The sequence below is a fragment of the Sinorhizobium medicae genome (assembly GCF_007827695.1).
GTDB lineage: Bacteria > Pseudomonadota > Alphaproteobacteria > Rhizobiales > Rhizobiaceae > Sinorhizobium > Sinorhizobium medicae.
Map to the genome: position 1 here is coordinate 112,893 of NZ_VITA01000011.1, position 57,671 is coordinate 170,563.

General features: G+C 61.5%; 44 protein-coding genes and 1 pseudogene (1 of these 45 only partly in view). 18 read left to right on the plus strand and 27 right to left on the minus strand.

Features of this window, described 5'->3' with window-relative positions:
- Positions 1-130 precede the first annotated feature (130 nt).
- From FB009_RS19400 to FB009_RS19415, 4 genes are all read right to left on the minus strand, one after another.
- Positions 131-1,645, minus strand: coding sequence for an ATP-binding protein (locus FB009_RS19400; RefSeq protein ID WP_145161903.1), 1,515 nt, complete (start codon positions 1,643-1,645; stop codon positions 131-133).
- 128 nt (positions 1,646-1,773) lie between these two features.
- Positions 1,774-2,589 carry a glutamate racemase gene (murI, locus tag FB009_RS19405; protein ID WP_011975669.1) on the minus strand — a complete coding sequence of 272 codons (816 nt, stop codon included), beginning with the start codon at positions 2,587-2,589 and terminating at the stop codon, positions 1,774-1,776.
- Positions 2,576-3,406 carry an RNA methyltransferase gene (locus FB009_RS19410; protein WP_011975670.1) on the minus strand — a complete coding sequence of 277 codons (831 nt, stop codon included), beginning with the start codon at positions 3,404-3,406 and terminating at the stop codon, positions 2,576-2,578. The genes murI and FB009_RS19410 overlap by 14 nt, the downstream gene beginning before the upstream one ends.
- Before the next feature lie 50 nt (positions 3,407-3,456).
- The gene (locus tag FB009_RS19415) at positions 3,457-5,457 is read right to left on the minus strand and encodes an FUSC family protein (protein WP_011975671.1); all 2,001 of its coding nucleotides are present in this window, start codon (positions 5,455-5,457) and stop codon (positions 3,457-3,459) included.
- A 303-nt stretch (positions 5,458-5,760) separates the two neighbouring features.
- Between FB009_RS19415 and FB009_RS19420 the strand changes: the two genes are divergently transcribed.
- Complete coding sequence (locus tag FB009_RS19420; RefSeq protein WP_018012482.1) at positions 5,761-6,975, plus strand: NADP-dependent isocitrate dehydrogenase; 1,215 nt, start codon at positions 5,761-5,763, stop codon at positions 6,973-6,975.
- A 256-nt stretch (positions 6,976-7,231) separates the two neighbouring features.
- A pseudogene (locus FB009_RS19425) lies at positions 7,232-7,816 on the plus strand (SulP family inorganic anion transporter); the annotation flags it as partial.
- 1 nt (position 7,817) lies between these two features.
- Here FB009_RS19425 and alaS read toward each other — a convergent pair.
- The gene (alaS, locus tag FB009_RS19430; RefSeq protein WP_018208308.1) at positions 7,818-10,481 is read right to left on the minus strand and encodes an alanine--tRNA ligase; all 2,664 of its coding nucleotides are present in this window, start codon (positions 10,479-10,481) and stop codon (positions 7,818-7,820) included.
- 218 nt (positions 10,482-10,699) lie between these two features.
- A complete protein-coding gene (gene recA / locus FB009_RS19435) occupies positions 10,700-11,785 on the minus strand; it encodes a recombinase RecA (RefSeq protein ID WP_011975674.1) in 1,086 nt (361 codons plus the stop codon).
- 346 nt (positions 11,786-12,131) lie between these two features.
- On the opposite strand from recA, the gene FB009_RS19440 reads away from it, so the two are divergent.
- Positions 12,132-13,079, plus strand: coding sequence for a carbohydrate kinase family protein (locus FB009_RS19440; protein ID WP_020487358.1), 948 nt, complete (start codon positions 12,132-12,134; stop codon positions 13,077-13,079).
- A 140-nt stretch (positions 13,080-13,219) separates the two neighbouring features.
- Positions 13,220-14,149: a pseudouridine-5'-phosphate glycosidase gene (locus FB009_RS19445; protein ID WP_011975675.1), complete on the plus strand. Its 930-nt coding sequence runs from the start codon at positions 13,220-13,222 to the stop codon at positions 14,147-14,149.
- A 91-nt stretch (positions 14,150-14,240) separates the two neighbouring features.
- Here FB009_RS19445 and cckA read toward each other — a convergent pair whose 3' ends face one another.
- The gene (cckA, locus tag FB009_RS19450; RefSeq protein ID WP_024311448.1) at positions 14,241-16,859 is read right to left on the minus strand and encodes a cell cycle histidine kinase CckA; all 2,619 of its coding nucleotides are present in this window, start codon (positions 16,857-16,859) and stop codon (positions 14,241-14,243) included.
- A gap of 364 nt (positions 16,860-17,223) precedes the next feature.
- On the opposite strand from cckA, the gene FB009_RS19455 reads away from it, so the two are divergent.
- Complete coding sequence (locus FB009_RS19455; RefSeq protein ID WP_011975677.1) at positions 17,224-18,216, plus strand: flagellar biosynthetic protein FliO; 993 nt, start codon at positions 17,224-17,226, stop codon at positions 18,214-18,216.
- A 127-nt stretch (positions 18,217-18,343) separates the two neighbouring features.
- Here FB009_RS19455 and dksA read toward each other — a convergent pair whose 3' ends face one another.
- On the minus strand, positions 18,344-18,763 hold the full coding sequence (gene dksA, locus FB009_RS19460; protein ID WP_003532995.1) for an RNA polymerase-binding protein DksA: 420 nt from the start codon (positions 18,761-18,763) through the stop codon (positions 18,344-18,346).
- 405 nt (positions 18,764-19,168) lie between these two features.
- Here dksA and FB009_RS19465 point away from each other — a divergent pair, with 405 nt between their 5' ends.
- From FB009_RS19465 to FB009_RS19480, 4 genes are all read left to right on the plus strand, one after another.
- Positions 19,169-19,708: a SixA phosphatase family protein gene (locus FB009_RS19465; protein ID WP_011975678.1), complete on the plus strand. Its 540-nt coding sequence runs from the start codon at positions 19,169-19,171 to the stop codon at positions 19,706-19,708.
- 166 nt (positions 19,709-19,874) lie between these two features.
- Positions 19,875-21,374, plus strand: a complete 1,500-nt coding sequence (locus FB009_RS19470; protein ID WP_102045584.1) for a YcjX family GTP-binding protein — start codon at positions 19,875-19,877, stop codon at positions 21,372-21,374.
- On the plus strand, positions 21,371-22,456 hold the full coding sequence (locus FB009_RS19475) for a YcjF family protein (protein WP_011975680.1): 1,086 nt from the start codon (positions 21,371-21,373) through the stop codon (positions 22,454-22,456). Before FB009_RS19470 ends, FB009_RS19475 begins: the two co-directional genes overlap by 4 nt.
- Before the next feature lie 119 nt (positions 22,457-22,575).
- Positions 22,576-23,127, plus strand: coding sequence for a hypothetical protein (locus FB009_RS19480; RefSeq protein WP_011975681.1), 552 nt, complete (start codon positions 22,576-22,578; stop codon positions 23,125-23,127).
- A gap of 49 nt (positions 23,128-23,176) precedes the next feature.
- Here FB009_RS19480 and folK read toward each other — a convergent pair whose 3' ends face one another.
- Genes folK through folP form a run of 3 tightly spaced genes read right to left on the minus strand, consistent with a single transcriptional unit; the run spans position 23,177 to position 24,925 of the window.
- Positions 23,177-23,701: a 2-amino-4-hydroxy-6-hydroxymethyldihydropteridine diphosphokinase gene (gene folK, locus FB009_RS19485; RefSeq protein WP_011975682.1), complete on the minus strand. Its 525-nt coding sequence runs from the start codon at positions 23,699-23,701 to the stop codon at positions 23,177-23,179.
- Entirely contained in the window at positions 23,688-24,059 is a 372-nt protein-coding gene (gene folB / locus FB009_RS19490) for a dihydroneopterin aldolase (protein ID WP_011975683.1), read from the minus strand. The genes folK and folB overlap by 14 nt, the downstream gene beginning before the upstream one ends.
- Positions 24,056-24,925, minus strand: a complete 870-nt coding sequence (gene folP, locus FB009_RS19495) for a dihydropteroate synthase (protein ID WP_011975684.1) — start codon at positions 24,923-24,925, stop codon at positions 24,056-24,058. The genes folB and folP overlap by 4 nt, the downstream gene beginning before the upstream one ends.
- Before the next feature lie 187 nt (positions 24,926-25,112).
- Between folP and FB009_RS19500 the strand changes: the two genes are divergently transcribed.
- Positions 25,113-25,748 (plus strand): DUF922 domain-containing Zn-dependent protease, encoded by a 636-nt coding sequence (locus FB009_RS19500; protein ID WP_024311444.1) that lies wholly within the window; start codon positions 25,113-25,115, stop codon positions 25,746-25,748.
- Positions 25,749-26,284: 536 nt separating this feature from the next.
- Here the strand turns inward: FB009_RS19500 and FB009_RS19505 are convergent.
- Together FB009_RS19505 and FB009_RS19510 are read right to left on the minus strand one after the other, a co-directional pair.
- On the minus strand, positions 26,285-26,605 hold the full coding sequence (locus FB009_RS19505) for a 2Fe-2S iron-sulfur cluster-binding protein (protein WP_011975686.1): 321 nt from the start codon (positions 26,603-26,605) through the stop codon (positions 26,285-26,287).
- A 289-nt stretch (positions 26,606-26,894) separates the two neighbouring features.
- A complete protein-coding gene (locus FB009_RS19510; RefSeq protein ID WP_011975687.1) occupies positions 26,895-27,263 on the minus strand; it encodes an Hpt domain-containing protein in 369 nt (122 codons plus the stop codon).
- Positions 27,264-27,765: 502 nt separating this feature from the next.
- Between FB009_RS19510 and FB009_RS19515 the strand changes: the two genes are divergently transcribed.
- The gene (locus FB009_RS19515) at positions 27,766-33,924 is read left to right on the plus strand and encodes an apolipoprotein A-IV repeat region-like domain-containing protein (protein ID WP_145161906.1); all 6,159 of its coding nucleotides are present in this window, start codon (positions 27,766-27,768) and stop codon (positions 33,922-33,924) included.
- 653 nt (positions 33,925-34,577) lie between these two features.
- On the opposite strand, the gene FB009_RS19520 is transcribed toward FB009_RS19515, so the two are convergent.
- The 5 genes from FB009_RS19520 to FB009_RS19540 all read right to left on the minus strand — a co-directional run bounded on the left by FB009_RS19520 (position 34,578) and on the right by FB009_RS19540 (position 41,504).
- Complete coding sequence (locus tag FB009_RS19520) at positions 34,578-35,447, minus strand: cytochrome c1 (protein WP_102045583.1); 870 nt, start codon at positions 35,445-35,447, stop codon at positions 34,578-34,580.
- A 31-nt stretch (positions 35,448-35,478) separates the two neighbouring features.
- Complete coding sequence (locus tag FB009_RS19525) at positions 35,479-36,759, minus strand: cytochrome b (RefSeq protein WP_011975690.1); 1,281 nt, start codon at positions 36,757-36,759, stop codon at positions 35,479-35,481.
- A 14-nt stretch (positions 36,760-36,773) separates the two neighbouring features.
- A complete protein-coding gene (gene petA / locus FB009_RS19530; RefSeq protein WP_011975691.1) occupies positions 36,774-37,352 on the minus strand; it encodes a ubiquinol-cytochrome c reductase iron-sulfur subunit in 579 nt (192 codons plus the stop codon).
- Positions 37,353-37,668: 316 nt separating this feature from the next.
- The gene (locus FB009_RS19535) at positions 37,669-39,534 is read right to left on the minus strand and encodes an ABC transporter ATP-binding protein (RefSeq protein ID WP_102045582.1); all 1,866 of its coding nucleotides are present in this window, start codon (positions 39,532-39,534) and stop codon (positions 37,669-37,671) included.
- A 116-nt stretch (positions 39,535-39,650) separates the two neighbouring features.
- On the minus strand, positions 39,651-41,504 hold the full coding sequence (locus FB009_RS19540; RefSeq protein WP_011975693.1) for an ABC transporter ATP-binding protein: 1,854 nt from the start codon (positions 41,502-41,504) through the stop codon (positions 39,651-39,653).
- A gap of 478 nt (positions 41,505-41,982) precedes the next feature.
- On the opposite strand from FB009_RS19540, the gene FB009_RS19545 reads away from it, so the two are divergent.
- Entirely contained in the window at positions 41,983-42,444 is a 462-nt protein-coding gene (locus FB009_RS19545) for a tRNA (cytidine(34)-2'-O)-methyltransferase (protein WP_011975694.1), read from the plus strand.
- Positions 42,445-42,499: 55 nt separating this feature from the next.
- Here FB009_RS19545 and FB009_RS19550 read toward each other — a convergent pair whose 3' ends face one another.
- Positions 42,500-43,072 carry an NADPH-dependent FMN reductase gene (locus FB009_RS19550; protein ID WP_024324738.1) on the minus strand — a complete coding sequence of 191 codons (573 nt, stop codon included), beginning with the start codon at positions 43,070-43,072 and terminating at the stop codon, positions 42,500-42,502.
- Between the two features lie 78 nt (positions 43,073-43,150).
- Here FB009_RS19550 and soxR point away from each other — a divergent pair, with 78 nt between their 5' ends.
- Positions 43,151-43,636: a redox-sensitive transcriptional activator SoxR gene (gene soxR, locus FB009_RS19555; protein WP_018012466.1), complete on the plus strand. Its 486-nt coding sequence runs from the start codon at positions 43,151-43,153 to the stop codon at positions 43,634-43,636.
- Between the two features lie 4 nt (positions 43,637-43,640).
- Here soxR and FB009_RS19560 read toward each other — a convergent pair whose 3' ends face one another.
- Entirely contained in the window at positions 43,641-44,825 is a 1,185-nt protein-coding gene (locus tag FB009_RS19560; protein ID WP_011975697.1) for an MFS transporter, read from the minus strand.
- A 146-nt stretch (positions 44,826-44,971) separates the two neighbouring features.
- Complete coding sequence (locus FB009_RS19565; RefSeq protein ID WP_011975698.1) at positions 44,972-45,232, minus strand: hypothetical protein; 261 nt, start codon at positions 45,230-45,232, stop codon at positions 44,972-44,974.
- A gap of 203 nt (positions 45,233-45,435) precedes the next feature.
- Between FB009_RS19565 and hemF the strand changes: the two genes are divergently transcribed.
- A complete protein-coding gene (gene hemF, locus FB009_RS19570) occupies positions 45,436-46,347 on the plus strand; it encodes an oxygen-dependent coproporphyrinogen oxidase (protein ID WP_011975699.1) in 912 nt (303 codons plus the stop codon).
- 84 nt (positions 46,348-46,431) lie between these two features.
- Positions 46,432-46,710 (plus strand): BON domain-containing protein, encoded by a 279-nt coding sequence (locus FB009_RS19575; protein ID WP_011975700.1) that lies wholly within the window; start codon positions 46,432-46,434, stop codon positions 46,708-46,710.
- 173 nt (positions 46,711-46,883) lie between these two features.
- On the opposite strand, the gene FB009_RS19580 is transcribed toward FB009_RS19575, so the two are convergent.
- The 4 genes from FB009_RS19580 to FB009_RS19595 all read right to left on the minus strand — a co-directional run bounded on the left by FB009_RS19580 (position 46,884) and on the right by FB009_RS19595 (position 50,997).
- Entirely contained in the window at positions 46,884-47,498 is a 615-nt protein-coding gene (locus FB009_RS19580) for an ABC-type transport auxiliary lipoprotein family protein (RefSeq protein ID WP_018208303.1), read from the minus strand.
- Positions 47,499-47,577: 79 nt separating this feature from the next.
- A complete protein-coding gene (locus tag FB009_RS19585; RefSeq protein WP_028054122.1) occupies positions 47,578-48,948 on the minus strand; it encodes an MlaD family protein in 1,371 nt (456 codons plus the stop codon).
- Between the two features lie 92 nt (positions 48,949-49,040).
- Complete coding sequence (locus tag FB009_RS19590; protein ID WP_011975703.1) at positions 49,041-49,847, minus strand: ABC transporter ATP-binding protein; 807 nt, start codon at positions 49,845-49,847, stop codon at positions 49,041-49,043.
- Between the two features lie 10 nt (positions 49,848-49,857).
- Positions 49,858-50,997, minus strand: coding sequence for an ABC transporter permease (locus FB009_RS19595; protein ID WP_011975704.1), 1,140 nt, complete (start codon positions 50,995-50,997; stop codon positions 49,858-49,860).
- A gap of 185 nt (positions 50,998-51,182) precedes the next feature.
- Between FB009_RS19595 and dgcA the strand changes: the two genes are divergently transcribed.
- Positions 51,183-52,166 (plus strand): N-acetyl-D-Glu racemase DgcA, encoded by a 984-nt coding sequence (gene dgcA / locus FB009_RS19600; protein ID WP_011975705.1) that lies wholly within the window; start codon positions 51,183-51,185, stop codon positions 52,164-52,166.
- Here the strand turns inward: dgcA and FB009_RS19605 are convergent.
- Positions 52,118-53,341 (minus strand): MFS transporter, encoded by a 1,224-nt coding sequence (locus FB009_RS19605; protein WP_011975706.1) that lies wholly within the window; start codon positions 53,339-53,341, stop codon positions 52,118-52,120. The genes dgcA and FB009_RS19605 overlap by 49 nt on opposite strands.
- 137 nt (positions 53,342-53,478) lie before the next feature.
- Positions 53,479-54,312 carry a UDP-2,3-diacylglucosamine diphosphatase gene (locus FB009_RS19610; RefSeq protein WP_011975707.1) on the minus strand — a complete coding sequence of 278 codons (834 nt, stop codon included), beginning with the start codon at positions 54,310-54,312 and terminating at the stop codon, positions 53,479-53,481.
- A gap of 245 nt (positions 54,313-54,557) precedes the next feature.
- Between FB009_RS19610 and FB009_RS19615 the strand changes: the two genes are divergently transcribed.
- Both FB009_RS19615 and FB009_RS19620 read left to right on the plus strand, forming a co-directional pair.
- Complete coding sequence (locus FB009_RS19615) at positions 54,558-56,870, plus strand: NADP-dependent malic enzyme (protein WP_011975708.1); 2,313 nt, start codon at positions 54,558-54,560, stop codon at positions 56,868-56,870.
- 204 nt (positions 56,871-57,074) lie between these two features.
- A protein-coding gene (locus FB009_RS19620; protein ID WP_011975709.1) for a helix-turn-helix transcriptional regulator crosses the window boundary here: on the plus strand, positions 57,075-57,671 show its 5' portion. The gene runs 144 nt beyond the window's last position; only the first 597 of its 741 coding nucleotides appear in the window; the start codon lies at positions 57,075-57,077; its stop codon lies beyond the right edge, outside the window.

Genomic DNA, 57,671 nt, shown 5'->3' on the forward strand with positions numbered 1-57,671 from the left:
CGGGACATGTCAAATGAAACACCGGACATTGCTGCCCGGCGTTGAGCGGGTCTTTAAGCACTGGGCTCCGAATTGTCAACGGAATATGACAGGAACAATGGCGAATTCAGCCGTATTTCGGAACGCAGCTTCATTCGGCAGCCGCGCATGTCGAGTTCCCAACGTCGAGCGCGCTGGCGTCGCCCGGCGCCGTCTCCCGGCCGAGATCCGGGAAAGCGACGATGCGCCTGCCGGAGAAATCCGCATGCACGACGATCAAAGCCTGCTCTTCGAAATAGCCGAGCAAGCGCCTGGCGCGGCGTGCCGAATGCGTTCCGTAGGCACGCGCGATCATCGCATCCGATGGGCACGGCAGCCCGCGCAGCGCCGCATGGGCCAGCATCAGGAAAACCGCCTGCAGGTCTTCCGTCACCCGGTCGGCCAGCCCAAGGGCCAAGGCCCAGGCTTCGCTCGCCGCCGTTTCGGCGTCGACGCCTGACCGGGCGACCGCCATTTTGCGACGAAACGCGCTCAAGTAGAGCGCGGGTCCGGGAACGCGGCGAATGCGGCAACGAACGAGAAAATCCTGAAAGAGTTCCGCATCAGGCCTGAAGGCGGCCTCGGGATTTGCGACGATCTCGGCGAAGAGGCCGTTGATCAGAGCGTCCCGCTCCGCTGCTGAGATTTCCGGCTGCGCCGGCTTGACCTCTGCCGGCGCTGCAGCCTCCGGCCTGGGACGCGACAATTCGGCGAGTATGTCGCTCGCGGGCCGCGGTTGCGGCGCTGCGCGGCGGATGGCCGGACGGGTAAATTCCTCCGGATCGGGCGTGAAGATCAGGTCTGCCACGTCCTGCGGTGCTTCCGGAAGCGGCATCAATTTCGGGCTCATGGAGCGCGCCGAGGTCTCGACCGAACCGATCGTCACCCTCAAAGGGCGACGGGACAGCGCGGGACCGAGCGCCACGAAAGAGCCGCGCTTCAGGTCTCGAAACATCTCGGCCGTGCGACGATCCATGCCGAGCAGGTCCGCGGCGCGCAGCATGTCGATGTCGAGAAAGGTGCGCCCCATCAGGAAGTTCGACGCTTCCGCCGCAACATTCTTGGCGAGCTTGGCCAGGCGCTGCGTTGCGATAACGCCGGCAAGCCCGCGCTTGCGGCCGCGGCACATGAGATTGGTCATGGCGCCGAGGGAAACCTTGCGTATTTCCTCCGAAACGTCCCCGCCTACCGAGGGCGCGAACATCTGCGCCTCGTCGACCACCACCAGAACGGGATACCAATATTCCCGATCTGCATCGAACATTGCGTTCAGGAACACGCCGGCGCTGCGCATCTGCTGCTCGACGTCCAACCCTTCGAGTGACAGCACGCAGGAAACGCGGTGCTGACGAATACGCGTCGCAATGCCGATAAGCTCGGTATCCGTGCGCTCCCCCTCGATCACGACATGGCCGAACTTGTCGGCCAATGTCACGAAATCGCCTTCCGGATCGATGATGCACTGCTGCACCCAAGGCGCGGATTGCTCGAGCAGACGGCGCAGCAGATGCGACTTTCCGGAGCCGGAATTGCCCTGGACCAGAAGACGCGTCGCCAGAAGCTCTTCGATATCGAGCGAGGCCGAAGTCCCTTCGGACGTCGTTCCCATGTCGATGCCGACTTTCATCCTTACCTCTTCAAGCAGATTGATTCGCGACCACCGATGGGCCACTAAACCGGGCAATACCTAGCACGGATCCTATCCTCGCGAGCCGCCGATTATGAAAACCCACAGGGAATAATCGGTTGCTGCGCTTAGCCGAGAGAACCAACGGCTGCGACTTTCAGGCCAAAACCCTGCATCAGCCGGCGCGTGGCGAAATCGGGCTTGCCGGACGTGAAGATCGCCGGATCCTCGCCATTCAATGGCTCGAATCCGTTCGGAAGCGGCACCAGCGAGCGCGCTCGCCTCGCAATCGCCTCGGCCGGATCCAGCCAGTCGACCGGCCAGGGCGCGAGTCGACGGAAAACATTGGCCACGAAAGGATAGTGCGTGCAGGCGAGCACAACGATATCGGTTCTCTTTCCATCCACCTCGACAAAGCAAGGCGCGATCTCGGCGCGAACCGCATCATCGGTCAATGCTTCACCCCGGATATAGGCCTCAGCCATGCGTGCAAGGTTCTCCGACCCGACCAGCCTGACATGGCATTGCGAAGCGAAGGACTGGATGAGATCGCGTGTGTAGGCACGCTTCACTGTGCCCGGTGTCGCGAGCACCGAAACGAGGCCCGAACGCGTACGCTCGGCCGCAGGCTTGATAGCCGGCACCGTGCCGACGAAGGTCATTTGCGGATAGACGATGCGCAGGTCCGCCCCGACGAGGGTGAATGCCGTATTGCACGCGATGATGCAGATTTCCGGATCGTGCTCGGCGAGCAACCGACCGAAAAGCGCGATCACGCGCTCCTTCAAGGCGCCCTCCTCCCAGCCGCCATAGGGAAACCCGGCATCGTCGGCGACATAGATAAAGTGGCGCTCCGGCATCAGAACGCGCGCCTCGCGCAGCACAGTCAGGCCACCGATCCCGCTGTCAAAGACGAGGATGGGCTTCAGCTCAGTCTTTGTCACCGCCGCTATGTTCTTTCCTGCTGTATCCGGGCGGTGCGGCGGAGCCACGCGGACTTTCGCGTGTGAAACGGTCGAGCGACGAGATGACGCCGCGCAGCACCTGGATTTCCGACTCGGTAAAAGATGGTCTGGTCAGAACCGCGCGCAGGTTCTCGACCAATTTCGGCTTTTTATCGGCGGAACGGAAATAGTTGCGCGCGTCGAGCGCCTCCTCCAGATGCTCGCAGAGCCCGTGCAACTGTTCCTTGGTCGCCGGCCGCTGCTCGCTTGGCTGGAAAAACGTCTCGTCTTCAGAGGCCATTCCGGTCTTGAGCCACTCATAGGACATCAGCAGCACGGCCTGGGCAAGGTTCAGCGAAGCAAAGGCAGGGTTGACCGGGAAAGTCACGATCTCGTCGGCGAGCGCGACTTCGGCATTGGTCAGACCGGTACGCTCCCGGCCGAAAATGATCCCGACCTTCTGACCGACGCTGAACCTCTGGCGCAGTTCCCGCGCGGCGACGATCGGCGAACGCACGGGCTTGAAGCCGTCGCGGTCGCGTGCCGTAGTCGCATAGACGAAATTGAGATCGGCGAGCGCCTCTTCTAGCGTTTCGTAAAGCTTGGCACCGTCGATCACATGATCGGCGCGGCTGGCAGCGGAACGTGCCTTTTCACTCGGCCAGCCGTCGCGCGGGCTCACGAGGCGCAGCTCGGACAGGCCGAAATTCGCCATGGCGCGCGCCACCATTCCAATATTTTCGCCAAGCTGCGGAAAGGCGAGAATGATCGCCGGGCCTTCCGTCAAAAGTTCGCGCTCGCTGTTGGTGCCTGCCATTTCTGCCTTGCCTTCTGTTCGGCGCTTCCCTCGCATATATGAACACGAATTTAAAGACCGCGCTCCTCGCCGACGGGCGGCGGCGGAAAATGGAGGCGCCCGAGCGAAACGGCGACCATCTCCAGCCCAAGGCCGGCATCGTCGCGCGACACTGGCAGGTGACGTTCTATCGGACCGGCGACGCTGTGGGACTGGTAGAAATAGCCAGCTGCGTTTTCGCGCACCTTGCCGGCGAGCTTTAGATTTTCTTCTATCCGAGCCGTGAAGGCCGCGGGGTCTTTCATTGTCTGCGACATCTTCCGCGCGACGATTCGCGCCCAATAGGTGCATCCCATGAACACGGCCAGCGTCTGGCGCACGTGCCCCGGTCGGGTGACGAGCTGCCAGGAAACGCCGAGCGGCTTGGCGGCCGCGGTGAGATCCCTGTAGGCACGATCGAGCGCCTGCGACCGGCTGACCAAATTCAGGCCGGTCGTTCCCTTCTTTGCCTCCTCGAGCAGGTCGACCAGCCTGTCGCACCAATTCCTGATTGCGGCATCGAGCGTCGTGCGGGTACTCGTCGGGAACACCACGAAAGCCACAGCAGCACCGGCCACGGAGCCGATCAGCGTTTCCTCAAGGCGCAACTCCAGAAGTTGCGGCGTCAAAACGCCCAGGAGGCTGTAGGCGAGAGATAGTACGACCGAGACGAAGAAGGTCATGGTCGCGTAGGAAACCGGGAGAAAATAAAATGCCAGGAAAATGCAGGCGGCACCCAATGGCAGGACGACATAGATGTTCCCGCCGATGGCGCTTGCCGCAGCAAGTCCGACGATGATGCCCGCAAGCGTGCCGGCCGACCGCTGCAGGGCCTTGACTACGGTGTCTCCGCGCGAGCGCGTATTGGTGAAGACGAGGAAGGCGGCGAGGACTGCCCAGAACCAGCGCTCGCGCGAAAGCATCAGGCCAAACACCATCGCGATCCCCGAGGCAAGCGTGATCTGGATTGCATTGCGTAAAGCCGGGTTCGCGATGGAAAGGCGAGTGGCTGACAGCTTTGGTGGTTGAGCCGAAGGCAGTTCCTCGAGGTCCTCCTCCCTGATGCCGGCCAGGCTCGAATGCAGTCGTTCGCGGACCGAATGAAGCCAGAGCAAAGCTTTGGCCGACTCGACCTGTTTGACGTTCTCTCCGTCAAGGGACAGCATCCGTTCTTCGATGGTCTTCGCATCGCGCGCCATCACCGCCTCGACGAGGGCCGCAGGCGGCATGGCCTGAAGGCTGAGTACGATCACGCTCTCCGCGGCGAGGTGAATGTCGAAGAGCACTATGGCGAGGTCCGCAGATGCGGCGCCAGGCTCCGGTGCCGGGCGGCTGCTGTCCATGGGGATAAAGCTCTCCGCCATCAGCACGGATTCCTTCAGCCGCTCCTCGAGCGCGTGCAGCCTGCGGCGATCGGCAATCCTCGATTTCCGCGCGGCGGCCACGATCCCGAGGAGAATATCATCCACCCTCTGCTGGACGCTCGCGATCGCCCGCAAGAGGTCACGGTACCGGTCGTCCGGGAGCAGGACCGTCCGCACCAGATGCGCGACGGCAGCCGAAATTCCGGCGCCGAGAACGAGCGCCGGCAACTGGTCGAGAGACGGCCGCAGATAGGCTCCTGTGAAATAGGACATGAAAGCGAACATGCCGACGGCGAACCAGCGTTGACCGAAGGCGCGGCCATAGACGGCCACGAAGATGATGACGAGAAAAACAAAGTCTGAAATGTGCCGGTGGTCTTCCAGGGCCGAAGCGAGCGTGACCATTGCGACCGCGGTGACGACCGCAAGAATGCGTGTGACCAATTGTTCCGATGCGGTCCTGTCGCGAACTGCCAGACCGCCTTCGATCGACAGCGTTATCGCAAGCCCATAGGCAGCCGGCGGAAGCGATGTGACGATGAAATGGAAAAGAACGAGCAGCGCGGTTGAGAACACCACCGTCGCGGTAATGCGCGACGCCTGCCTCAGCCGGGATAAGGCCGGGTCGTTGGCCAGCAGCCAGTCCCGCAAGCCAAGCCTGAACGTCATTGCGCCTCCGCCGATTTGCGCTTCACGGTGTCCCGCGTTCGTAGGATAGCGGCATGGGTAAGACAACCCGAGCACGCCGCCGTTCAATCCTGAATAGCCGTTCCGGCGTCCTTTTCAAAGCTGCGAGGCAAGCGGGCGCCGGTCTGAGCGGAGCGTGCAGCGGCACGAAATCCAAGGGCCGCGCCTTGGTCCAAAGTTTCGGCCGAGCATGCTTTGCCTTGCCGGCTCACAGTGCTATAGGGCTCTGGATTTCTCCCACGGGGGGCATCGCGCCGATGTCCCGCAAAGCTACGAGGCATATCAATGGCAAAGATCAAGGTCGCCAATCCGGTCGTCGAACTCGACGGCGACGAGATGACCCGCATCATATGGCAGTTCATCAAGGACAAGCTGATCCATCCCTATCTCGACCTCGATCTCGAATATTATGACCTCGGCGTCGAGAACCGCGACGCAACCGACGATCAGGTGACGATCGACGCCGCGAACGCGATCAAGAAGCACGGCGTCGGCGTCAAATGCGCAACGATCACGCCGGACGAAGGCCGCGTCGAGGAGTTCAAGCTGAAGAAGATGTGGAAGTCGCCCAACGGCACGATCCGCAACATCCTCGGCGGCGTCATTTTCCGCGAGCCGATCATCTGCAAGAACGTGCCTCGCCTCGTGCCCGGCTGGACAAAGCCGATCATCGTCGGCCGCCACGCCTTTGGCGACCAGTATCGCGCGACCGATTTCAAGTTTCCGGGAAAGGGCAAGCTTTCAATCAAATTCGTCGGCGAAGACGGCCAGACGATCGAGCATGACGTTTACGACGCGCCGGGCGCCGGTGTGGCACTCGCCATGTACAATCTCGATGAGTCGATCACCGAATTTGCGCGCGCCTCGTTCAATTACGGCCTGCAGCGCAAGGTCCCCGTTTATCTCTCGACCAAGAACACCATTCTCAAAGCCTATGACGGCCGCTTCAAGGACATTTTCCAGAAGGTGTTCGAGGAGGAGTTCGCCGACCAGTTCAAGGCCGAGAAGCTCTGGTACGAACATCGTCTGATCGACGACATGGTCGCCTCGGCGCTGAAATGGTCCGGTGGCTATGTCTGGGCCTGCAAAAACTATGACGGCGACGTCCAGTCCGATATCGTTGCGCAGGGCTTCGGCTCTCTCGGCCTGATGACTTCCGTTCTGATGACGCCGGACGGCAAGACGGTCGAGGCGGAAGCTGCGCACGGCACGGTCACCCGCCACTACCGGCAGCATCAGAAGGGCGAGGAAACCTCGACCAACTCGATCGCCTCGATCTTCGCCTGGACCCGCGGCCTCGCGCACCGTGCCAAGCTCGACGGCAACACCGAACTTGCGAAGTTCTCGGAGACGCTGGAGCGCGTCTGCGTCGATACGGTCGAATCGGGCTTCATGACCAAGGATCTGGCGCTGCTCATCGGTCCCGACCAACCCTGGCTGTCGACCACCGGCTTCCTCGACAAGATCGACGAGAACCTCCGGAAGGCCATGGCGGCCTGACGCCTGCTTCATCGCCGATATTCGGAAACCCGGCCTTGCGCCGGGTTTCTTTTTGGCCTGGGCCACTATACGACGCCGATGCTCCGAACATCATATCGCCCTCGCGCGCTTTCCCCAACCGTGTTCAAGCCACGGATCGATCTGGCAAATCCCGCTGACCTGACACAACCCGCCGGCGCGCTTGTGCGGCATGGCGACTCAGATAGGCTGAGCATGCCCGGCACGTACGATCCCGCCAACGTGGCCGATCCGGACCATGCCCGATTCCCTCATGCCCAAGACGGTCAGCATTCTCGAGGAAGGATATGGTCCCGCCCGTCTGAAAACGGACGCGCTCGCCGGTCTGACGGTTGCAATCGTGGCACTGCCGCTCTCCATGGCGATCGCCATCGCCTCGGGCGTTACGCCCGATCGCGGACTTTATACCGCGATCGTCGGCGGCTTCGTCGTTTCGCTGCTAGGCGGCAGCCGCGTCCAGATCGGCGGTCCGGCCGGCGCCTTCATCGTGCTCGTCGCCGCCACGGTTGCGCGGCATGGCGTCGACGGCCTGCTGCTCGCAACCCTCATGTCCGGGTTCATGCTGATCGCCGCCGGTTACCTCAGGCTCGGGCAATACATCAAGTTCATCCCCTATCCTGTCACGGTCGGCTTCACAGCAGGGATCGCGGTCATCATTTTTGCAAGCCAGCTTCGCGACCTCTTCGGCCTGACGCTTGCCGGCGCGGAGCCCGGCCCGATCGTCGACAAAGCCGTGGCCCTCGCTCAGGCAGCCGGAACAGTCAATTGGGCGGCGGTGCTGACCGCGGCGCTTACCGTCTGCCTCATTCTCGTGCTGCGGCGCTTCAGCCGGCGAGCGCGACGGCAACCGCCTCGATCGCCTCGGCTGCGCGTCCGCCGTCCGGACCGCCCGCCTGCGCCATGTCCGGGCGCCCGCCACCTCCCTTTCCGCCGAGTGCAGCGGAAGCGACGCGTACCAGATCGACAGCGCTTACTTTCGACGTGAGATCGTCAGTCACGGCCACGACTGCGCTTGCCTTGCCGTCGCCGCTGACGCCGACAAAGGCAACCACGCCCGACCCGAGCGTCTTCTTGCCGTCATCCGCAAGGCTCTTCAGATCCTTCGGCTCGACGCCGGAGACCACCCTTCCGAGGAACCGGACACCGCCGATCTCACGGGCAGCCTCGCCGGAACCGTTCTGACCGTCACCGGCGAGCGCAAGCTTCTTCTTCGCCTCGGTAAGTTCCCGCTCCAGCTTTCGCCTTTCGTCCAGAAGCGACTCGACCCGCCCGAGAACGTCCGAGGGCTGAACCTTGAGTGCCGCGGCGAGTGCCTTCACCCGCTCATCCTGCTCGCCGAGATAGGCACGCGCCGCCTCCCCGGTCAGCGCTTCCACCCGGCGGACACCGGATCCGACCGCGCTCTCAGAGACGATGCGGACGAGGCCGATGTCGCCGGTGGCGGACACATGCGTGCCGCCACATAGCTCCACCGAATATGCCTTACCCGCTTTGGAGCCGTGCAGGCCCTGCCCCATGGAGACGACCCGCACCTCGTCGCCGTATTTTTCGCCGAAGAGCGCCATGGCACCCTCGGCGATCGCATCGTCGACGCTCATCAGCCGTGTGACGACCGGCGTGTTCTGGACGATGATTTCGTTGGCCATCTCCTCGACGACCTTCAACTCCTCCGATGTCATGGGCTTCGGATGTGAGACGTCGAAGCGAAGGCGCTCAGGCGCAACGAGCGAACCCTTTTGGGAAACATGGGTGCCGAGCACCTCACGCAGCGCCTCGTGCAGCAAGTGCGTCGCGGAATGGTTGGCGCGCAAACGCGTACGGCGCGCATGGTCGACCGCCAAGGCAGCCGCTTCGCCGGTCTTCACGCTGCCTTCCTCTACGACGCAATAATGGACGAAGAGCCCTTCGCCACGCTTCTGCGTGTCGGTGACGGTAAGCTTGCCGGATTCGGTGGTCACGACGCCGGTGTCGCCCACCTGACCGCCCGACTCGCCGTAGAAAGGCGTCTGATTCAAGACCAGCTGTACCGTCTCGCCCTTTGAGGCGGATTCAACCACGGTGCCGTCCCGGACGATCGCCTGAATGACGCCTTCCGCCGACTCGGTGTCATAGCCGAGGAAGTCGGTTGCACCGTGCTTGTCCCTGAGCTCGAACCAGATGGTCTCGGTCGCGGCATCGCCGGAGCCGGTCCAGTTGGCACGGGCTTCGGCCTTCTGCCGTTGCATGGCGGCCGTGAATGCGTCCGTATCTACGCCGATGCCTTTGGCGCGCAAAGCATCCTGCGTGAGGTCGAGCGGGAAGCCGTAGGTGTCGTAGAGCTTGAAGGCAGTCTCGCCGTTGAACTGATCGCCTTCGGAAAGATCGGCCGAAGCTTCCTCCAGAAGGTTGAGACCGCGCTCCAGGGTCTTGCGGAATCGGGTTTCCTCCAGCTTCAACGTTTCGGAGATCAGCGCTTCGGCACGGACGAGTTCCGGATAGGCGCGGCCCATCTGGCCTACCAGTGCCGGCAGGAGCTTCCACATCAGCGGATCCTGCGCGCCGAGCAATTGAGCGTGGCGCATGGCGCGTCGCATGATCCGGCGCAGCACGTACCCCCGGCCTTCGTTCGACGGCAGAACCCCGTCGGCGATCAAAAAGGCGGAGGAACGCAGGTGGTCGGCGATCACGCGATGGCTCGCGCGACGGTCGCCTTCGGCCTTGACACCTGTTGCTTCCTCGGACGCCGCAATCAACGCCCGGAAAAGGTCGATGTCATAATTGTCGTGTTGTCCCTGAAGCACGGCGGCGACGCGCTCCAGCCCCATGCCCGTGTCGATCGAGGGGCGTGGCAGGTCTACGCGCTCTTCTTTCGTGATCTGCTCGTATTGCATGAAGACGAGATTCCAGATCTCGATGAAGCGATCGCCGTCTTCGTCCGCCGAGCCGGGAGGGCCGCCCCAGATATGGTCGCCGTGGTCGTAGAATATTTCCGAGCACGGCCCGCATGGACCGGTGTCGCCCATGGCCCAGAAGTTGTCGCTCGTCGCAATGCGGATGATGCGATCGTCGCTCAAGCCGGCGATCTTTTTCCACAGGCCGAAGGCTTCGTCGTCGGTGTGGTACACCGTGACGAGAAGACGCTTGGCATCGAGACCGTATTCCTTGGTGATCAGGTTCCAGGCAAGCTCGATGGCCCGCTCCTTGAAATAGTCGCCGAAGGAGAAGTTTCCGAGCATCTCGAAGAAGGTATGGTGCCGGGCGGTGTAGCCGACATTATCGAGATCGTTATGCTTGCCGCCGGCGCGCACGCATTTCTGCGCCGTTGCCGCGGTCGAATAAGGGCGCTGCTCGAGCCCGGTGAACACGTTCTTGAACTGCACCATACCCGCATTGGTGAACATCAATGTCGGGTCGTTGCGCGGCACGAGGGGGCTGGACGGTACGACCTCGTGACCGTTCTTGCGGAAATAGTCGAGGAACATCGACCGGATTTCATTCACGCCGCTCATCTTGCGTCCTATCTGTGTACCACTCCGGCGAGCCAACCTTGCCGTTGCCCGCCTCAGTCTCAAGCCCGCGACCTGTCGCTGTAGCCGCATCCTCCCGCGGCCGCAGCCGCCAGAACCACAGGCTTTTATCGTCCGCATATCATGCTGTCCAGCGGCCATCAAAAAACCGGCCGTGACGACGGCCGGTTCTGGATGCTTCAGCGAGAGGATGCCCTCTATTACATATCGGCGGCTTCGTCGCCTTCGCTCTCCGGTCCGCCATTTTCCAGGAACCGGTCGGCAATGAGACCCGCATTCTGCCGCAGAGCGGTCTCGATTTCGCGCAACAGTTCGGGATTGTCCCGCAGGAAGAGCTTGGCATTTTCCCGTCCCTGGCCAAGCCGCTGGCTGTTATAGGAGAACCAGGCCCCCGATTTTTCGACGATGCCCGCCTTGACGCCGAGATCGATCAATTCGCCCGTCTTCGAAACGCCTTCGCCGTACATGATGTCGAACTCCACCTGCTTGAAGGGGGGTGCCATCTTGTTCTTGACGACCTTGACGCGGGTCTGGTTGCCGACGACTTCCTCGCGCTCCTTGACCGAGCCGATGCGCCGGATATCGAGGCGCACCGAAGCGTAGAATTTGAGCGCATTGCCGCCCGTGGTCGTTTCAGGCGAGCCGAACATTACGCCGATCTTCATGCGGATCTGGTTGATGAAGATAACCATGCAGTTTGACTTGGAGATCGAGGCCGTCAGCTTGCGCAGCGCCTGGCTCATGAGACGCGCCTGCATGCCCGGCAGACTGTCGCCCATCTCGCCCTCGATTTCCGCACGCGGCACGAGTGCCGCAACCGAGTCGACGACAAGAACATCGATCGCGCCGGAGCGGACCAGCGTATCGGTGATCTCCAGCGCCTGCTCGCCGGTATCAGGCTGTGAAATCAGGAGATTCTCGAGATCGACGCCGAGTTTGCGCGCATAGATCGGGTCGAGGGCATGCTCGGCATCGACGAAGCCGCAGATGCCGCCCTTCTTTTGTGCCTCGGCAATGGTCTGAAGCGCCAGCGTGGTCTTGCCCGAGCTTTCCGGACCGTAGATTTCGACGATACGGCCCTTCGGCAGGCCGCCTATGCCGAGCGCAATATCGAGGCCGAGCGAACCGGTGGATACGGTTTCGATCTCGACCACACTGTCTTTTGCTCCGAGCTTCATGATCGATCCCTTACCGAACGCACGTTCGATCTGAGAAAGAGCCGCTTCAAGTGCCTTGCTTTTGTCCACCGATTTGTCCTCTACGAGCCGCAAAGAATTTTGTGCCATTGGTCCACCTTTAGGTTATTGGAGCTATCGAGGCAATGAAGCCGCCGCAGACGTTTTTGTACATGTTTTGTTCCATTCTGGCAATGGCAGATCAAATCATTGAAAACGTTCGGTTCCTTTCATTTCGTTCGGTTCTTGTTCACCCTGTCTCATCCACTGCATTCGCCGGTTGAGCGTGAACGCACGGGGGCTTTTATACTCCGCCCCGATTCGTCTCGCGATTCACCATGGATCAAATCCGGCCAAAGCCATAAAACATGGACTTGACCGTTGGATCGGAATGCCGCGAAAGAGAGCAACGTCGCACTTTGCTACGCACGTGTTCGAGGACCAGATGCCAGTACAGATGACGCCGCGGAATATAGCTGTTTTCGGCGGCGCACACATCGATCGTCGCGGCCGGATCAGCGGTTCAACGGCACCGGGCGCGAGCAATCCGGGCACGTGGTTCGAGGAAGCCGGCGGCGGCGGCTTCAATGCCGCCAGAAATCTCTCGCGTCTCGGCCATTGCGTGACCATGATCGGCCCGCGTGGCGGCGATGCCGCCGGCGACATCGTGGCAGCCGCGGCGGAAGCTGCGGGTGTAATCGACCGCCCCTTCATTTTCCTGGATCGGAAGACGCCGAGTTATACGGCTATTCTCGAGAATGACGGCAATCTCGTCATCGCGCTCGCGGACATGGATCTCTATGCTCTGTTTACGCCGCGCCGGCTGCAGCAGCGGGCAACGCGAGAGATCGCGACTGCGAGCGAGCTCGTGCTGATGGACGCCAATCTGCCGCCGGAGACATTGGCGTCTCTCCTCGGTTCAGCCGGGACGGATAAGCGGTTGCGCGCGGGAATCGCGGTATCTCCGGCAAAGGTGGTCCGTTACCGCGAATGCCTGGCTGGGCTCGATTTCCTGTTCATGAATGAGGCCGAAGCACGAGCGCTAACCGGTGCCGAGCCCGCAACCGCCGAGGAATGGCCCTTGCTGCTGCGCTCCGCCGGCCTCTCCGGCGGCGTTGTGACACGCGGAAGCCGGGCCGCGGTCGCCTTTGATCGCGAGGGCGCCTGTCTCGGCCGCCCGCCGGCTCTCCCGGCACTTGCCGACGTTACCGGCGCCGGCGACGCGCTCGCCTCGGGTTTTCTCTCCGCCCGCCTCGCAGGCGGTGACATTTGCGCCTGCTTGCGACACGGCATCGCAGCAGCGGTGATAACGCTGCATTCCCCCCTTGCCGTATCCGAAGATTTGTCGGCCGAGAGGCTGGAGCAGGTGCTGCAACTTGTGCCGGGAGCGGAAATGCTGTCATGAGATTTGGCGGCTGAATTGGGCGCCGGTCACGTTCATGAGTTGAGGTGGATCGACCCCGACAATTATGTGACCCGGGCACCGGAATCGACCAGACCTCTCGCGAGCTTGCCTCGAAGAGGTCGTCACTGAAGGAACAGATCATGACCAACCCCTCCTCCTCGTCCCTGACGATCGACTATTCAGACGAAGTCGCGGCTGCCAAGCAACGCGGTGCGCCGATCGTGGCCCTGGAATCGACGATCATCACGCATGGCATGCCCTATCCCGGCAATCTCGACATGGCCCGCAGCGTCGAGACGATCATCCGTGAACAGGGCGCCGTGCCGGCGACCATTGCCGTCATCCACGGGGTCCTGCATATCGGCCTCGACGGCGCCGAGCTGGAGGCGCTGTCGACGACGCAGGGCGCGATGAAGCTTTCACGCGCCGATCTTGCCTTTGCCATTGCCGAACGCCGTACAGGCGCCACGACAGTTGCCGCAACCATGATCGCCGCCGCCCGCGCCGGCATCAGGGTTTTCGCCACAGGCGGCATTGGCGGCGTTCACCGCGGCGCCGAGCAGAGCTTCGACATATCGGCGGATCTCGACGAACTCGCGCGAACCGGCGTGATCGTCGTCTGCGCGGGTGCCAAGGCCATCCTGGATATTCCCAAAACGCTCGAGGTTCTTGAAAGCCGCGGCGTGCCGGTCGTAACTTATGACAGCGAGAACTTCCCGGCCTTCTGGTCGCGCGAATCCGGCCTCAAGAGCCCGCTGATGCTGAACAGCCCGGCGGCGATCGCCAGTTTCCAGCGAACGCGCGAACTGCTCGGAATCGAAGGGGGGATGCTTGTCGCCAATCCGGTGCCCGAAGAAAGCGAAATCCCGCGCGAGGAGATGGAGATCTATATCACCCGCGCGATCGACAACGCGGCAAGCGAAGGAATTACCGGCAAGGCTGTCACGCCGTACCTGCTCGACAACCTCTTCCGCTTGACGGACGGTCGCAGCCTCGAAACCAATATTGCGCTGGTCGAAAACAATGCACGCCTCGCTGCCGAAATCGCTGTCGCTCTTGCGATGAAGTAACGCAAGGGGCGGAAATCGTACCTCATCCGCCTGCCGGATGAGGGACACTCGCACGCATCAGTTCAGCGCGTGGGCGGCGCGAAAGGCGGCTTCAGCTGTCGAGCATCTCGCGCACGGCGACCGCAAGCTGTTTCAGCGAGAACGGCTTCGGCAGGAAACCGAACTTCGCATCGGCAGGCAGATTGCGGGCAAAGGCGTCTTCGGCATAGCCGGAGACGAAGATGAATTTCAGGTCGGGATACTTCTTGCGCAGTTCGCGCAGCAGCGTCGGCCCGTCCATTTCCGGCATTACCACGTCGGATACGACGATATCGACGGCACCGGCGAGCTCCTCCATGATCTCCAGCGCCTCGACGCCCGACCCAGCTTCGTGCACCGTATAGCCGCGCGTCTCCAGCATTCTCTTGCCCCCGCGCCGGACCGCTTCCTCGTCTTCGACCAGCAGCACGACGGCGGAATCTCCGGTGAGGTCGGCAGGCTCTGCCCGAGGCATGGGCACCGCAACCGGTTCGATCCTGGCAGGCGCGGCCGTTTCCGCCGCCGCCCCGTCGGAGCTCGGCTCCTCCTGTGTCTCCGGAACATCGATATGCCGCGGCAGCAGGATGCGGAACGTGGTTCCGCTGCCGATCTCCGACTCGGGATAAATATAGCCGCCGGACTGCTTCACGATGCCGTAGACCATCGACAATCCGAGCCCGGTCCCCTTGCCGACGTCCTTGGTGGTGAAGAAGGGCTCGAAGATCTTGTCCATGATCTCGGGTGAGATGCCGGTGCCCTCGTCAGATACTTCTACCATCACGAAGTCTTCCTCGGGCAGTTCCCGACGCCCGAGTGCGGCTACTTCGCCCGCCGGCAGATTGCGTGTCCGAAGCGTGATGATCCCACCCGCGGGCATCGCATCGCGGGCATTCACGGCCAGGTTCAGGAGCACCTGTTCGAACTGGCCGAGATCGGTCCTCACCGGCCAGAGATCGCGGCCGTAGTCCACCTCCACCTTGACATTGGTGCCGGTCATGCGGTCGACGAGCATTCTGAGGTCGCCGATGACGTCGGTGAGATTGAGCACCGTCGGCCGCATGGTCTGCTTGCGCGAGAAGGCGAGCAATTGCCGCACGAGAACGGCGGCCCGGTTTGCGTTGCGCTTGATCTCCATCAGATCGGCGAAAGTGGCATCCGCCGGTCGCGCCGATAGCAGCAGGTGGTCGGCGGAAAGCAGGATGGCGGTCAGGACGTTGTTGAAATCATGGGCAATGCCTCCGGCAAGGGTTCCGACGGCATTCATCTTCTGCGTCTGCGCCATCTGGTTCTCGAGCGCCTTCTGCTCGGTGATCTCCAGCGCATAAATTATCGCCGCCTCCTCGGGCGCCTGATCCGTCTGATCGATGACCGCATTCACATAGAAGCGGAAGTGGCGCCCCTCATCCTTCGGATGAAGCGCATCGATCGGCGCAATATCGCTCTGCCGGTCCTTCGCGGCAGCAAGCGATTCCTGCAGGCGCCCCCTTTCGGAATGGTGCACGACCGCGTCGATCAGGGCACCGCGCTCGACCTCGTCCTGCGAAACGAGGCCGGCGAAGAGCTTCATGAAAGGAGCATTGGTTCTGAGAATGCGCCCGTTTCCATCCACAGAGGCGATCGCCATGGGCGTATTGTTGAAAAAGCGGGTGAATCGCATGGCGGCATTCGATGCCGACTGATCGCCATCATCGCCCTCCCGGGACATTACGATCGTGCGGCTTTCACCGGGGGCGCCATCCCGCGTGGAAGAGACGCGATGGACCAGGCGCACCGGCAGGCTCTGCCCATTGGCCTTCCGCAGATCGAGATCCAGGATCTTGGTCTTCTTGAGACCGGGCTCCGCCTGAACCGATTGTACGAGCGCCAGCCCCTCGCCCGCGACGAGTTCGGCAATGCTGACGGAGCCAGGCTGGAATTTGGTCAGATCGATCCCGAGCCAATCTGCAAGGGTCGCGTTGATATAGAAGATCTCACCCTTTCGCCCGGCAGAGAAGAACCCCGCCGGCGCGTGGTCGAGATAGTCGATCGCGTTCTGCAATTCCTTGAAGAAACGCTCCTGCTCGTCGCGCTCTGCGGTGATGTCTGCGATCTGCCATAGATAGAGCGGATTGCTGCCGGCGTCCTCGAGCGGCAGTACCCGCGCCTTCAGCCGGTACCAATGGGCGCCGGAACCGGCCATCTTCCCATTCGCCAGAGGCTTTAGCAGGCGGAATTCCTCGTGCCCCTGCTTGCCCTCGTGCAGACCGTTGGTCAGGCGGTAGATCGCCTCGGTCGCTTCCCTGTTGCGCGACAGGATCGTTTCAAGTGACTGAATGCCTGCCGCACTCTTGGTACCGGTCAGAGCACCGTAAGCGGCGTTGGCGTAGATGATGCGCCCCTTGCGGTCGGTCACGATCGTCCCGTCCTCGTGGGCATCGAGGAAGGCGCGGGCCAGCTCGTCCGGGCGCGATTGCGGCATCACCTCGATGAAGCCTATGACCGACGAGACCAGAAAGAATATGCCCACCATGGCCAGAACGCCGAGAATGCCGAGGACGATCTCGTTTTCGAGCTGGTTCTTGAAGACGACGAATGCGGCTGCCGACGCCGTAAGGACGATCGCCAGCAGGATGATCCTGAGAATGGTTCCCGGACGAACGCCTCGGTCAACGACCGGCATCTGGTAGTCACCTGCCTGCCGCAATTTCGTCATCGGTCCTCACCTGCTGCCGGGTCGCGCAACGCAATCCCGAACGCTTGCAGTGCCGTACCTCCCCGTGGATGTATGAGGGCAGCTGCAATACTTTGAATTGCCGCACAGTTTATCCCTAAACCGTTTCCGATTAAGGAACCATGCGGTACCCGGTCCGAAGGCATCGTGTCGCAAGACCCGTAGCCGCCCTCCGCACTTTCGCGCGTCGACCTGGAATCATCTTTAACAATCAGAGATAACAGCAAAAAGCGTCTCGGCGGAAGCGCTGCGGTCAATTCACAGGGAATGTCGGGCCGGAGCTTGTTCAAGCCCGAAAAAAGCCGTCAAATGTTGCCATGCGAGGCGGCAGTAAGGAGTTCAGCCTATGATGGAAACAATCCTGGGGGACAATACCAGCCGGTTCATGATCGCCGCCGGAGCGGTTGCGATCGGTCTCCTGTGCCTGGCGGCCGTGCTTCGGCTGATTCGCAACAAGCCTTCTTCTCCTTTCGTTCGTGGCGGCAAAAACAGGCAGCCCCGGCTGGCGGTGCTCGATGCCGCCGCCGTTGATACGCGCCGCCGCCTGGTGCTCGTCCGCCGCGACGACGTCGAGCACCTGATCATGATCGGCGGCCCGACGGATATCGTGATCGAAAGCCGCATCGCGCCCGAGCAAGAAAGCCCGGGCCCGGCGAATCTCCAATCGAAGCCGGAAGAAAAGGCCGCCCCTGCGCCGATCGCGGAAGCCCGGCCCCAATCCGTTTCTTCCCCTCTTCCCACGCGGACGCCTCTCCCGGCGGAAGCTGCCGTGGAGACCGTTCGGCAATCGGCGCAGACGAACGAGTCGCCACGCGTTGCCGCGCGCGCCGAACCTTCCACCCGCTCGGTCCCGGATCCACAGGCCCCGGTCCAGGGTCCGTCATCGCCGCTGCAAGTTTCCAGGCCTTCACCTGCGCCACAGATTCCACCCCTATCCGTCGCCGTCGAGCCGTCGCACGCTGATTTCGGCGCCCTTCGCGGTCAAGCGCTTCCACTGGAGCCACCCACTCGCAACGAGCGCACGGTTCCGCTTGCCGCGGTCGAACCCGTGAGGCCGGCGATTGAGCCGGTCAAAGCCATGCCGGACCTACCGCTGCCACCCCGGCGCGCAGAGCCCGAAGCGGCAGCGGAATTCGAGCGCATGCTCGATGCGGAAATAAGCGGCGATCTCCAGCGCCTGGCACCCACCGCTCAGCCCCGACCGGAGATCCGGCCGGCTGCCGCCGGTCGCCAGGAACCGATTCTCGGATCGCCCCTGCAGGACAGCCGCAAGGAGCCGACGATCGAGGAAGAGATGGAAAGAATGCTCTCGGATATATCCGCTGGCCGCAAACTGTAACGGCGGCATCCTGATCACGATGAGTTGGAGCGGGATGAGAGCCGAAGCATAGTCGGCCAGAATGCATAACATAAATGGAAACGGCGCGGATCGATCCGCGCCGTTTCAGTATCACATGATGTCCGGGCTATTCGTCCCGGTAGACCTTCTCGCGACGCTCGTGACGCTCTTGCGCCTCGATCGACAGGGTTGCGATGGGCCGAGCGTCAAGCCGCTTCAGTCCAATGGGCTCTCCGGTCTCCTCGCAATATCCGTAGGTACCTTCATCGAGCCGCTGCAATGCGGCATCGATCTTGGCGATCAGCTTACGCTGACGGTCCCGCGCCCGCAACTCAATCGCCCGGTCCGTTTCGGATGAGGCGCGGTCTGCGAGATCGGGATGATTGGCGCTCTCCTCCGCCAGGTGGTCCAGTGTCTCGCGGGCTTCCCGAAGGATGTCGTTTCTCCAGGCATTCAGCTTCGCACGAAAGTATGCCCGGTGGTTTGCATTCATAAAATCCTCGTCCTCTGAAAGGACGTAGGTACTAAGATCGATCTTCTCACTCAACGCGATTCTCCTGAAGAACATCTCATTGCGGCGGTGTATAGACCTATGGAAGCTCTGATTCAAGCCTCGTAATCAGTGCTTAACTGCATTTTAACACTGCCGGTTTCGCAGGCTAACCGGCTAATATTTCATCGAAATTACAGGCAAAGTCTTGAATGGTGAAATACCGCCCGCCGCGATGATCGCCGGCATCATGCCGCTCAACGCGGTGGCGACGGCAGCATTTCGGATTGGCGCATCTCGTATGCGCCGAGCGCCGGTTCAATAAGCGCGCTTGATCAAAAAACAGCGAGGTACGACTTGATCTTTACGCAAACCGGCGGGACAAGGGGCTTCCGCGAGGTGTTTTGTGCCGTCGACGCAGCAGACGCCTCCATCCTGGGATCTCCAACACCGGATGCGTACATGCAAGAAAGCGTCGTCCCGGCCTTCCGACTTCTGCTTCTTCGCCACGCCCGATCGGGCTGGGCGCTGCCGGGTCAGCGTGATTTCGAACGTGCTCTCGACGACGTCGGCTTTGCGGAGGCCGAACTCACCGCACAATCGGCGGCCGATCACGGGTTCCGGCCGGACCTGATCCTTTGCTCGACAGCCGTCCGCTGCCGGCAGACCGCCGAGCCGCTCTATCGCGCGCTTGGCGAAGATATCGACATCCGATACCTCGACCCGCTCTATACCGGCCCTGCAAGCGTCTACGCTGACCTGGTCGCGGCGAATGCGAGCCGATCGTCCTCGTTGATGCTGATCGGACATAACCCGATGATGGAGGAACTCTTCCACCGGGTACTGGGTGAGGAACGGGCCGAAGCTGCCCTCGCGGGCGGATATCCTCCGGCCGCATTGGCGGTGATCGATTTCACGGCGAAGCCGGGTGCCGGAACCGGATGGACCGCGGCACTTTCGAACCTTCTTATTCCCGCGCCTGAGGAAGTCGGCAAAGGATAAGCCCTGCCCTACGCTGTGCTGCAAGGAAGCGCCATTTCAGCTTCTGTCGTTGCGCTGATGGAAATCTTTCCTATATCGCACGAGGCGCAACACGACTGCCCGGGCTGGATTGGGATGTCCGCAAATAAGCCCAGCGCTCACTCACTGCCCGGAGGAACGAAAGAACTTGGCGCCCATTCTCACCAGTTTCAAAGACGACGCACGTATCGCCATCGACAACCTCGCCGACCGTGCAGCCGGGCTTGTGAACCCGTCGGTCAGGCTTGGCGTCACCGGTCTGTCGCGCGCGGGCAAGACGGTGTTCATTTCGTCGCTCGTCCACAATCTGTTGAACGGGGGGCGGTTGCCGGTCTTCGAGCCGGTCCGCTCTGGCCGTGTATCGAAGATCCGGCTCGAACCGCAACCCGACGACGCGGTGCCGCGCTTCCAGTATGAAGACCACATCGCCGCGCTGGTGCGAGACAGGACCTGGCCGGATTCGACCAGAGCCATATCGCAGCTGCGGATCACGCTCGACTACGAGAGCGCCAGCGGCTGGAGCCGCCTGTTTTCTCCCGGACGGCTGTCGATCGACATTGTCGACTATCCGGGCGAATGGCTGCTCGACCTGCCGCTGCTCAATCAGGACTTCCGGCAATTCAGCGATGCGACGGTCAAACGCGCACGCACCGGCATGCGTGCCGATTTGTCGCGCGAATGGTTGGGACTGGCCTCAGCGCTCGGCGCCTCGGCGCCTGCGGACGAAGGCAGTGCCCGCCGGCTCGCGGAAACGTTCACTGCCTATTTGAAGGCCTGCAAGGAGGACGACCGATCCCTCTCGACTCTGCCGCCGGGCCGGTTCCTCATGCCCGGCGATCTCGAAGGATCGCCGGCGCTTACCTTCTCACCGCTCCCCGACCTGCCTGCGGGACACGCACCCAAGGGCTCGCTTCGGGCAATGATGGAGCGGCGTTACGAGGCCTATAAGACTCATGTCGTGAAGCCGTTCTTCCGCGAGCACTTCGCTCGTCTCGACCGCCAGATCGTGCTTGTCGACGCACTCCAGGCGGTCAATCGCGGCACGGAGGCGCTGCAGGATCTGGAACAGGCTCTCGCCGACGTGCTTGCCTGTTTCCGGCCGGGCGTGAATTCCTGGCCGACTTCGTTCGTGACCCGAAAGATAGACCGCGTGCTGATCGCCGCCACAAAGGCCGATCACCTGCATCATGAGAGCCACGATCGGCTCGAGCGCATCACCGCGCGCCTCGTCAGCCGGGCGGCCGAGCGAATAGGAATGAGCGGCGCGGGACTTGAGGTAATGGCGCTCGCATCGGTCAGAGCGACCCGCGAGGCCACGGTAGATCACGACGGGCATCGTTTGCCTGTTATCGTGGGAACGCCGATCGCCGGCGAGAAGATCAATGGCGAAACATTCGACGGGGAAAGGAAAACGGCCATATTTCCCGGTGACTTGCCGGAAGATCCTGAACTTCTTTTTGAAGCCGTCGATCGACACCCCGCATCCGCCCTTGCCGCTTCCGCCACGGAGCCCGCGGTACCGGAATTGAACTTCGTCCGCTTCCGGCCGCCGCACCTCGAAGAGACCCGTGGCGGGTTGAAACTTTCGGTGCCGCATATCAGGCTCGACAGGGCCATGCAGTTCCTGCTCGGAGATCGACTCGCATGAATGACGATTCCAATGGCCGTCGACGCAGGCCCGCTGCCTTTCCCGTCGGAACGGAAGATGCCACCAGCCGTGAGCTGGAACAGACACCTCGGCGCGCGCCAGGAAGCTTTAGCGACAAGATCGTCATGACGCCCGACGCCGATGACCCATTCATCGAAACGACAGCGGCCATCGAGGCCCTCAATCCTCCGGAAGCAAGGCCGCCCCGGCGCAGGCTCTCTTTCGGCAAAATCGCCGCGGGCGCTTTCGGCATCCTGATCTCGCTTGCGGTCGGGCTTTGGGTCGACCGGCTCGTGCGCGATCTCTTCTCACGCGCCGACTGGCTTGGCTATGGCGCGGTCGCAGTCGTGGCGATCGGCGCTGCGGCATTCCTGATTGTGGTCGCGCGCGAAATTTTCGGCATGATGCAGTTGACTGCGGTCCAGGCGCTGAAAGCCGATCTAGCCGCGGCGGCCGTAGCCGGAAAGGCGCAAGCAGCACGCGCGGCGACGGCGAGGCTCGTTCACCTGCTCGCCGGCAATCCCCGGACAGCAAAGGGCCGCGCCCGCCTGGCGGATACCGAGGGCGAAATTATCGATGCGCCTCATCTCGTTGATCTGACCGAGCGCGAATTGCTGGCGCCGCTTGACCGCGAGGCACGCCGGATCATTCTTGGAGCCGCCAAGCGGGTGTCGATCGTCACTGCCGTTAGCCCGCGCGCGCTCGTGGACCTCGGTTACGTGCTTTACGAGTCCGCACGGATGATCCGGGCCATGGCGGAACTCTACGGCGGCCGGCCGGGTACGCTCGGCCTGTTGCGCCTGATGCGCGACGTCGTCGCACATCTCGCCGTAACCGGTTCGATCGCTGTCGGCGACAGCCTCGTCCAGCAGATCTTGGGCCACGGCCTAGCTTCCAAGCTCTCTGCCCGCCTGGGCGAAGGCGTAATCAACGGGCTGATGACCGCACGGATCGGGATTGCGGCGATGGATCTCTGCAGGCCGATGCCGTTCCGGGCGTTGAAGCGCCCCAGCATAGGCGACTTCCTGGCAGACCTGGCGCCGGGTGCCGGACGAACTGAAAGCGCGACCGGCAAAGCCTAAACGGAGGGCCTGCGCGCTGCCGATACAGCCAGCATATAAGTCAGGATGAAACCATCCGTTAACCATTCTTGCGGCATTATAGTTTCACGTTCTGCAGCTTGACCCATCAAGGACCGCCTATGCTCTCGCGCCCTTCCCAGATTGTTCGTGGCTTGGCCGCTGTCGCGCTTGTCGCCGCTGCGGGCCTTGCGACGCCCGCCTCCTCCGGCGCCCGCGACAAGGCATTTTTCGACAGGGTCGCCGGACAATGGAAAGGTCCGGGCGAAATCGTTGCCGGTAAATACAAGGGTACCAAATTCACCTGCGATCTCGCCGGTGAGCCGGCTCCGGGCAACGAGGCCGGCCTGAAGCTGGATGGCTTCTGCCGCGTCGGAGTGTTCAAGCAACCCATGTCGGCGACGATCGTCCGGAAGGGCAACAGTTATACTGGAAAATTCCTGGACGGGGCGGAAGGCAAAGGGCTCGATGTCGTGTCCGGCAAGGTGGCCAAGGACAAGGTGGTCGTCGGCATCAACCGCAAACAGCTCAATGGCGCGATGATTGCCCGCCTGCAGGACGAAGAGACCATGAACATCACGATCTCGGTAAAGGTCGAAGACACCATGGTCCCGGTCATCGGCGTAAGCCTCAACCGGCAGATGGACAAAATTGCTGTCGGCTCGATCGAGTAGCCGCTGCTTTCGCCAAACCTGGCGGCCGGACTCAGCTCGATACGACGTTTCAATCCGGCACGCGCCACCACTCGGTGTTTTCGTCTGCCAACTCGATACCGGTCACATCAGCCAGGCTTAACCATTCGCTGACGGTTCGCCCCTCCACGTTCAGCTCTGCCGCGAAGTCGGAAAGCGGCTTCAACACGAAGCCGCGTTCTGTCATCCTCGGGTGAGGCAATCGCAACGTGGCGCTTTCCACGCTGAGATCAGCGAAGGTCAGAAGGTCGATGTCGATCGTCCGCGGCCCCCACCGCTCCTTCCTCACACGCTTCATCGTCCGCTCGATATCGAGGCAAGCCGCAAGCAATGCTTCCGGCTCGAGCGCCGTTTCGACCTCCGCGCAAGCATTGAAGAACCAATCCTGATCCGTTTTGCCCCATGGCGGCGTACGGTAGAGCCGCGAGACTTCGACAATCCTGCAGTCCGGCCGCATGTTAAGCGTCCGCAATGCGTGTGCCATTGTTCGCCGGGGATCGCCGACGTTGCCGCCGAGACCAAGTATCGCACGTGGCCATTCGCTATTGCGCGACATGCTCGACCGTAACTTCCACGTAATCGAGAATGCCCGGGACCGGCGCGTTCGGCTTGCGGATAGAGACTTTTGCCCTGCGAACCTGGCGGAAGCGGGCGCAAAGCGTCTTGGCGACCTCGAGCGCCAACGCCTCTATCAGGTAACGTCTTCGTCCGGTCACGATTCTCTCGATCTCGGCGAAGGCGATGCCGTAATGCACGGTGTCGTCGATACAGTCCTCGACCAGCGCCGTGCCCTGCTCGACTTCGAGTTCCGCATCGACGAAGAAGCGCTGCCCGAGAAATTCCTCTTCGTCGAGCACGCCGTGACGGGCAAAGAACGCGCAGTTCTTCAGGGTGATCGTGTAGGTCGCGGTCATGACTTGGTGTCCCGTCGGCTGTTCTTTGCGGCCAGCATAGCATCGCTCACGGCTAGCGCATCCCTGTTGATTGCGACATCATGTACCCGAAAAATCGCAGCGCCCGCTGTTCTGAGGAGCGCTGTCGTCGCGGCTGTGCCGACATCTCGGTCCTGGGCTTCCTGTGCCGTCACCGCGCCGAGGAAACGCTTGCGCGAGGTTCCGACCAGAAGGGGCATTCGAAACCGGTGCAGCTCTGCGAAGCGGGCCATCAATTCAAGGTTCTCATCCGTGTCTTTCGCAAATCCGAATCCCGGATCGAGCACGACCTGGTCGCGCCGCACGCCGGCATCGGTGGCGATCTGAAGCGATCGTTCGAGAAAATGGAACTGGTCCTGGATCACGTCAGGCAGCTTCTCCCGGGCGCGCCCCGTATGCATGATGCAAAGCCCTGCGCCCGTCTCCGCCGCCACAGTCGCGATCGCGGGCTCGCGCTGCAATCCATGTACGTCATTGACGATGTGGGCGCCGGCCTCTACGGCGAGCCGCGCGGTCTCCGCGCGATAGGTATCGACTGAAATGACCGCCCGAGATTGCCGCGCGATGGCCGAGATAACGGGCAGAATGCGGCCCTGTTCCTCGCCGGAACTGACCGGCTCGGCGTCCGGGCGCGTGGATTCGCCGCCGATATCGAGAATTTCCGCCCCCGCCTCAACCGCTCGCAATGCAGCATCGACGGCGGCACCGGCTTTTACGAAGCGGCCGCCGTCGGAAAAGGAATCGGGCGTAACATTGATGACCGCCATCAAAACGCCACGCCGTCCGAGTTCGAGAACGCGTCCATGCGCCAACTGCCAGCGAAAGGTCTGAAATGGATCGTAGGTCATTTTTCCGGTCCGCAGCTGAACGACGGCAAATTTGCCGGTGGTTCGTGGTGCAAATAATCACTTTCGAAAGCAACGTGTTGTGACGTGGTTCCCGTGCTGTCTGCATCAGTCACGGCCGATTTGTGTTGCACTGGCTCTGGCTATGCCCCAAGCTTCAACGAAGTTCAATCGGCGAGTATGCGCTTCCATGCCTCGATTACATATCCCGCTGCGTGCAGCCCTGATTGCATTGCTCGTAGGCCTTCCAATTGGCAAGGCCTCGGGAGAAACGCTGATCAGCAAGAGAATTTCCTATTTCTCGATCGGGGGGCGCACGGCAGCAGAGCTCGACCAGGCGCTTTCGTCGTCCGGCCCGATGATGAAAAGCACCGGTACGCGACATCCGGGTGCGACCCGGATAAAGTTCGGCGGAACGGTCACCTATGTCACCCGCGATGACCGCTGTGCGGTCGGATCGGCAAAGGTGACGCTTAGCACACGCATCATCCTGCCGCGCTGGAAGTATCGTCGACAGGCCGGCCGCGACCTCGCCCTGGTCTGGGACACCTTGGCAAGTGATATCAAACGGCACGAGGAACGCCACGCCGAGATTGCGCGCATCCACGCGCGCAAGATGGAAAAGGCGCTGCTTTCGCTGAAACCGGAGGACAGTTGTGAGCGCATTCAGGCGCGGGTCGCGGAAGTGAGCGCGGAAGAGGTCGAGCGGCACGACAAGGATCAGGCGCGTTTTGACCGCACCGAAGCGGCGAACTTCGACCGGCGTATGATCAGGTTGCTGCAATACCGTCTGGAAACTCTGAAGAAGAACGCCAAGGCCCGCTGATCATGCGAGCGGGCCACGTCTTTGCCGGCGCGAAATTCGCCCGCGTTGGACCGTCGAATAAAATACCCCCAAGAATTAGTGGGGTATATTCTCCGATTTCGAAGAAGACGCCCAATACCCACCGTATTTTATTGGCGGAATCTAATGATAGCGGGCAGCAATCGACTCAGCTATATTGAAGCCATTGAACGAGTGGAGGAACTAGAGTTCAACTGCTCGATGAGGTTGGTGTAGAATTGCGGGTCATCGGGATCTGGCGTTTGACGGCAACCGCGTAAGATTGGCTTCGCTGCCGGATATTGGCTTCACGACCGGCAGGTGGGGCAGCACAGGTTCTCCTGGCGTGTCCTGGTGCGGCAGATGTTCCCTCCCTCATCTGCATGCGATACGCCCTCCTAGCCTCGCTTGTCGATCGACCGGCGAGGCTTTTTTTTGCCCGCAGCGGCGCGGGCGCCTGTATCTGGATGAAGAAACTTGTGCCCGGCTTCCGCGCTGCGGCAGCGTCTCAACGCATCGTGGTCCGAGGGGCCGACCGATCAGGCCTGACGCTCCGGGACATGGACTATGAGTCCGTCCAGAGCTTCGCTCACCTTGATCTGACAGGAGAGACGCGACGTCGGACGCACATCATAGGCGAAGTCCAGCATATCCTCTTCCATCGCTTCGGGAGCGCCGACTTGAGCCGCCCAGGCATCGTCGACATAGACGTGACAGGTCGCACAGGCACAGGCGCCGCCGCACTCGGCTTCGATCCCGGGGACCGAATTGCGAACTGCATTCTCCATGACCGTGGACCCATTCTCGACATCGAGTTCGTGGCGCGCGCCGTCAAAGGCTACGATCGTAAGTTTTGTCATTTCTCTTTCCGGAACGAATTGAAAAAAGGGCCGGCCGGCTGGCACATGGCTTTATTCGGTTAGCCGGTGCCCCGGCTTTGAATTCAGGGCACGTTCTTCCAACAAATCGCTCGGCCAGTCAACATGACGAGGCCCATCCGCATAGCCGCAAGTCGCCGCTATACTTTGCAGATCGCATTGACGTCGGCAGTAGCGCCCTTTGAAGAGAATTGCGCGGCCGGCTCGGACAAGACACGTGCATGACACTGATGAAGCGCGCCGCTTCGATCGGATGCGGCGCGCAGCTGCGTTACCGGCAGAGCTTCAGGATGAAGAGTTCCGCCTGCAAAACGGCGGCACCGAGAGCGGTCTGCAATGAAGCATCGGAAGGCAATTTTTCGATCGCGGCAGCAGCCTCCGCAACTGCGACGGCACCGACCGCGAGCGCCGCTCCCTTCAAACGATGGGCTTCCTGACCGCGGGCCTCCTCATCACACTCCGCGATCTCGGCAATCGCCCGGCGTGCCTGACGTGCAAAGAGCTTCAGGACCTCGATCTCGAGGGCCGTATCGCCCATCGTCTGCTTGAACAGATGAGCAAGGTCGATGGGGCTTCTGCCCGAAGGAATGGAATTTCCCGGGTACTCCGGTGACTCGAAGGCTATTGTGAGTGCCGCCATGGGCTCGTTCCTACAATTGATTTCGCATAACAACCGCACCGTTTTCAGACAGGATTATCGGCGCGCGGCACTGCCATTGACCTAAAACGCGGCGCAATGGAGGCGGAAAAATTGAGGACATGGTTAACGGCCATTAAACCGGCTGATTCCCTTGGCTTTTCCAGTCGCAAGACCGCGATTCTGTTAAGAAATCATTAGGATTTTAATGAATGCGGAACGGTCATAATTGTAAGAGCCCGGCTAATGTGTCACTACGATACGATTAGGAACGGGTCTGTATATCGAAATGGCAACTGTTCCGGTGGATAAGCTGCGTCCCACAGTGTCGCAGGGCATAGGCTGCGGCTATCCATCGAGGCGATGCAATGGGTGATCAGCCAAGCTCTGGCTTTGTTACGAAGCTTAGATCTTGCGATCGCCGCCCTGGTTCGGATGTTCCGCTGGGCAGCTGGCGGCGCAGAAAGACGGCCATTATCGGGCAATAGTAGTGAGGCGTATCCGTATGGCGACGAAGAAGACCAACGAGTCGATCGACGAAAAGGCGTTCGAGGCGCTGGAAGCGGCCTTGAAGATCGACTTTGACGACCTGAAGTCGGCATTGAACGACGAGGTTTCTCCGAGCGAGCCGGAAGCAAAAGCGTCCGAGCCCGGGAAGCAGGCTGCCGGCTCCGGTGAGGCCCGCGCCGCACGCCCGCAACAAGATTCTCAGACGCAACCACGCGGCACGGAAGCACCGCGCAGCTTTGCGAGCGAGATGGCGCCGAAGCAGCCCCCCTTGGCGCCCGCCAACGACGACACGCGCAAGTCCCCTGCCGCAACGCTGCGCTCGCTCGAGGTCCGCTCCAGCCGTGCGGCGATACGCGTCGCTGCGCTCGTGTCCTTAATCTGGACCGCAGCCGCGCTCGGTGTTGCCCACCTTCTTTATGCGCCGGAGATCTGGCAGATCCGCTCTCTCGGCGATCTGGCAGCGATGCCCGGTGTGATTGGCGTCCTGCTTGGCATCGCCCTGCCCGTCATGCTCTTCTTCTCCTTCGCGATCATGATCGCGCGAGCCCAGGAACTGCGCAGCGCAGCGCGCTCCATGGCTGAGGTCGCGATGCGGCTCGCTGAACCGGAGACCAATGCCGCGGACCGCGTCATGACGGTCGGCCAGGCCGTGCGCCGCGAAGTCTCTGCGATGAACGAGGGCATAGAGCGCACCATAGCCCGGGCAACCGAACTCGAAGCGCTTGTGCATTCGGAAGTCAGCGCACTCGAGCGCAGCTACAGCGATAACGAGCTGCGGGTCCGCACGCTCGTCCAGGAGCTTGGTCTCGAGCGCGAAGCGATCATCGGCCATTCTGAGCGCATCCGAACGGCAATCGCAGGTGCGCACACCAAGCTGAAAGACGACCTGGAGACGGCAAGCGAGGACATTGCCTCGCGCATCGCCGTTTCCGGCGAAGCCTTCGCTTCACTCATAGACACCCGCGCCGCAGCACTTACGGACAAATCGGATCATGCGCTCGAAAACCTGAGCACGATGCTGAGCACCCGGACCGACGCGCTGCTCTCGGGCCTGACGACTGCTGGAGTGGCCCTCAGCAGCGAATTCGACTCGCGCCTGGACGCACTCAGCGAAAATCTCACGCAGCGCGGCGAGCAGCTGCTCAGCCAGTTCGAAACCCGCGCCTCGACGCTCGACGCCAACACCGAGAAGCTCAACGCCGCGCTGAACGAACGCGCCCGTCAGCTCAACGAAACACTGATCGCCCGGACGCGTGACCTCAATGAGAGCATCAGGATAGGCCAGCAGGCTATCTCCGGCGGCCTCGATGACGTGCTTTCTTCGCTCAACACCGCACTTGATGAAAAGGGTGCGAGCTTCCGCCAGAGCCTCAAATCGAGCGCCGACGACGCGATCATGGATCTCGATCTGCGCGGCGGCTTCTTCGAGGAGAAGCTGCAGACCACGGTCGGCCATCTGGCAACCGCTTTCGACGAACGCTTCCACGAATTTGCAAGCGCCTTCGACAAGCGCGCCAGCCAGCTCGACACGAAGCTCATGGAAAGTCTCCACCGTATCAACGAGACGGTATCCGGCGGCTCGGAGGCTATCGGCGGCGCACTCGACAGCAGTGTGGAAAAGATCAACTCGGCGCTTTCCGACCAGTCGCTGACCTTGGCAACGGCGCTCGGTGCGACACAAGATTTCATCGAGGAGACGATCGGCAGCCGCACCAACGAACTCAGCAGCCTGATCGGCAACGCGCACAACCGCATCGAGAGCGTCCTATCGGACAAGACCGGTTCGCTGATGGGAGCCCTGACCGAAGCACAGGACCGCATCGAAAACGGCTTCGGCAAGCGCGCAGATGCGCTCGCCGAAGCGCTGACGACAAGCGAGCAACGCCTGACGGATGGGCTCGACTCCCGCACGTCCGCCTTCATCGATGGCTTGCAGTCGGCTCACGCCCGTATCGAACAAACCCTTACCGGCTCCACGGACGAGATCACGAGTGCGATCGCCGCAAGCCAGCATCGGCTCGACAACACGCTTTCCGAACGAACCGCAGCGCTGTCGGGCGCCCTCGCCTCGGGAGCAAGCGTCATCGAAAATGCTGTCGGCGGCACCGCCGATCGGCTGGAGCGCGTCCTCTCCGAGCGCGGCCGAACGATCACCGACGTGCTGTCCACTCAGACCACGGCACTGGACGAAGTGCTTGCGGAGCGCGCGACGCAAATCAACTCCACCATGTCGGCTCGCGCAAGCGAAATGGCCGACTCGCTCAGCCGCCACGCGGAGGATGTCGCCGATAGCCTGACGTTCCGCGCCATGGCGGTCGCAGAAACCATGACCGACCGCGTCGGCGAGATCGAAAACAAGCTTTCGCAGAGTGTCTCCGAAGTCGCCGAAAACTTGGGGGGCCGGGTCAGTCTGATCGCCGGCACACTCACCGATACCAGCGCCCGTATTGCCGAGGACCTGAGCAGCCGCGTCGGAAGGATATCCGAGACCTTGGCAGGGACCAGCGCGGAAATCGCGGAGGCGCTTACCGCCCGCACGTCTGAAGCTACAGCGTCGCTTGCCGGAAAAGCCGCCGAAATCGAACAGACGCTGACCGGCAGGGCCGAACACCTGCGCGATACGCTGACGACGACACACGACCAGATCCGCTCGACGCTCGACGACCGGATCAGGGCGATCAACGTTTCAGTCGGACAAGGCCGCGAGCAGCTCGAAGAACTGCTCTCCGACCAGTCGATGGCGATGGCGACGACGCTTGCGACCAGTGCCAGCATGCTTGAAATGTCGATCGAGGAGCGTCAGGCCGCAATCGCCGGGGCGATCGAGCGCGGCACCGAGGCGCTCGCCGCCCGCGCATCGGAAGCGACAGCAGCGCTTGCCGGCAAGGCCAACGAGATCGATCAGACGCTCTCCGGCAAGACCGCGCAGTTGCGCGATGCATTGGCGAGCACGCATGAGCAATTGCGCACGACTCTTGACGACCGGATCAGTGCGATTGACCTTTCAGTCGGCCAGGGCCGCGAGCGTTTGGAAGAAATCCTGTCCGATCAATCAGTTGCAATGGCCACCACTCTGGCGACCAGCGCCAGCATGCTTGAAATGTCGCTCGAGGTGCGCCAGGCATCGATCGCCGGAGCGATCGATCGCAGCGCCGAAGCGCTCGACTCCCGGATGCGCTCGACGACGGGCGAGATAGCGGAGCGACTTGCCGAGACAGCAGATCAGATCAGTCTCGCGGCCGACTCCCTCACCAATCGGGTCGACATTTCGATCAGCGGCGTGAACAGCCGGCTTGACGAGACCGGCGCGCGGATCGAGACAAGCCTCGGATCGCTCGAGGAGCGTATTCGCTCCAGCGTCGGCGACGTCGATGCGGTGCTCGGCGACACCGGCGCCCGCATCGAGACGAGCCTCGGCTCCCTTGAAGAGCGCATTCGCGACAGCGTCGGCAGCGTCAATGCCATTGTCGACAATGCCGGCCAGCGGATCGCCGAAAGTCTCGGTGAACGCGCGGGCGAGATCGACAGGATCAGCGAAACTGCGGCAACGCGGATATCGACGGCGATCGAGGCCGGCGCAGGCCGGATAGAAGAACGTCTCGGCACGATGGATCGCGCGCTCAATATCGGGTTGGAAAACGTCAACCGCACGATCGAAGGGAAGGCTGCCGCGCTCGTCACAAGCTTGCGCGGCGCCGTCAGCGACGCCACTCAGGAGATCGATGCGGAAGCCGCGCGTTCGGCCGGGCTGCTGTCCAAAGCGGGGGCTGACTTTGCCGGCGCGCTCGCCGCGAGCAACGCCGAATTTGCATCATCGATCGAGCAAACCGCTTCTGTAACGGCCGCGCGCCATGCTGAGATCGCCCGTTCGGTCACCGAAGCAGCGGAAACCGCGACCGCCCGTCTCGCCTCTACGAACAGTCAGATCGCAAGCCATGCCAAGAGCATCCAGCAGAGCCTGACCGAAGCGGAGAAATCCCTGGATGCGCGCGGCCAGTCCATCCGCAGCACGCTGGACGAAAGCACCCGCGAGCTCAATTCGATGCTCGCCGGGCGCTCGATCGAACTTTCGCGCCTCCTCGACGAACAGGCTCGCCCCGTCATCGAACAATACGCTGCTACCGGCAAGGAGGCCGCCGAGCGTATTGCCACCCTCACCCAGGAAAGCGCCGACCGCTTGCGTGCCGAAAACGCCGCGCTCATCAACGCCATCACCGAGCGTACCGGCGAGACGCTCGATGCCATCTCGATGCGTGCGGAAGAGACCGCCAAGGCTATGAAGATGGTCGAGAACCGGCTGCAGTCGACCGCCATGGGTCTGATCGACCAGCTTGCGTCAAGCAATTCGGCGATCGCGTCGGTGATCGACCAGGCGAGCGGCAATCTCGGCGATATGGATCAGCGCCTCGAGGCGACAGCCGCGAAGGTTTCGGAGACGGCACGCCAAGCCTCTGACATGCTTTCCACCTCGACCCGCCTGATCGAAGGCAAGGTCGACAAGCTGTCGGACATTTCCTCCTCGACGCTATCGCAGATCGGCGGCATCGTCGGCCGCTTCGAAGATCATTCGAAGGTTCTCGGACAGGCATCCGACCTTCTGGCAGCCGCTCAGTCGAATCTCGTCAGTACGCTCGAAGAACGCCAGGACGCGCTTCGCACGCTTTCGGTCGGTCTCGTCCAGCGTTCGGAAGAGATCGAGCGGACCATGCGGGCTCTCGAGGGCTTCGTCGATGGGGCCTTCCAGCGTGCCGAGGAGCGCTCCGGCCAGGTCGCCGGCAATCTGCGCAGCGGCATACAGTCCTCCTTCGCCGATGTGGGGCGGCTTCTTTCCAACACCGAACAGCGGGCAACCGAGGCCGCCGAAGCGCTTCGCGACACGCTTGTCAAGGCAAGCGATGAAGCCGCCGCTTCGGTCGAGGGCGTCTTCACGCAAGCGGAGGAACGCTCACGGCAGATCGCCGACAGGCTGCGCTCCGGGGTCGAGACCTCCTTCGCCGACGCGAACAAGACGTTGTCGCAAGTCGAAGGCCGTGCACTCAGCGCCTCCGAGGCTCTGCGGCAGGTCGTGGCAAAGACTGGCGAGGAAGCCGGACAGGCGCTCGAAGGAGCGTTCGCCACCGTGGAGGAGCGTGCCAAGGACGCAGCTTCGCGGCTACGCGGCAGCATCGGAGCCTCCGTCTCCGACGTCGAGCGCATGCTGACCGAGAGCGGCAAGAAGTCCGATGGGGTCGCGGTACAATTGCGGGAGGCCGTCCGCCAGGCGATCGAAGACGCGATCGGCCGCTTCAATGGCGCTACCGACGACATCCGGCGCTCTGCGGGCGAGATCCGCAAGGAACTCGATATGACCCGCGAAGAGCTGAAGCGGGGCGCCTTCGACCTTCCGGAAGAAGCCAAGGAGAACGCGGCACTGATGCGCCGCGCCGTCGGCGAGCAGATCAAGGCGTTGCAGGAGCTGTCCGAGATCATCGGCAAGTCGTCCTCGCAACTCGAAATCGCCCAACCCGTGCGCCAGCAGGAGGCGCCTGTCGCCCCGGTTCGGCCGGCGCCGCAAGCCGCAGCGCCGCAGCCTCCGGCGGCTCAGCCCGCACCGAACGCGGCACTACGCGGAAGTCTGGGCATTGAGCAGGCCACTCGCCCGCTGCAGCCTGCCCGGCCGCCGGCAACGGAGGAACGCGCCGAAGAGGGCGGCGGCTGGATGCGCGATCTCCTACGCGCCGCTTCCCGCGAGGAAGAGCCTGCAGCTGCACGGCCGCGGGCCACGGACGGCCAGCCGGTTGCAAAGGCAGGGGACAGCCGTAACCCGCGCCACGTCGTCGAGTCGCTGAACTCGCTCTCGGTAGACATTGCGCGCGCGATCGACCACGACGCCTCTGTCGATCTTTGGCGGCGCTATCAGCGTGGCGAACGCGACGTCTTCACACGTCGCCTCTATACGCTGAAGGGGCAGCAGACCTTCGACGAGATCAAGCGGAAGTACGATCGCGAACCGGAATTCCGCACCGCGGTCGACCGTTACATCGCCGACTTCGAGAAGCTGCTCGCCGATGTCGCCCGCAACGATCCCGACAAGCGCATCACCCAGACCTATCTGACGTCCGATACGGGCAAGGTCTACACCATGCTTGCCCATGCAGCGGGGCGCTTCAGCTAATCCCCGACAGCAATCGGTATCTGTCTCCTGAACGGCCTCGTCGCAAGACGGGGCCGTTTTGGTAACGGGCGGACCGACATCTCAAAAACGGAGTGTTGCCTTAGAGCGGGATGAAAAAGAGTGTGTGCGGTTTCCGCCCATGTTCTTAAGGTCGATCCTACCTCAGGAACATCGTGGTCTAAGGGGCTCGCAGCTTCCACGTCCGGATGCGGAAAAACCCCCTCATGCAGCTGTCGCCACTTTCTCCCCGCATGCGGGGCAAAGGAGACACGCGGCGGCGTCGCAGATCTCTCGATGTTCGGGGAAGCGACGGGGCTTGCGCTTATGCGCGCGGCACGGGGATGAGCGCTACAGGCGCTGACCTCCTCCCCGCAAGCAGAGCGAAGTAGACGCGCGGGGCGGTTCGAGATCTCGAAGTTGCAGGGGATTGAAGGGAGTGGCGCTTGTGCAGGCGGATGAGCGCTACAGGAGCTGGCCTCCTCCCCGCAAACGGGCCTAAGAAGACTCGCGGCGCTGTCTCAGATCTCGATGATGCGGTAAGGAGAGAAGCGGTTTCGCTTGCACCTTCTCCCCATCGGATGGGGAGAAAGTGCCGGCAGGCGGATGAGGGGCGGCCGCGGAATTCGTGCTGGCCGAACTCCGGCCGCGGCCGATCAATGTTCCTTGTTGGCGTAGACCGACTTCTTCGTCAGGTAAATGAGGCCAGTGAAGATGAGCAGGAACACCATGACCATGAAGCCAGTACGCTTGCGATCTTCCAGATGCGGCTCAGCGGCCCACATCAGGAACGCCGAGACATCCTTGGAGTACTGGTCGACGGTCTGGGGGGCGCCGTCGTCATAGGTTACCTGATCGTCGGAGAGCGGCGGCGCCATCGCCAAGGCCGCGGCACTGGCGAAATACGGGTTGTAATGGGTACCTTCAGCCACTTCCACACCCGCCGGCGGATCCTGGTAGCCGGTCAGAAGCGCATGGATGTAGTCAGGACCGCCCTCCTGGTAGGGCCAGAACATATCGAAGACGAACTGCGGGAAACCGCGTTCAATGCCGCGCGCCTTGGCGATGAGCGAGAAGTCCGGCGGTGCGGCGCCGTTGTTCGATGCGGCAGCGGCTTCCTTGTTCGGGAAGGGCGACGGAAAGTAGTCGGATGGAACGGCCTTGCGGGTAAACATCTCGCCATCCGCTTTTGGCCCATCCTCGACCTCATAATTCGCCGCGAAGGCTTTCACCTGGGCTTCGGAGTATCCCAGGTTCTCAAGCGTTCGGAAGGAGACGAGCTCCATCGAATGGCAGGCCGAACAGACTTCGGTGTAGACCTTCATGCCGCGCTGCAGCTGGCCCTTGTCGTAGTGTCCGAACAGGCCGGCAAAGGGCCAGTCCTGCTGTTCCGGCTTGTGGATGGGGTAATGGGGGGTGCCCCCGCCATGCTCCTCGCCGGCTGCTTCGTCCTGGGCGATAGCCGCTCCAAACCCGAGACCGGCGACGACAGCGAGTGACAGAATGCCTGTAACAAGCTTTTTCATTGTTGTGGATTCCTTATCGATCGCTGTTCGGTCAGGCGCGTGCGGGCTTCAACTGCGCCTTGGCATTCTGTTTTTCCAAGACCGCTTCGGTGATGGAATTCGGAATGCGCTTCGGCGTCTCGATCAGACCGAGGACCGGCATGATGACGAGGAAGAAGGCGAAGTAGTACAACGTGCCGAGCTGCGACATCACGACATAGAGGCCTTCCGCGGGGCGCGAGCCCAACCAGCCGAGCATGATGCAGTTAGCAACGAAGATCCAGAAGCACAGCTTATACCAGGGGCGGTACACGGCCGAGCGGACCTTCGACGTATCGAGCCAAGGCAGGAAGAACAGGATGATGATCGAGCCGAACATCACCAGAACGCCGCCGAGCTTGGAGTCGATCGGGCCGACATTGAAGGTGATGGCGCGCAGCATCGCGTAGAACGGCAGGTAGTACCATTCCGGAACGATGTGTGCGGGCGTCTTCAACGCATCAGCGGGGATGTAGTTGTCCGGGTGACCGAGGAAGTTCGGCATATAGAAGACGAACCATGCATAGACGATCAGGAAGACCGATACGCCCAGTGCATCCTTCAGCGTCGCATAGGGCGTGAACGGCACGGTATCGGTCTTGGACTTGACCTCGACCCCAGTCGGATTCGTTTGACCGGTGACGTGCAGCGCCCAGATGTGCAGGACGACCACGCCGGCGATCATGAACGGCAAAAGGTAATGCAGCGAGAAGAACCGGTTCAGCGTCGGCTGGTCTACGGCGAAGCCGCCGAGCAGGAACTGCTGGATCCACTCTCCGATAAGCGGAAAGGCCGAGAAGAACCCGGTGATGACGGTGGCACCCCAGAAAGACATCTGCCCCCAGGGGAGCACATAGCCCATGAAGCCTGTCGCCATCATCAGGAGATAGATGACCACGCCGAGTATCCAGAGGATCTCGCGCGGCGCCTTGTAGGAGCCGTAATAGAGGCCGCGGGCGATGTGAAGGTAGACCGCAATGAAGAAGAACGACGCACCGTTGGCATGCAGGTAGCGCAGCAGCCAGCCATGATTGACGTCGCGCATGATCTTCTCGACCGAATTGAAGGCGACGGAGGTTTCTGCGGCATAGTGCATGGCCAGCACGATGCCGGTGAGGATCTGCACGATCAACATCACCGAAAGCATCGCACCGAAGGTGTAAGCATAATTCAGGTTGCGCGGAACCGGATAGGAGACGAACGAGTCGTGGACGAGCCGCGGCAACGGAAGGCGGGAATCAACCCACTTCTCGATGCCTGTCGTTGGCGTGTAGGTTGAATGATCAGCACTCATTATCAGTAGTCCCCTCAACCGATCTTGATAACTGTGTCGGATACGAACGAGAAGGTCGGCACGGGGAGGTTTTCCGGTGCCGGGCCTTTGCGAATACGGCCCGCGGTATCGTAGTGCGAACCGTGGCAGGGACAGAACCAGCCACCGAAGTCGCCCGCCTGACCGAGCGGTACGCAACCGAGATGGGTACAGGAGCCGATCATGACGATCCAGTTTTCCTTGCCCTCACCGGCGGAACGATCGAGATCGCTCGCCTGCGCATCGGCCGGAAGGTTGGCATTGCGCGCCACCGGATCCTTCAACTCTTCGAGTGCGACGGCCTTGGCTTCTTCCACTTCCTTCTCGGTACGGTTGCGGATGAATACCGGCTTGCCGCGCCACTTCGCCGTCAGCGACATGCCGGGCTGCAAGCTCGAAACGTCGACTTCGATCGAAGCAAGTGCCAGCGTCGATGCGTCCGGACGCATTTGGTCGATGAACGGCCACGCCACCGCACCCGCACCGACGACGCCGGCCATGCCGGTAGCCAGGTATAGGAAATCGCGGCGAGTGGGCTCGCCCATGGTCTCGCTTGAAGTTTCGTGTTCGCTCACGGCTAAAACATCCTCTCACGCAATGTTGCGGAAACCGCATCCGCCCCCGGCGCGCTTCCTGCCCCGTCCCGAGCCATGGAATCACACCCTGTCAACACGCTGCCAACCGGTCCGGCTTCTTGAGGCAAGCCACGGATCGAATTGTCAGAATCCGGGAAAAAATCTGCACGCAGATTCCCCATCAATCCGGCGCGTTCTATGCCTGATCGCAGATTATGTCCAGCCTTGACAAGGGGCGGTGGGCAGATTGTCGCGGGGAAAGCCGCGACCAATTGGCACAAGGACTTGACGCATTACGGCTGTGCCGCGGAGTACCCTATTCCGCGGCCTCTTCCTGAGCGAGGAAACCGCCGGACTGGCGCGACCAGAGATCCGCGTAGAGACCACCATTGGCGATCAGTTCGGCGTGGGTGCCGTTCTCGACGATGCGCCCCCTGTCCACGACGACGAGCCGGTCGAGGGCAGCAATCGTGGATAGCCGGTGTGCAATCGCCAGAACCGTCTTTCCCTGCATCAGTCGCTCCAGATTGGACTGGATCGCAGCCTCCACTTCCGAATCGAGGGCCGAAGTCGCCTCGTCCAGGACGAGGATGGGCGCATCCTTGAGCATGACGCGGGCGATCGCGACGCGTTGGCGCTGGCCGCCGGAAAGCTTGACGCCACGCTCGCCCACATGGGCTTCGAAACCTTTGCGGCCACGCTGATCCTGCAGATCCACGATGAAGTCGTAAGCTTCCGCCTTGCGCGCCGCTTCGATCAGTTGCTCGTCGCTCGCTCCCGTTCGCCCGAAGAGGATGTTGTCGCGGATCGACCGGTGCAGAAGCGAAGTGTCCTGGCTTACCATGCCGATCTGGTTGCGCAGCGATTCCTGCCGGACAGCGGCAATGTCCTGCCCGTCGATCAGAATGCGTCCGCCTTCGAGATCGTAAAACCGCAGCAGCAGGTTGACCAGGGTCGACTTGCCGGCACCGGAACGGCCGACGATGCCGACTTTCTCGCCCGGACGAATGGTCAGCGAGAAGTCGTCGATGACCCCGCCCCCCCTGCCATAATGGAACGTCACGTGTTCGAAACGTATCTCCGGGCGGCTGACCTTCAGTTCCGGCGCACCGGGCCGGTCGGTCAGCCCGATCGGCTGCGACACCAGCTCGGCCGAATTCTGTATCGTGCCTATATTGCGCATGATCGCATTGAACTGCGACATCATCCGCCCGAGCAACATGTTGAGTCGAAGCACCAGCGCCAGGGTGAAGGCGACGGCACCGGAGCTGACCGCACCTTCCAGCCACAGGTGGACCGAGTAGATTGCGATGGCCGTGATCATCAGGCCCGACAAAAGTGCGAGCGAGGCCCGCACCGCCGTCAGCAGGCGGGTGAAAGGGATAACTGCTCCCTGAAAGCGGTGGAACCCTGCCCTGATATAGCGATCGTTTTCCTCGTCACTGCCGAAGAGCTTCAGCGTCTGGATGTTCGCATAGGCGTCGACCATGCGGCCGTTCAGCATCGACGCCATCTCTGCAGTTTCGCGGGCGTGTTTGCGCACACGCGGCACAAAATGGCGGGCAAGCACCAGGAAGATGGCGACCCAGAAGGCAACCATCGCCGCCAGGCGCCAATCGAGCTGAGCGATGAGCGCCATGGTCGAGGCCGTATAGATGACGATGAACCAGACCACCTGCAGCAGCGAAACGATCAAATCGCTCGTTGCCTGCGCGCCGGACCAGACTTTTGTTACGATGCGCCCGGAAAAATCGTTCTGAAAGAAGGACAACGATTGCCGAGCTACATGAACATAGGACTGCCAGCGGACGAGGTTCAGGAAACCGGTGATGATCGACTGCTCCTCCACGAGCGCCGCAAGCGTCACCGCAAGGAAGCGGAACACCAGCACCGTCAGCAGCATGAAGAGCAGTTCAGGCCCGTGGGCCGCGATCAACCCGTTCCAGCCGTCCTCAGGCCGGACCATGTCGAGCACGTCGACAAGCCGGCCGACGAAATAGAAAAGACCGGCTTCCAGCATCGCCACTAGTCCGCCGAGAACCGCCATGGCGAGAAACGGTCCTTTCGCCTGGCCGGCATAAAACCAGGCGAATCCCCAGAGTGATCCCGGCGGCCGCAGCCGCTCGCGCGGTCCGAAAGGATCAATCCAGTTCTCGAAAATCTTGACTATGGCGCGCAGCATTGTTCCGATATAGGCGGTTGTGAAATCCGGACAATCCGTTTCGCTGCCGCTTTCGTTGGAATTGCGTAGCTGGGACCCGCCGAACGCAGAGCCATCAGCGGTGCGGAGGCGACGGATTACTCCGCCGCCGCCTCTTTTTCGACCTCGTCGGCTATGAAGCCGCCGGACTGACGCGACCAGAGATCGGCGTAAATGCCGCGCCTGGCAACGAGCTCGGCATGAGAACCCGTCTCGACGATTCGGCCCGCTTCCAGGATGACCAGACGGTCCATTTCCGTCAGCGTCGACAGACGGTGGGCGATGGCGATCACCGTCTTGCCGGCCATCAGTGCGAAGAGGTTCTCCTGGATTGCCGCCTCGACTTCGGAATCGAGCGCGGAAGTCGCTTCATCGAGGATGAGGATCGGTGCATCCTTCAGGAAAACACGGGCGATAGCGATCCTCTGCCGCTGGCCACCCGAAAGCTTCACCCCGCGTTCGCCAACCTGAGCGTCGAGCCCTTGCCGACCCATATTGTCTTCAAGCGCCTGGATAAAGTCCCAGGCATTCGCTTTCTTTGCGGCGGCTATGATGTCCGCGTCGCTTGCCTGCGGATGTCCATAGGCGATGTTGTCGCGAATGGAGCGATGCAGGAGCGATGTGTCTTGCGTGACAACGCCGATCTGCGAACGCAGACTGTCCTGGGTCACCGTCGAGATGTCCACGCCATCTATCCGGATCGCGCCGGACTCCAGATCGTAGAAGCGCAGAAGCAGGTTCATCAGCGTCGTCTTGCCGGCGCCCGAGCGACCGACAAGGCCGATCTTCTCTCCGGGCCGGATATCCAGCGACAGCTGATCAATGACGCCCTTGGCCTTGCCGTAATGGAAGCGGACGTCCTGGAATCTGATCGCGCCCTTGTCAGCCCGGAGCGTCGCGGCATTCGGCTTGTCGACGATGTCATGGGCCTTGGTCATCATGCCCATGCCGTCATAGACCGTACCTATATTCTCGAACAGAGCCGACACTTCCCACATGATCCACTGCGACATGCCATTGACGCGCATCGCAAGACCGATCGCGACGGCTATCGCGCCAACGGAGATCCCGCTCGTCAGCCACAGATAGATCCCGAGGGCGCCGACGGAGAAGAGTGCCACACAGTTGTTTGCGTAAACGAAGATGTGGAACAGCGTGACCCTCCGCATCTGCCGGTGAACAGTGCCGAGAAATTCGTCCATGCCCGAACGGGCATACGTCTCCTCCCGCCCCGCATGAGAGAAAAGCTTGACGGTGCCGATATTGGTGTAGCTGTCGACGATGCGCCCGGTCATCATCGACCGCGCGTCGGCCTGTTCTTTAGAAATCTTCTGCAGACGCGGCACGAAATAGGTGACGATGACGATATAGATGACGAGCCACACCCCGAGTGGCATCACCAGGCGCCAATCCGCGGCCGCCACGACAATCAACATCGTCGCGAAATAGCTCACCACATAGACGAAGACGTCGAGGATCTTCATCACGGTTTCACGCACGGCAAGCGACGTCTGCATGACTTTGGTCGCCACTCGCCCGGCAAACTCGTTGGCGAAGAATGTCATGCTCTGTCTGAGCAGATAGCGGTGCATTTGCCAGCGCGCGATCATCGGATAGTTGCCGAGCAACACCTGATGCATGACGAAGGAGTCGAGCGCTACCAGCCCCGGCAGGCCGATGAGAATCAGCGCTGCCATCCAGGCCAGCCTGCCGCCCTCGGCTGACAGGAAGGTTTCGCGGTCGGCGCTGGACAACCAGTCGACTATATTGCCCAGGAACTGGAACAGGGCCACCTCGCCGATGGCGATCAGCATGGTGCAGAGAGACATGATGAAAAGCCACGGAGCCGCAGGCTTCGTATAGTGCCAGCAAAAGGCAAAAAGACCCTTCGGCGGAAGCGTCGGCTCCTCCGTCGGATAAGGGTTGAGGCGGGATTCAAACCAGCCGAACATTGTCTAGCTCCGTCAGATATTTTGAAGGAAGGCGGGTCGCCCCGCATTCTTTATCTTTGAAAAATGCAACCCGGAAATGATGTCCGCAAGCGGATCATGACCTCCGGATGAAACCGGAGCGCGCATGTTCGATCAAGAGAAGGACAAGCGCGGAACCGGTCAGGCCAGGAGAGGCCGTGTCACTCGTGGGAGGCGTGCCAACATCAGAACGGTCATGCATGCCTCCTTCGGTTCGCGTTGAAGAGAACCGAGCTTTATCTCTATTCGCGCTGCCATGCCAGATTGCCGCACCCATTTTCATGCGCGATTCTTCATCGGCAGGCGGTCTGTTGCCGATACGGCACAAATTAGTAGCGGCGAAAGCAGCGGGAATGGAGGACCCCGGGACGAGCCGGTGTGGCCATGGATCGGAAGCCCATTCAGTGTCATAGAAACAGCCATTATAACGATCCACAGGTTTCAATCCTCCGACAGGCCCATGAACGAATTGCGCATCGCCCTCTACCAGCCCGACATCCCCGGCAATACCGGAACGATCCTGCGGCTCGCCGCCTGCCTTGGCCTTGCGGTCGACATCATAGAGCCTGCCGGTTTTGATCTTTCCGACCGCAATCTCAAGCGCGCCGGGATGGACTATATCGCGGCAGTGACCATGACTCGGCACGTCAACTGGGAACGATTCGAAACATGGCGGTCGAGCACCGGCAGACGGCTTGTGCTCGCCTCCACGAAAGCGGCAGTTCCCTATACGCGCTTCATGTTCAAACCGGACGATATCCTCCTCCTCGGCAGAGAAAGCGCCGGCGTTCCTGATCAAGTCCATGAGCGGGCAGACGCACGCATCCTCATTCCAATGGCGCCCGGCCAGCGTTCGCTCAACATCGCCATGGCCGGCGCCATGATCGTGGGCGAAGCGATACGGCAGACAGACGCGCTCTGAGGCGGTACGCGAAACACGCGAAACACCCGGGCCGTGTTCGAACTTACCGAGCACTTCAGGCGGCGATCTCGTTATAGGGTGTGGCCTTGCGGGCGTGTTTGAGCGTACGCGCCCACCAGGTCAGCCGGTCGATCATCAGGAAGAGCGGAGCACGCATCTCTTCCGGTTTGTAGAGATTCCCGGCGGCGTCGAACTTGGACCAGGCCTTGGCGAAAGAAATGCCGTCGCGCAGCGTGACGGCGTGCAACTCCCCGAAAACCTGACGCAACTGCTCAACCGCCCGTATGCCGCCCGATGATCCCCCATAGGAGACGAAGGCGACCGGCTTGGCGTGCCAGGGCTCATAGACCGCATCGATCATCTCCTTCAGCGCTGCCGGGTAGCCGTGGTTGTATTCGGGAGTGATGACGATGAAGGCATCGGCTTCTGCGACCTTGCGTTCCATCCACTCGGCCGGCTGGGCGGGTTTGTCGCCACGAGCGCTTTTCATTCTGACGGGATCGATGATCGTCAGGCTGAACACGTCGGATGCCTCGAGTTCGCGAATGAGCCAGCTCGCGACCGTGTCGCAGAAACGGCCCTGCCGCGCGCTGCCATAGATCAAGGCAAGGGTCATCTTCTCAGTCATGCCGTACAGGCTCCTTATTGTCGTTAATAGAGAGCCCATGCTATAGAACCTCAACTAAAGTTGAGGTCAATAGCCGCAGTGAAAAAAGACAAAGCCAACGAATTCAAGCGCGAACTGACAGTTGGCGAAGTCGCCGAACGCAGCGGCCTCGCCGTGTCGACGCTTCATTTCTACGAAAGCAAGGGGCTCATCCGCAGCAATCGAAGCCGTGGCAACCAGCGACGATACCCGCGCTCCGTCCTGAGGCGCGTGGCCGTGATCAAGATCGCCCAGCGCACCGGTATCCCGCTTTCGGAAATACAGGCGGCTCTGTCGGTGCTTCCCGACGACCGGCCGCTGACGGTTGAGGACTGGGGAAGGCTTTCGATGACCTGGCAGCGTCAGCTTGACGAACGAATCGCCAAGCTGACGGCGCTGCGCGATCAACTCACCGGCTGTATCGGCTGCGGTTGCCTGTCGATGCGTGACTGTCCCCTGCGCAACCCATGGGACGTTCTCGCGGCAGAGGGCACCGGGCCGCGCCTCATCGATCCCGCCGACGGGTCGGAGCATGAGGCGAGTTAGCAGGCTAACCCGACTTCGCAGGCCTCATGCGCGCGAGCAGAGCCATGCTGGCCAATGCACCGAGGGAGCAGAGAAGCGCGAAGGTCAGCGCCCACCTGTTGCCTGCCTCGCCAAGCAGGAAGGAGAAGAACGGCGGGGCCGCCGCGAAAGCGAGGTTGAGCGGCAGGCCGAGGCGCGCCACGACCGTCCCGTATTCCGCCGACGAGAAGAAGACCAACGGCATCGTCGCCCGGCTGACAGACATTGCTCCGCTTGAAAGGCCGTAGAGCACGAGGAAAAGCACGATGGACCATTCCGCCCCCTCGCCCAGCGCCAGCACCAGCAATGCCGGCGGCATCATCGCCGCGGCTACCAATCCCGTCGTCAATCCGTCCCAGCGATTGCCGCCGAGAAAATCGAACAGGCGCGCCGAAAGCTGGAGGAAGCCTATGGCAGATCCGAAGCCGACTGCCAGGGTACCAGGCACGGCGAAGCTGCGAAAAAGGTCTATCACGACGAGCTGGAAGCCCCAGGTGACAAAGCCGTTGAGCGCGACTGCCGCCGTGATCAGGGCAACGATGCGCCAGCGGCGCGCCAGTTCCGACGCGCTAAAGCGCTTGAAATTCGATACCGAAGAGTTGCGCTTTACCGGCTCGGTTCTCGGCAATCCGAAGAGGTGAAAAGGCGTGCAGACGAGCAGCATCACAGCGCCATAGAGAACGAATGTGCCGCGCCAGCCGAAAGTCGCTTCGCAGATGGTTGTGACTGGCCATGCGATCGTCGGTGCAAGCGCCATGGCGAGCATCTGTGCGCCGATTGCCCGGCGGGCACGCTCCCCCGCTATCTCCGTCAAAAACACCTGAGCCGAAGTCGTAAGTGCCGCCGCTCCGGCCAGACCCAGGATGGCCCAGGCTGAAAAATAGGAAACCGGGCCTTCGGCGCCGGCAAGCAACCACAGCCCGGGAGCTGCAGCCGCCGAACCGAATGCGAGCACGAGCCTTGCACCCCAGCGAGCGTAGATCGGCGCCATCACCGGCGAACAGAGGGCCATCGCGACCAGCATGACCGTCGGGCCGAGATAGATGGTCGAAGGTCGCAGTAGAAGATCATCGGCCATCCCGGCCGCCGTCACCGAGACGAACATGAACATCGCTCCCCAGGCGATGATTTGAGTGATGGAGAGGACGAGGACGGACCGGAAAACAGGCATTGGGGCGGAATGAACAGGTGCAAGGGAAGAGGAGAGCCGGAGGGACACCGAATGGTCTAGCGCGCCTTCGAGAGCTTTACCATGCTGTTTATCGAGCCCGAAGAGTTTTGATCATCCATTTGGGATTGCAAACCGAACGGCCGGGATCAGTCCGCGCTCGGGAGGCGGCGCATCGTGAACTCGATTTCGCCGCCCTCAAGCTGACGCCAGCTCTCGACCTCCGTCCAATAGGCAGCCTTAGGCCAGGTCTCGAACCATTCGCGCGCCTTCGCTCGCGCGGCATCACGCTCGAGCCGAAACGTCTCGCGCACGAAAAGTCCGGAGCTTCGTGCAGGTCGTTCCCGGCGATGCCGGGCGATCTGACGCCGCAAGCCTTCCAGCGGCGGTCCTGGGGGTATCTTCGCCATGGGCTGTACCTCTGGCGAAAAGATAGGATGCGCGCCGCAATATTGCCAGAGGTTTGTCCCGATCCGCCGCACCGTTACGCTGTTTGCGGTAGACTGTCGCTGACGCTGTGACACGGTTGCCAAGCAGCCGAAAATATGGCCTGTGACGGCCACATCGAATCGGCGGTTTTGATAGCGAAAGCCGCAAACGGAAGCGCATTCCCATGGAAAGACCGCAATTGCCACAGGGCCTGCCGGCCGACATCGAACGCAAGAAAGCAGAGGCGAAAGCTTGGTTCGAAAGCCTCCGCGACACGATCTGTGCTGACTTCGAGGCGATCGAGGATGATTTGGCTGGCCCTCTGTCGGATCGTCCGGCAGGCCGTTTCGTCGCCAAGGACTGGCTGCGAGACGAAGGTAACGGCGGCGGCGGTCGCATGTCCATGATGGAGGGGCGCGTCTTCGAAAAGGTGGGTGTCCACACCTCGACCGTCTTTGGCGAGTTCTCACCCGAGTTCCGCGACCAGATTCCCGGCGCGAGCGAAGATCCTCGCTTCTGGGCCTCCGGCATTTCGCTGATCGCTCACCCGGTCAACCCCAATGTACCTGCCGTGCACATGAACACGCGCATGGTCGTGACAACCAGCAACTGGTTCGGCGGCGGTGCGGATCTTACGCCGGTCCTCGATCGCAGGCGCATCCCGACCGATGCGGACACCGTTCTCTTCCATCGCGCGATGGAGATCGCCTGCAATAGGCACAAGGTCGCGGATTATCCGAAATTCAAGCAATGGTGCGACGAGTACTTCTATCTGAAACACCGGAACGAGCCGCGCGGCACCGGCGGCATCTTCTATGACTGGCTGCGCTCTGACGAGGAAATTGGCGGCTGGGAAGCGGATTTCGCCTTCACGCGCGATGTCGGCAAAGCCTTCGCGATCGTCTATCCGAGAATCGTCCGCACCAATTTCAACATGCCCTGGACCGAACAGGACCGCAGCGAACAGCTCGTGCGCCGTGGCCGCTACGTCGAATTCAACCTCCTATACGACCGTGGCACGATCTTCGGACTCAAGACCGGCGGCAACGTCGAGTCGATCCTCTCCTCCCTGCCCCCGCTCGTGCGCTGGCCCTGAAGCGAGAGCGCATCGACCGGCGGCCATCCGGCGAACAAATTCCCGGCGTTGGCGTTTCCCTCTCCAGGAGAGAAGGAGCGCCGCATGATCTTTAAAAAACGAACATTCTTCGGCGATGAGCCCCAGAGGCTGCCTGCGGAAGATCCAGCCGAACTCGAGCGCCGAGTCGCTCACTGTCTCGCGGTCGCACCGGGCCTCGACGCCGTAGCGGTCACGGTAACTGGCTCGGGCACCACGATTCTGCTCGGGGGTACTGTGGCGACCGAAGAAGAGATCGCCCGCGCCGAAGAGGCGGCCCGATCTGTTGAAGGGGTCGCCGACGTCGTCAATCGCATCGAACTCGCGAAAGTCGGGACCGGGTGAATTGCATCCCATTCCAGAGCGAGTTGGGTCCTTTGCCTCTCCCGGTCTGCCATGGTCGAACCACCGGTGATGCACTCGCCTCCTCCGCTCCATCGTCATCCTCGGGCTTTGACCCGAGAATGAAGGGGCGTCGAAATAGTGCGTTTTCCCGATTCGGAGAAAAGCGGAATGATCTATATGGACCTGAGCGTCCAGCCGACGATATCCGCTGCCACCTGGGCGAAAGCGGCATCAAGCGCGGCGACAAAGGCGGGATTGCCGGCGCCCCGCACCGGCACGACGGCGCGAAACGCCTGCTGCTTCCGCACGGTACCGTTCCGGTCATCCAGTATTTTGGCAAATATCTCGACCACCGCCCTTGCTGGCCCATCCGTGGATATCTCGAAGGCCCTGAGCTCGGTTATCAATTGGTAATCGATCGCTAGCCCTTGCCCAGGCTTGCCAACACGAATCCTGCCGGTGTTATCGAAAGTCTGGACGAGCCTGTCCTGCACCATGCGCGGCAGACTGTCTCCCCACTGGGCTTTGGCGAGGTATTGCAACTCGGAACTTGAAAGGCGGACGAGGATCTGATCGCTGCCCAAAGTCTTCAGAGCCGTGGGTTCCGGCACGAGAAGCTGGCGGTTTGTCGCCGACGCACGATCTACGGTCGGAACAGACGCCAGGCTAAACGTATCGTTCACCGCCTTGCCCGACCCGCAGCCCGCCAGCACCATGCCCAATGTAAGAACCACCGCAGACCGGACCGCTCCCGCGCGACGAAAAACTACCAGATCCGGAAAACCCATACCCCGACTATCCCCTTTCAACGTGGCTCATTCCGTTCCCCACCCGAACGCAACCAGCCCGCGACCTTCGACCGACGAATCACCGACGCGTGCGGCCATCATATTGCTTAACCGTTTCGCCGCCGAACAAAAGCCGTTGCGGATTTTTATCGAATTCGGAAATCGTATTTTGCAGACCTTGCACCGTGCGGCGTGTATCGCCGATCAGGGCCTCCACATCTCGAAGTCCGGAATTGGAGAATCGCTTGAGATTTTCGGCGATCGGACCGAGCTGTGCGTTCAGGTTTTCCGCCACCCGCCGGAACGACTCGAGCGTTTCGCGTGCCTGCGCCGAAAGCGACGGAGCGTCAGCGTCTCCGAGAAATCCGTCGATCTTCACGAGTATGCTGTCCACTCGGCCCGAAGCTGCATTCAGCTTGTTCGACATTTGCGTGAAATCGGTGATCGTCTGATCGATATCCCCCTGCCGGGCGGAAATCTTTTCAGCAAAATCCGAGACTTGCGCGGCGACCTTGCGGGCGTCCGCGCTCGCAGCCGTGATGTCGTTGACGACCAAGCCGACCTTCTGCGAATCCACCGCGGCAACCAGTGCATCGACGCGTTCCAACGTCTGCTGGGCATTCTTGCCGAACTGATTGTAGGTTTCCAACGTACGCTGGAAGCTGGCAACCGTTTCGGTCACCTCGCCGGAAGCATTCTTTAGATTGTTACTCACCTGCTCGGCATTGCCGACGATGTTCTCGATCTTCTTCGGGTCTACCGCTTTGATCAGCCTGTCGGCACCGGCAAGCGTATCGTCGAGTTTCTTGGATGCTGCGTTGACGGAGCCAGACAGTTGTTCGACGCTCTCCAGGAACTGGTCGATGGCATCGGAATTGTCCGCAAGCGCCTTGGAGAATCGTTCGGCATTGCCGATGGTTGAGGTCAGCGGCCCACGGACGTCGGTGACGAAGCTTTGAATATCCGTGATCGCCGAATTCGCCCGGTCGAGGATCTGGTCCGCAGTCGCCAGCAGGCTGGTGACGCTCGACTGATCGGCAAGTATATGCGCCTGGGTGCCTCTTTCCAAAGCGGTCTTCAGAATATTCTCGTCCCCTTTGCGCCCACCGCTGAGCTCGATATAGGCCGCTCCCGTAAGGCCCTGAACTTCGAGAGTGGCGGTCGTAGATTTCATCACAGGCGCATCGGCTGAGACTTCGGTTATTGCGATCGAATAGCGCGGATCGTTGGCATCGATCGCGAGATTACGGACGCTGCCGACATTGATGCCATTGAAGCGAACCGGCGAGCCTACCGACAGGCCATTTGCCGATCCGGGAATATTGACGACGAGCTGGACCATTTGGCCGGTGCGGCCATATTGCGACATCCAGTAGACGAAACCGAAGGCGGCCGCGATGACCAGGACGGTGAAGAAGCCGACAATGGCATAATTCGCTTTAGTTTCCATCGGCATTACCTACCTTTGCGGCCTGTGCCGCCTGTTCATGTGCTTCTGCGAGCCGGTTACCGCAGCGGCCCGCTTGCGTATTCTCGTGTCGATCATGCCTCGCGAACGATCGACCGTGCGCGTTTGCCTCGGAAATACGACTTCACCCAAGGGTCGTCGCAGGCGAGCATGTCCTCGATAGTGCCTTCGACGAGTACACGCTTCTTGCCGAGCACCGCGATCCGGTCGCATACCGAAAACAAGCTGTCCAGATCGTGCGTCACCATATACACGGTCAATCCAAGCGTGTCCCGCAGCTTGGCAATCAACTCGTCGAACTCAGCGGCACCGATCGGATCGAGGCCGGATGTCGGCTCATCGAGGAAAACGAGATCGGGATCGAGCGCAAGTGCACGGGCCAGGGCCGCGCGCTTGATCATGCCGCCCGAAAGCTCGGAAGGATACTTCTCCGCTGCCTCCGGTGCCAAGCCCACCAGTTCAATCTTAAGTCGCGCCAGTTCGTCCATGAGGTCTTGGGGTAGATCCAGATATTCGCGCATCGGCACCTGGATGTTCTCCCGTACGGTCAGGGCGGAGAAAAGCGCGCCGTGCTGGAACAACACGCCGAGGCGCATGTCGAGCGCGACGCGCTCGGCCTCCCCCATCTTGTCGTAGTCGGCGCCTAGAATCTCTATCGTGCCGGAACGCTTCGTCAGTAACCTCAGGACCGTGCGCATCAGAACCGATTTGCCGGTGCCCGAGGCGCCGACGAAGCCCAGAATTTCGCCGCGCAACACTTCGAGATTGAGATTGTCTAGCACGATATTCTCGCCGAATCCGACCGTAAGGTCGCGAACGGAAAGGACCGCCTGCCCCTTCCCCCCCGCATCCGCTTGCTTGCCGATGACTGCCTGAACCATGTTCGCCACCTCAGAAATCGATTGCCGCGTAGAATATGGCGAACAGTCCGTCGATCAGGATCACGACGAATATCGACTTGACGACGGACGAGGTCACCCGCCGCCCAAGCGACTCGGCACTGCCGCCGACCTTCAATCCTTCGACCGCGGCAACGACGCCGATGATGAGCGCCATGAAGGGTGCCTTGATCATGCCGGCCGCGACGGAAGAGAAATCGACCGCCTCCTGCAAACGCGCCAGGAAAGTCGGAATCGTGATGCCGGAATAGGCCCAGGCCACCATGGCGGCGCCGGCAAGGGCGGCGAAGTTCGCGATGATCGTCAGGAGCGGCAGGACGATCGTCAGGGCCACGAGGCGCGGAAAGACGAGAACGCCGATCGGGCTCAAGCCCATGACTTTGAGCGCGTCGACCTCTTCGCGCATCTTCATCGAGCCTATCTCGGCGGTAATCGCACTTCCCGATCGCCCGGCGATCATGATCGCTGTAAGCAACACGCCGATCTCGCGCAGTTGCAGGATGCCGACGAGGTCGACGACGAAGATTTCGGCGCCGAAGGAGCGGAGCTGGAATGCGCCCTGCTGCGCGATGATGGCACCGATCAGGAAGGACATCAGGGTGATGATCGGCGTCGCCATCACGCCCATCCGGTCGATCTGATGGACGATCGCAGCGGGTGAAACGCCCGCATGGCGCCCAAGCTTCATCTGAGCGCCGCGAACCGCTGATCCCAGAATGTACATGGCCGCGACGGTGTCGGTCCATATGGAAACCGTCAGCTCACCTACAGGCGCAAACAGCCGCTGGAAGAGTGGTGCTCGTGCCGTCTCCCCTTCCGGGCTGCGCAATTGCTTCGGCAGTGCGAGGATCAGTTCGGCATACCGGTCGCTGCCTGCGAAACGAACCTCGTCGGCGGTCCCGTTCATGAATCGACGAATGATCCACGCACCAGCCGTATCCATTGCCGTGATGCCGGAGAAATCGAACTCGCTCTGCCCGCCGGCCGGTTTTCCAAGCCGCTTCAGCTTGGCACTCATCGCCTCGGCCGTCTCATGCCTCCAGTCGCCGCTGAACACATAACGCCGACCGTTTCCGGCGGCGCCCTCATCGACGACGACGTCGGCAGCGGTCTCTGTTTGGGCAGGCGTCACGTGATATCGGTCTTTCAGTTGGTTCTCTGCATACTCTCTTAAACGAGATTCCGCTCGATGACAAAATCATGCGGGAATTCAAAGTCGTACAGTGCCCTTGGTGCGACAGAAATGACACAATGGACCCCATGTTGCGCGAATCTCCGCTGCGCGGCCCAAGCGGACGGAATCAAAGGGTTTTCACCATGCCGATCTCTCTTAAAGCCACCGTTGAACATTTCCCCATTGCCGGTGCTTTCACCATTTCCCGCGGCTCGAAAACGACCGCAAGCGTCGTCACATGCCGTATCACCGAGGGCACGGTATCGGGTTGGGCCGAATGCGTCCCCTATGCCCGCTATGGCGAATCGGTCGAATCGGTGCTGAGCGCCATCGAGTCGGTACGGCCCCTCATCGAAGAGGGCATGGCCCGTGAGGATCTGCAGGAGGCGATGAAGCCTGGCGCCGCTCGAAATGCGGTCGATTGCGCCCTGTGGGATATCGAGGCAAAGCGCCGTGGAAGAACGGCAGCTTCGCTCGCCGGCATCGCGGACCCGATGCCATTGACGACCGCCTTCACTCTATCGCTCGCCGAACCGGAGGCGATGGGCGCTCAGGCCGCGAAACATGCCAAGCGGGCGCTTCTTAAGGTGAAAGTCGGAACGGCAGACGACACTGCCCGCATTCGCGCCGTCCGAAAGAGCGCGCCGGACAGCCGCATCATTCTCGATGCCAATGAAGGCTGGACAGCCGACAATATCGCCGCTCATTTCTCCGCCTGTGCCGAGAACGGCATCGCACTGATCGAACAGCCGCTGCCGGCCGGACAGGACGACATACTCGCTGGCCTGCCGCGTCCAGTGCCGGTCTGCGCCGACGAGAGCGTCCATGCCACACAGGACATCAAAAGCCTTGCCGACCGCTATGACGCGGTCAACATCAAGCTCGACAAGACTGGCGGGCTTACCGAGGCACTGCGCATGCGCGCTGCCGCCGAGGCGCTCGGCCTCAAGATCATGATCGGCTGCATGGTCGGCAGTTCGCTCGCCATGGCGCCTGCGGTCCTCCTCGCCCAGGGTGCGGATTTCGTTGATCTGGACGGACCGCTCCTGCTTTCCAAGGACCGGTCCCCCGGCCTGCGCTACGAGGCCTCGCTCGTTTTTCCGGCGGAAGCCAGCCTCTGGGGTTGAAGAAACCAGCCCAGAAAAGTGAAGAGGCACCCCGACAGCGCAACCACCGACATGGAGTAGAAGCCGTCGACACCGAACCAGGCGTAGAAATAGCCGGACAGAAAGGTGAAGATAGCCGTGAAGACGCCGGTGTAGAAAAAATACAGCCCCTGCGCCGATGCCTCCTGCTCCTCCGCGACGCGCTCGACCAGCTTGTGCTGCATGCCCGTATGCATGATCGCGTAAGTGAAGGCGTGGAAGCATTGCAGAACGAAATAGCCCGAAAAACCGAGATCCATCGGGAAGATCAGCCAGCGTATGACAGCAAGCAGGCAGCCGGAGAAGATCATCGTCCAGACGCTGAACCGGCGGACGATCGCCTTGGCGAAGAAGAACATCAGAACTTCCGCCGCGACGCCGGCACTCCAGAGAACGCCGATCTGCGTGCCGCTGTAGCCGATATGTTGCCAGTAAATGGCAGAGAAGGCGAAGAGCATCGCGTGGCTGCTATTGATCAGCGTCACGCCGACCAGGAGCAGTTGCAGATCCGTCTGGCGCAGCGATTGTGGCGGAGGCTCCGTGATTGCGGTAATCGGCGACGGCCTGCGCGGCCGCCCGACACGCGGCGCCGCTACGGCCAACAGAATGGCCAGCGCGAAACCCGCGGCCATGGCCGGCAGGACCATCTGGCCGCCGACGATCCCGATCAGCCAGCCACCCAGCATCGTCGCCCCGATAAAGGCGACCGATCCCCAGACACGCATCTGCGCGTAGTCGAAGCCCCAGCGCCGAACGCCCGATAAGGCGATGGCCTCGACGATCGGCATGTAAGGGGAATAAACCGCCGATTGCAGCGTGTAGATGACGAGAACTGGCCAGAAACGCTGCGCATGGAAAAGAATAATGGCAGCGGCGAAAGACAGGACCCCGGACCAGATCAGAACGATAGACCGCTCGCCAATACGGTCGGCAAGAACGCCCGCCAAGGGTGCGGTGATCACTCGGACGAACATGGGAACCGCAAGCACTATGCCGATTTCGAAATCGCTGAGCGACAGGCTGCTGAGCCAGACCGGAAAGTACGGCATGGCGAAACCATTGACGATCAACGGCGCCGAGAAGAGCAGCGCAATGCGGAGTGCGAAATGGCGCGGCGGGGGCCCCGCTACGAACGCGGGAGCAGAGGAGGGAATCATGGGGAGACCTGATGGCTGTACGCCACCATTAACATAACTGAGCGTGCGTTCGCCATCGGCTACTTATCACTACAGGCGCTTGTCCACTGGGACGATTGAGGCCCTATGACGTACGACGTTTCGTCTTGGAGAACCGGTTATGCGGCTTGCGGTGCGAGCCGCGTAACGGCCTCGGAGGCTCGCTGGTCCGCGGTAGTGTCTCCACGCGTCTGGTGCCACGTGATAAGCTCCATGGTGCCGTCATGATGCTCGGCGATCGCCGTGCAGCTCTCCACCCAATCCCCGGTGTTGATGTACCTGATGTCGCCGATGTCTTCGATGATTGCATGATGGATGTGGCCGCAGATGACGCCTTGGGCGTCGTGGCGACGGGCCTCCTCAGCCACGACTCTCTGGAACTCTCCGATGAAGTTTACCGCATGTTTGACTTGCAGCTTCGCCCAGGAGGAGAAAGACCAGTAAGGCATGTCGAGACGACGACGTACGGCGGCAAGGCCGATATTGATGGCGATCGCCATGTCATAGGCCCAGTCACCCAGATAGGCGAGGACACGTGCATTGCGCACGACGACATCGAACTCATCGCCGTGCAGCACGAGATAGGTCCGGCCGTCCGCGCCCCGGTGGAGGTAACGCTGCGCCACTTCGATACCGCCGAAATGAATGCCCGGAAAGTCGCGGAGGAACTCGTCATGGTTTCCCGGGATATAGACAATCCGCGTACCCTTCCGTGCCTTACGCAGAAGCTTCTGGACCACGTCGTTGCAGGATTGCGGCCAATACCAGCTGCGCTTCAGGCGCCAGCCGTCGACGATGTCGCCGACGAGGATGATCGTGTCCGCCTCGTGGTGGCGCAGAAAATCGATCAGGAAATCCGTCTTGGCCGCCTTCGAGCCCAGATGAACATCGGAAATGAAGAGCGTCCGCAGTTTCCGAACGGAATTCTGTTGGGGTGCCGATACCGTCGCCATGCCAGCCTCATCCTGGTTTAGCCGTTTCAGAACCGTCAAAATCAGACTCGTGTTTCAGGAAGATGACACAGGGTATCGGCAGCACGCAGCAAGGGCTGGGGAGCAAGCCCGGAAAGAACCGCGTCGAAACTGTACCTGCCGGGCGATTCATGCCAAAAGGCACGACATCGATCAGCATCGGACATGAACGCACTCCCGAACCCGCGCTCTCAAGTCCTACGCAAGAAGTCAAGGAAAACAGAGGCATGAACACGGGCGATAAAGCGAAATCCCAAGCGGTTCCCGCCAGCGGAGATATCGATCAGCAGGCACTCTTCTTTCATCGCTATCCTCGCCCCGGCAAACTCGAGATCCAGCCGACAAAACCGCTCGGGAACCAGCGCGACCTGGCCCTCGCCTATTCTCCCGGTGTCGCCGCACCGTGCCTCGCCATCAGGGACAACCCTGAAACTGCGGCCGATTTTACCGCTCGCGCCAACCTCGTCGCGGTGGTGTCCAACGGCACAGCCGTTCTCGGGCTCGGCAATATCGGCCCTCTCGCCTCCAAGCCCGTCATGGAAGGAAAGGCCGTTCTCTTCAAGAAGTTCGCAGGGATCGACGTCTTCGACATCGAGATCGATGCGCCGACGGTCGAGCGGATGGTCGACGTCATCTCCGCTCTGGAGCCGACTTTCGGCGGCATCAATCTCGAGGACATAAAGGCACCCGAATGCTTCGAGGTGGAGCGACGCCTGCGCGAGAAAATGGAAATACCGGTTTTTCACGATGACCAGCACGGAACCGCGATCATCGTTGCGGCGGCCGTACTGAACGGCCTGGAACTCGCCGGCAAGGACATCGCCAAGGCCAAGATCGTGGCTTCGGGTGCCGGAGCTGCGGCGCTGGCCTGTCTCAACCTGCTCGTCACGCTTGGCGCCAGACGCGAAAACATCTGGGTCCATGATATCGAGGGTCTGGTCTACCAGGGGCGCGAGGTCCTGATGGACGAATGGAAAGCGGTCTACGCGCAGGAAAGCGACCACCGCGTTCTCGCCGACAGCATCGCTGGCGCCGACGTGTTTCTGGGCCTGTCGGCCGCAGGCGTTCTCAAGCCCGAGCTGCTGGTTCAAATGGCTGAGAAGCCGCTGATCATGGCGCTCGCCAATCCGACGCCGGAGATCATGCCCGAGATGGCCCGTGCCGCGCGTCCCGACGCCATGATCTGCACCGGACGATCGGACTTTCCCAACCAGGTCAACAATGTCCTCTGTTTCCCGCATATCTTTCGCGGCGCTCTCGATTGCGGCGCACGTACCATCAACGAAGAGATGAAGATGGCGGCCGTGCGCGCGATCGCCGGTCTTGCCCGCGAAGAACCGTCGGACGTCGCCGCCCGCGCCTATTCCGGCGAAACGCCGGTTTTCGGCCCCGATTACCTGATCCCCTCGCCCTTCGATCAGCGGCTGATCCTGCGCATTGCGCCGGCCGTCGCGAGGGCTGCGGCCGAAAGCGGCGTCGCCACGCGCCCGATCCAGGATTTCGACGCCTATCTCGACAATCTCAACCGGTTCGTCTTCCGCTCCGGCTTCATCATGAAGCCCGTCTTCGCCGCAGCGAAGAATGCGTCGAAGAACCGCGTCATCTTCGCCGAGGGCGAAGACGAGCGGGTCTTGCGCGCCGCCCAGGTGCTGCTGGAAGAAGGTACGGCCAAGCCTATCCTGATCGGCCGCCCGCAAATCATCGAAACCCGACTGCGGCGCTATGGCCTCCGTATCCGCCCCGATATCGACTTCGAGGTGGTCAATCCTGAAGGCGACCCACGCTATCGCGACTATGTCGATGATTATTTCGCCCTCGTTGGTCGGCTCGGCGTCATTCCCGAGGCGGCTCGCACGATCGTACGCACGAACACGACCGTGATCGGGGCGCTTGCAGTCAAACGCGGCGAGGCCGACGCGCTGATCTGCGGCGTCGAAGGCCGCTACAGCAGGCATCTGCGCGATGTGTCGCAGATCATCGGCAAGCGTTCGGGCGTGCTCGATTTCTCGGCGCTCAGCCTTCTGATCTCGCAGCGTGGCGCGACCTTCTTCACGGATACCTATGTGAGCTTCAGTCCGAGTGCGGAGGAGATCGCTCAGACCACGGTGATGGCGGCAAACGAGATCCGCCGCTTCGGAATCACGCCGCGCGCCGCTCTCGTCTCCCATTCGAATTTCGGCTCACGCGATTCCGAGAGTGCCTTCAAAATGCGCGCTGCTTTGCAGATCGTGCGCGAGCTCGCGCCTGATCTCGAGGTGGACGGGGAAATGCATGGCGATTCCGCCATTTCCGAGGGCCTGCGCCAACGCGTGATGCCTGACAGTACACTGAACGGCGAGGCCAATCTGCTCGTTTTCCCCAATCTCGACGCCGCCAACATAACGCTTGGTGTCGTCAAGACCATGACGGACAGTCTGCATGTCGGCCCGATCCTTCTCGGCTCCGCACTTCCCGCGCATATTCTGTCGCCATCAGTCACGTCCCGCGGCGTCGTCAACATGGCAGCTCTGGCGGTCGTCGAATCAAGCTATCCCGTCTGAGGGATGGCACTTCCTCCTCGACCATGAGCCGCGGAGAATCGCTGTTTTCCACCGTAGAGATGCATTCGCATCGGCAAAAATCATCGATACTGCAATCTGCAATTGTAAATAAGCAAATAACACACCGAATACGAAATATAGCACTAGACAAAACCGGCCGCCTTAAACCATGTTTATTATAGGGGCAAGTTTCGGTGTTACGGCATGACTAATCAACAAGCTGTCCTCAATTTGCTGGATATTGTGGAGTATGGAGGTTGCGCAGACCCCGAGCGCTTCTTCGCCCTGATGCGACGAACCTTCAACATCGCGCACCTCTTATACCTGGAAGCGGAGTCTCTTCCGGATGGTCTGAGAATCTGCCGTCTGCATCACACGTTTGGCGCCTATGCCGCCGAAGTCTACGCCGTACGAGGCCTCCACAGGATCGATCCGATCCTCAAGCTTGCGCTTGGCGGTGTCAGACCGGTCGAATGGGCGACGGCACGGCGACGCTTTCCGGAGTGCGAGCCACTTTTCGTGGCGGCCGAGGAAATAGGACTTTCCACTGAGGGTGTCGCCTTGCCGCTGCCTTCGCCCGCCGGCCGCATGGCCCTCCTCGCGATCAGCGCCAACATGTCGCCGGTCGAGTGGTCCGCCTACCGCCGTTGCCATCTGCGGGATTTCCAACTGGCTGCGAACCTGTTCCATGCATCTATGCTCGAACATTCGGCAATGGCTGGGGCGATGGAAGACGAGCGCGATCTCCGCCTGACCGGGCGGGAGACCGAGGTCCTGACCTGGTCGGCGGCTGGCAAGAGC

Coding starts and splice junctions, on each gene's coding strand:
- FB009_RS19400 (WP_145161903.1), bottom strand. CDS start 1,645: ATGAAAGTCGGCATCGACATGGGAACGACGTCCGAAGGGACTTCGGCC.
- FB009_RS19410 (WP_011975670.1), bottom strand. CDS start 3,406: ATGGCAGGCACCAACAGCGAGCGCGAACTTTTGACGGAAGGCCCGGCG.
- FB009_RS19415 (WP_011975671.1), bottom strand. CDS start 5,457: ATGACGTTCAGGCTTGGCTTGCGGGACTGGCTGCTGGCCAACGACCCG.
- FB009_RS19420 (WP_018012482.1), top strand. CDS start 5,761: ATGGCAAAGATCAAGGTCGCCAATCCGGTCGTCGAACTCGACGGCGAC.
- alaS (WP_018208308.1), bottom strand. CDS start 10,481: ATGAGCGGCGTGAATGAAATCCGGTCGATGTTCCTCGACTATTTCCGC.
- recA (WP_011975674.1), bottom strand. CDS start 11,785: ATGGCACAAAATTCTTTGCGGCTCGTAGAGGACAAATCGGTGGACAAA.
- FB009_RS19440 (WP_020487358.1), top strand. CDS start 12,132: ATGACGCCGCGGAATATAGCTGTTTTCGGCGGCGCACACATCGATCGT.
- FB009_RS19445 (WP_011975675.1), top strand. CDS start 13,220: ATGACCAACCCCTCCTCCTCGTCCCTGACGATCGACTATTCAGACGAA.
- cckA (WP_024311448.1), bottom strand. CDS start 16,859: ATGACGAAATTGCGGCAGGCAGGTGACTACCAGATGCCGGTCGTTGAC.
- FB009_RS19455 (WP_011975677.1), top strand. CDS start 17,224: ATGATGGAAACAATCCTGGGGGACAATACCAGCCGGTTCATGATCGCC.
- FB009_RS19465 (WP_011975678.1), top strand. CDS start 19,169: ATGCAAGAAAGCGTCGTCCCGGCCTTCCGACTTCTGCTTCTTCGCCAC.
- FB009_RS19475 (WP_011975680.1), top strand. CDS start 21,371: ATGAATGACGATTCCAATGGCCGTCGACGCAGGCCCGCTGCCTTTCCC.
- FB009_RS19480 (WP_011975681.1), top strand. CDS start 22,576: ATGCTCTCGCGCCCTTCCCAGATTGTTCGTGGCTTGGCCGCTGTCGCG.
- folK (WP_011975682.1), bottom strand. CDS start 23,701: ATGTCGCGCAATAGCGAATGGCCACGTGCGATACTTGGTCTCGGCGGC.
- folB (WP_011975683.1), bottom strand. CDS start 24,059: ATGACCGCGACCTACACGATCACCCTGAAGAACTGCGCGTTCTTTGCC.
- folP (WP_011975684.1), bottom strand. CDS start 24,925: ATGACCTACGATCCATTTCAGACCTTTCGCTGGCAGTTGGCGCATGGA.
- FB009_RS19500 (WP_024311444.1), top strand. CDS start 25,113: ATGCCTCGATTACATATCCCGCTGCGTGCAGCCCTGATTGCATTGCTC.
- FB009_RS19505 (WP_011975686.1), bottom strand. CDS start 26,605: ATGACAAAACTTACGATCGTAGCCTTTGACGGCGCGCGCCACGAACTC.
- FB009_RS19510 (WP_011975687.1), bottom strand. CDS start 27,263: ATGGCGGCACTCACAATAGCCTTCGAGTCACCGGAGTACCCGGGAAAT.
- FB009_RS19515 (WP_145161906.1), top strand. CDS start 27,766: ATGGCGACGAAGAAGACCAACGAGTCGATCGACGAAAAGGCGTTCGAG.
- FB009_RS19520 (WP_102045583.1), bottom strand. CDS start 35,447: ATGAAAAAGCTTGTTACAGGCATTCTGTCACTCGCTGTCGTCGCCGGT.
- FB009_RS19525 (WP_011975690.1), bottom strand. CDS start 36,759: ATGAGTGCTGATCATTCAACCTACACGCCAACGACAGGCATCGAGAAG.
- FB009_RS19535 (WP_102045582.1), bottom strand. CDS start 39,534: ATGCTGCGCGCCATAGTCAAGATTTTCGAGAACTGGATTGATCCTTTC.
- FB009_RS19540 (WP_011975693.1), bottom strand. CDS start 41,504: ATGTTCGGCTGGTTTGAATCCCGCCTCAACCCTTATCCGACGGAGGAG.
- FB009_RS19545 (WP_011975694.1), top strand. CDS start 41,983: ATGAACGAATTGCGCATCGCCCTCTACCAGCCCGACATCCCCGGCAAT.
- FB009_RS19550 (WP_024324738.1), bottom strand. CDS start 43,072: ATGACTGAGAAGATGACCCTTGCCTTGATCTATGGCAGCGCGCGGCAG.
- FB009_RS19560 (WP_011975697.1), bottom strand. CDS start 44,825: ATGCCTGTTTTCCGGTCCGTCCTCGTCCTCTCCATCACTCAAATCATC.
- FB009_RS19565 (WP_011975698.1), bottom strand. CDS start 45,232: ATGGCGAAGATACCCCCAGGACCGCCGCTGGAAGGCTTGCGGCGTCAG.
- hemF (WP_011975699.1), top strand. CDS start 45,436: ATGGAAAGACCGCAATTGCCACAGGGCCTGCCGGCCGACATCGAACGC.
- FB009_RS19575 (WP_011975700.1), top strand. CDS start 46,432: ATGATCTTTAAAAAACGAACATTCTTCGGCGATGAGCCCCAGAGGCTG.
- FB009_RS19580 (WP_018208303.1), bottom strand. CDS start 47,498: ATGGGTTTTCCGGATCTGGTAGTTTTTCGTCGCGCGGGAGCGGTCCGG.
- FB009_RS19585 (WP_028054122.1), bottom strand. CDS start 48,948: ATGGAAACTAAAGCGAATTATGCCATTGTCGGCTTCTTCACCGTCCTG.
- FB009_RS19590 (WP_011975703.1), bottom strand. CDS start 49,847: ATGGTTCAGGCAGTCATCGGCAAGCAAGCGGATGCGGGGGGGAAGGGG.
- dgcA (WP_011975705.1), top strand. CDS start 51,183: ATGCCGATCTCTCTTAAAGCCACCGTTGAACATTTCCCCATTGCCGGT.
- FB009_RS19605 (WP_011975706.1), bottom strand. CDS start 53,341: ATGATTCCCTCCTCTGCTCCCGCGTTCGTAGCGGGGCCCCCGCCGCGC.
- FB009_RS19610 (WP_011975707.1), bottom strand. CDS start 54,312: ATGGCGACGGTATCGGCACCCCAACAGAATTCCGTTCGGAAACTGCGG.
- FB009_RS19615 (WP_011975708.1), top strand. CDS start 54,558: ATGAACACGGGCGATAAAGCGAAATCCCAAGCGGTTCCCGCCAGCGGA.